Genomic DNA, 42,879 nt, shown 5'->3' with positions numbered 1-42,879 from the left:
AGTTGCTTGATCAAACGTCTGCAAGATGGACAATCATCCTTCCTGCAGGCGCCTTCACAAGATACCTGCGCATACTTTCAAAGATCTTGGGAAGTGGCCTCAGCGCCGTTCCCGTGTGCTGCGAAGTTTCCTTCGTAGCGAAGCCGCCCATTATAGCCGGCTTTTCCGCTTCGTCAACACCTTTTTTCAAGGCCGCCTCACCGGAGTGGACGTTGTTGCCGATGCTGCTTCGTCGTTGGGCCCGAGGGCCTTTCGTCGTTGCGAGCCGCCTATTATGCCGGACTTTTCGAGTCCGTCAACACCTTCGTTCGATCATCTCGTTCGTCGGTGGTGGCGTTGCTGGTTGCGTGCCGTTTCCGAAGAAGCGGTGCGCTGCAGCAAGGGAGCGAATTCTAGAGATCCTGCAGATTTCGTCAAGCATTTTTTTGCAGGGTGATGACAGAACCAAGGCAACATCACGCATGGCATACGCTCGAAGATCACTGTGGCGTTGACCGCGCGTTGCGCGGTCAACGCCACAAGGGCTATCAATGCACGGATGCACAGTGGAGAGACGGCAATGAACATGCAGGTGCCGCAAGCGTGGTGGCGCGACCTTTCAGTACCGGCCCTCGTTGCCGGCTTCATTACTGTGCTGGTCGGCTTCGCCAGTTCGGCCGTCATCGTGTTCCAGGCTGCACAAGCTGTCGGTGCCAATCAGGCGCAGATCGCTTCATGGATGTGGGCACTGGGACTGGGCATGGGTGTCACCTGCATCGGACTGTCACTGCGCTATCGGGTACCGGTGGTGACCGCATGGTCGACACCGGGCGCGGCGATGCTGGTGGTCGGTGCCGGCGGCGCATCTCTTTCCGAGGCCACCGGTGCATTCCTGCTCGCTGCGGTTCTGGGCACGCTGGCTGGCTTCTCCGGCATCTTCGCCCGGTTGATGCAACGGGTACCGATGGCGCTGGCCGCCGGCATGCTGGCCGGGGTGCTGCTGCGCTTCGGTCTGGACGTGTTCGTGGCCATGAACACCCAGCTGGTACTGGCGCTTGCCATGTTCGCCACGTGGCTGGCCGGACGCCGCCTGTTCCCGCGCTATGCGGTCATCGCCACCCTGCTGGTCGGCATCGCGGTTGCGGCCAGCCGTGGCCTGCTGCACGCACAGCAGGTGCAGCTGCAACTGGCGGTACCGCAATGGGTGACCCCATCCCTGTCCTGGACCGCGGTGGCCGGCATCGCCCTGCCCCTGTTCGTGGTCACCATGGCCTCGCAGAACATTCCGGGCGTGGCGGTGATGCGGGCATCCGGCTACGACGCCCCGGTGTCGCCGCTGATCGGCTGGATCGGTGTGGTCAATACACTACTGGCGCCGTTCGGTGCGTACGCGCTGAACCTGGCGGCAATCACCGCCGCGATCTGCATGGGCCGCGATGCCCATGAGGACCCGGCACGACGCTATACCGCCGCCATGGCGGCAGGTGCCTTCTACATCGTCATCGGGCTGTTCGGTGCCACCGTGGCCGCACTGTTCGCCGCCTTCCCCAAGGAGCTGGTGGCCTGCGTGGCCGGTATCGCGCTGTTCGGCACCATCGCCAACAGCCTGGCCAGTGCGCTGGCGGTAGAGCGGGACCGCGAGGCGGCACTGGTCACCTTCCTGGTCACCGCCTCGGGCGTCTCACTGGCCGGCATCGGCTCGGCGTTCTGGGGCCTGGTGGCCGGTGCGCTGTGCCTGCTGGTGCTGCGGCCCCGTCAGGACCGCTGACCCACCCTACCCGGCCAATGCTGCGCCGACGATGCTCAGCGCCACCGCGATGACGATGGCGATCAGTGTGGCGACCACGCTGGTGCCGCCACGCGCGGTCAGCTCGCTGCGCAGCCGTGCATCATCGTCGCCGGTGACGGCACGGGCCTGGGCGATCAGGCGCTGGCAGTGCGCCAGGTACCAGCTGTTGCCAAAGATGCCTGTGGTGATGCTCAGCGCGAAGGTGATGACCAGCGACAGGCCATCCGGCACATCCAGCAAGGTCTCCACCACGCTGATCAGCAGCAGCAGGCCAGCCCACATCGCCGCCAGGCGATACATCCGGCGGTACATCATCCAGATCAGGCCGAGCAGGAAGGCCGGCCAATGCCAGGTGCCACTGCCCGTGGCAATGCCCTGATCCAGCCGCCAGCGCTGGCGATAGATCGGGAAGTTGCCGCCGACCACGCTGGCGTACAAGGCCATCTCGCCCTCCAGCCCGGCAGCCGCAGCCCTGTCCGGTGCAGCGACCGGTGCACGATAGGGATCGGACGGGTCGCCGACATCCGGCGCGATGCCCTCAACCGCAGGGGCTGCGTCGATATCCAGGGCCGGAACCACCTCGACGGGGGTGGAAGCCTGCTCCAGTTCCGCCAACGGCCGCCATGAGGGCATGCCTTCGCACCAGAGCAGGGTGCGCGCCGTAACCGTCCCTTCCTGCTGCAGCTGGCGAAGACCGGCCAGATCCACCGGCCCACTGCTCTGCCTGCCATTGGCGTACCACCATTGTGCTTCCTGCATGTTTTCCGTCCTTGCTACCTGCATCGACAAACTGAAATCGTTGTCCGCGCCTACAGCGCGGTACTGCCCAGGGTCTGCACCAGCTGATGGCGCGCACCCGGCGCAAGCGTAATCTGCTCCGGGCCTGCGTTGGCCACTTCCAGGCATACGTAATCGCGCCAGCCCTCGCCGACATCGGCCATCCTGGCTGCCGCCTCGGCGCCCGGATTCCAGACCACCAGCGTCTGGCTGCCTTCGCTGCGGATCTCGATCCGCCGCTGCAGTACGGGATCATGCAGCACGTAGTGGCCCCCGGCACTGGTATAGATGCGATCGCTGCGACCGGGATCACGCGGATCGCGCAATGACCACGGTCCCTGTTGCAGGCGCAGCTGCGCATAGTCCTCGTACTTGTCCAGGTACTGCAGGCCGTCAAGGCCCTCGACCTCGACCCGCTTGGCATCGCCCACCCGGAAATAGCTGTGCAGGGCCTGGGTGAAGGTCACCGGCGAGGTTCCGGTGTTCTCGGTGACCAGCTGCTGGCGCAGCTGGCGGCCAATGCGCAACTGCATCTGCAGGCGCAGGCCGCGATCGGCGCTGGGCGCAGGCGCCAACTGCAGCTCGACCTCGCCATCATCGCGCTGGCTGGCCTGCAGAAGCTCCCAGCGCGCGGTACGTACCAGGCCATGCGCCGGTACATCGGCGCTCTGGCCCTGGCGACCGAACCACGGCCAGCACACCGGGACGCCACCGCGGATGGGCGTGGGCAGCTCGGCGCGCGTGGGCGAAAGCCACAGCAGATCGGGCTGCCCATCAGGAACGAACGACAGCAGCTGGCCGCCGAACACGCTGACGACCGCCGTGGCGTTGGCGGTTCGCACCTGCCAGACCTCCAGGCCGTGATACAGGCCGGTGCTGATGTCCGGATTCGACTGCATGCGATGACGCTCCTTGAAGACCGCGGCGATGATGTCGCGGTCAACGTGCCGCCGGCAAGGCTTTCTGCCCAGCGGGTGCGATGGCGGCCGCCTCTTCCTGCAGCGTGCGCAGGATGCGCTGGCCTGCGCGGCCGTCCACCTCGCTCCAGCCCAGGCGCTGCTGCTCGGCCTGGATCGCGCGGCGCGTGGCGGTACCGATCATGCCGTCGGCGGCACCGATATCGTGGCCGCGGGCCAGCAGCAGGGTCTGCAGCTGGCGGCGCTCATCGCGGCCCAGGCCCGGGTCATCGGTCGGCCAGGCGGTGGCCAACCCGTTGCCGCCACGCAATTGGTCAGCCAGCGTCGCGATCGCCAGCGCATAGCTTTCGGCGGCGTTGTAGCTGTAGATCGCGTCGTAGTTGCGGAACACCAGCAATGCCGGGCCCTTGTTGCCGGCCGGCAGCAGCAGCGCCGCGCGCGCATCCGCCGGCAGATTGGCCGGAGCCAACACGCTGCCATCCAGCGCAGTCACGCCCTGCGCACGCCAGTCGGCCAGGGCGCGACGCTGGGTGCGGCCGGCCTGGCTGGCGTGGAAGCCCGCAGGAACGCGGACTTCCACGCCCCACGGCTCGCCGCTGCGCCAGCCGGCGCGCTTGAGGTAGTTGGCGGTGGACGCCAGCGCATCGGGAATGCTGCCGACCAGATCGCGGCGGCCATCGCCATCACCGTCCACGGCGATGCGCGCATAGGTGCTGGGCATGAACTGCGTATGCCCGAAGGCACCGGCCCAGGAGCCGGTGAGCCCCTGGGCCTGCAGGTCGCCGCGGTCGATCAGCTTGAGCAGCGCCAGCAGTTCACCGCGGAAGAAGGGTTGGCGACGGCCGGCGCAGGACAGCGTGGCCAATGACTGCAGCAGCGGGCGCTTGCCGAACACGCGGCCGTAGTCGCTCTCCACGCCCCAGACCGCGACGATGGTGGCCGGATCGACGCCGTACTGCGCCGACACGCGATCGAGCAGGTCGCGGTGCTGCTGCAGCAGGGCGCGGCCATCAGCCACGCGCGGGAGATCGACCAGCGCGGCCAGGTAGTCCCAGATCGGCGTGGTGAATTCGGGCTGTGCATCGAGCAGGCCGAGCACGCTGGGGTCCGGGGTGAGGCCGGCGGTGATCGCGTTGAAACGGTCGGGACTGATGCCTTGTGTCGCAGCGGTGGCCTGCAGGCCCGACAGGCAGCGGCTGAACGCCGGATCGATGTCGCCGGCAGGCGCGGCGGGCGCTGTCGGCGCCGAGGCAAGAGCGGCCGCCAGGCCGAGCGTGGTCAGAATGGGCATGGCGTCCTCCGTGTTGCCGTTGCACGGCCATCTTAGGGGTAGCGGTGCTGCTGAACCTGAAGCGGTACCGGCTGGCCGTCCGCCCTAGATGGCACGCAACAGGCGCAGGCCATAGGCCGGGCCTTCAGCATCCCAGCGCTGCATGACCTGCAGGCCAGCCGGCTGCAGCAGCGCTTCGAAGCTCTCGTCGGTGTACTTGTGGCTGTATTCGACGCGGATCGGTTCGTCGGCCTCGAAATGGAAGGTCCGGCCATCCAGATGGACGTCCTGTGCCCGCTGGCTGACCAGATCGGTCTCGATGCGCAGCCGCGCGACGCTGTAGCGGGCACGATGACGGAAGCCCTGCAGATCGAAGTCGCTGCCGACCTCGCGGTTGAGGCGGGCCAGCAGGTTCAGGGTGAATGCGGCGGTGACGCCCTGCGCATCGTTGTAGGCCGCCTCGATCAGCGCCGGGTCCTTGTGCAGGTCGATGCCTACCAGGGCCAGGCCATCACGCCCCATGGTCTGGCGCATCGCGCGCAGCAGCGCGACCGCGTCCTCGCCTTCAAAGTTGCCCAGCGTGGAACCGGGGAAGAACAGCAGCCGTCGCGCGGGTTCGCGTTCGGGCATGGGTACGGCGACGGGACGGGTAAAGTCGGCACAGACCGGCAGCATCTCCACCTCGGGCAGCGCCGGGGCCAGGTGGTCGATGCTGGACAGCAGCGCGGCACGCGAGATTTCAATGGGCGTGTAGGCCACCGGGTCGTGCAGGGCGGCCAGCAGCAACGCGGTCTTGCGGCCACTGCCGCTGCCCAGTTCCACCACGTGCAGGTGCGGCCCGACGCTTCGGGCGATGTCCGGCAGTACCCGTGAAAGCAGGGCCAGCTCGGTGCGCGTGGGGTAGTACTCGGGGGTCTGCGTGATCTGCTCGAACAGGCGCGAGCCGCGCGCATCGTAGAAGTACTTGGACGGCAGCTGGCGCGGCGTGCGCGACAACCCGGCCACCACGTCGGTGAGGATCTGCTGGCGGCCGGGGGTGAGATCGGTCAGCGCCTGCAGTGCGTCGTGCACCGTACTCATGCGAGGTCCCTGGCCAGGCGCAGCCCGGAGAACTGCCAACGCGCCGGGGGCATGAAGAAGTTGCGGTAGCTGGCACGCACGTGGCCACGCGGCGTGGCGCAGCTGCCACCGCGCAACACCCATTGCCCGCACATGAACTTGCCGTTGTATTCACCGAGGTTGCCGGCGAAAGGGCGGAAGCCCGGGTAGGCGCCATACGCGCTGTGGGTCCATTCCCATACATCGCCGAACAGCTGACGCAGTCCACTGCCCCCTGCAGCCTGCGGGTGCAGCCGATCGTCATCGGCAAAATGACCGCGAGGCGGCAGCGTTGCGGCGGCAGCCTCCCACTCGAACTCGCTGGGCAGGCGCGCACCGGCCCAGCGGGCGCAGGCATCGGCCTCGTAGTAGCTCAGGTGGCAGACCGGCGCATGCGGATCCAGTTCGCGCCAACCGCCCAGGGTGTACTCGCGCTGCAGGGCGTCATCCCAGTACAGCGGGTGCTGCCAGCTCTCGGCTTCGCGCAGCGCCCAGCCTTCGCTGAGCCACCAGCGCGGTTCGCGGTAGCCGCCGGCGTCGATGAAGGCGCGGTACTCGGCATTGCTGACGGGGCGCTCGGCCAGTGCGTGCGCGGGGAGCAGCACGCGATGCGCCGGCGATTCGTTGTCGTAGGCGAAGGCGGTGTGCTGCGGCCAGGCTGCGGCGCCGATGGTGACGATGCGCTCGGGCGACTCGATCCAGCTCTGCGCACTGGCAGCGCTGGTTGCAGGCTGCAGGTCCTCGCGGTAGGCCGGCTGCAACGGATTGCACCAGAACGCGTGCTTGATGTCGGTGAGCAGCAGTTCCTGGTGCTGCTGCTCGTGCTGCAGGCCCAACTGCAGGTGCTGCAGTGCCTGCTCATCAAGGTCGCCTGCCGCCAGCCGCGATTGCACCTGTGCATCGACCTGCTGGCGGTAGTCGCGCACCTGCTGCAGCGATGGCCGCGACAGCAGCCCACGCTGCGGCCGGGCATGCGCCGGGCCGAGGCTCTTGTAGTAGCTGTTGAACAGGTAGTCCCAGGCAGGGTCATGCGCCGGTGCAGGTGGGAAGCCGGCCAGCACGAAGCGTTCGAAGAACCAGGTGGTGTGGGCCAGATGCCATTTGCTCGGGCTGGCATCGGCCATGCTCTGCAGCATGGCATCTTCGGCGCTGAGGGGGGCTGCCAGGTGCATGCTGCGGTTCCGCACACATGCGTACTGGCGGGCGAGATCGCGCTGCGGGGCAGCGACGGCGGTGGCTACGCTGTCCATCCGGGCAGCATCTGCGCAACAGGGTGAGTGCGATGTCATCGTACGACGTCAACGCGTTCACATGCGTGACCATCCCGCATTCAAGAAGCCGGTGCGAACGCCGCTAACGGCAATGCTGCGGCCGCGTCGTCACCGCGCTGGAATTCCTGCTTGCCCCTGCATCCGCTCCGCCAGCCTGCGCATTACCTGTTCGTGCTGCCCGCCGTGCTGGTTGCCGTGGTGCTGTGGGCAGCACTGGGCAACGAAGACGTTGCCAGTCCGGCCCAACGCATCCTGCCCTGGCTGCTGGCCTGCCTCGGCGCCGGCCTTGCCCTGCTCTACCACCAGGTGCGTACGCTCTGCCTGCTGCTGGTGGTGGCGGTCATGTTCGCGCTGCTGCACCAGGACGTGGGCGGCTACCTGCACAGCGGCCATGTCACAGCGCTGACACCGCTGCGCTTCCATGCCATTTCGGCCTGGTTGCCCTTGCTGTTCGCGGGCCTGGCATTGTGGCCCGAGCGCGGCCGCCGCCGCCGCGACCTGCTGCTGCGGGGTGTTGCCAGTGGCGCCGCGCTGGTGATCTTCCTGCTGCTGGCCACGCAGCAACCCCGGGGCATGCACGATCTGCTGTCCAACCGCCACTGGAGCTGGATTCCGGCCGACTGGAACGCGCTGGCACAGCTGCCAGCGCTGCTGTTCCTTCTGGCAACCGCCGCGCTGGGCTGGCAGGCCTGGCGGCATCCGCGCCCGTTGCACACGGCGATGCTGCTGGCCCTGCTGTGCCTGTGGTGGATGCTGCCACGGGTGTTCCTGCAGCCGGTGCTGCTGCCGGCACTGGCCAGTGCGGCCCTGCTGCTGATGCTGGGCGCGATGATGCAGGAGTCCTTCCATATGGCCTTCCGCGATGAGCTGACCGGCCTGCCGGGGCGCCGCGCCTTCAATGAGACCCTGCAGCGGGCGCGCGGCACCTACAGCATCGCGATGGTGGACGTGGACCACTTCAAGTCGTTCAACGACACCCACGGCCACGACACCGGCGACGATGTGCTGCGCCTGGTGGCCTCGCGCCTGGACCGGGTGGGCGATGGTGGCCGGGCGTTCCGCTATGGCGGCGAGGAGTTCGCGGTGGTGTTCCTGGATCGTCCCGCAGCGGCCTGCGTGGATGCAGTCGAGGCGCTGCGGCAGACCATCGAGGACACCCGCATGCAGCTGCGCGACCGGAGCACACGCAGCCGCGACGATGAAACGGGGCGCCGGCAGCGAGGACGCGGCGGAAGCGGGCAGACGGTGCAGGTGACGGTGAGCATCGGGCTGGCAGACAGCCGCGTGGATGAGCGGCCAGCGGCAGTGATCAAGGCCGCCGACCAGGCGCTGTACGCAGCCAAGGACGGTGGCCGCAACCAGGTCCGCGCGCATGCCGGCCAGCGCGTGCTGGCGGCACGCGGCGGCTGAGGCTCACACCGCGTCGAGGTAGTACCAGCGGCCGTCGACGCGCAGGAAGCGGCTGTGCTCGCCCATCTTCACCGCGCTGCCGCCGCCCACGCGGTAGCGGGCGGTGAAGCGCACTTCGGCGCTGTCGGCGCCGGTGACAGTGTGCTCGTGCACGGTCAGGCCCAGCCAATGCGTACGCTGGCCGGGTGCATCATCCAGCGACAACTCGGCCGGACGGGTATCCGGATGCCAGCTCTGGCGCAAATAGTCCGCCAGCCCCCGCACATAGGCGCTGTAACGTGATCGCATCAGGCGCTCGGCATCGGGGGCCGCCTCACCGGCATGGAAACGGCCACAGCAGGCGGCGTACTCGGCGGGAAGGCCGCAGGGGCAGGGATCGGTGGGTTTTCGGCTCATGCGGACATTGTCGCCGGGTTGTGCGGATGGATCCACGCGGGGCACCGGTCAACCAGTGCAGGACAGGCGTATGCTGTCGCGCCCCCATATCGATTGATCGCCGTGCTGGAACTGGTTCCCCCTGAGTTGTGGTGGCTGGTGGTCATCGCCTTCATCGCCGGGCTGGTCGATGCCGCCGTCGGTGGTGGTGGGCTGGTGCAGCTGCCTGGCCTGTTCACGGTGCTGCCGCAGCAGACGCCGGCGATGCTGTTTGGTACCAACAAGTTCAGTTCGATGTTCGGTACCGGTGCGGCCGCCTGGCGCTATGCGCGCAACGTGCGCTTCCCGTGGAAGCCGGTGTTGTTCGCGGCCGGCACGGCCTTCATCTTCTCCTTCGCTGGCGCCACCGCGGTAAGCCTGCTGCCCAAGGACGCGGTGCGCCCACTGGTGCTGGTGCTGCTGGTCGCGATGCTGGCCTACACGCTGTGGAAGAAGGACTTCGGCGCGCTGCACCGGCCACAGGAGATCGGCCGCCGTGAACTGGTGATCGCGCTGGCGATCGGTGCGGCGATTGGCTTCTACGATGGCTTCTTCGGGCCGGGCACCGGCAGCTTCCTGATCTTCCTGTTCGTGCGCTTCTTCGGGCTGGATTTCCTGCGCGCCTCGGCGGCGTCGAAGGTGGTGAACCTGGCGACGAATGTGGCGGCGATCTCGTTCTTCGTGCCGACCGGCAACATCCTGTGGCTGTTCGCGCTGCCGATGGCGGCGGCCAACATCATCGGCTCGGTGGTGGGCACGCGCCTGGCGCTGAAGGGCGGCACGCCGTTCATCCGCAAGCTGTTCGTGGGGCTGGTGGTGGTGCTGATCGCGCGGATGGCGTGGGATACGTTCCGCGCTGCGTGAACGCGGTTGCCGGCCAGCGGCCGGCACTACCGGGTCATGAACCCCGCCCATGGGTAGTGCCGGCCGCTGGCCGGCATTCCCATTCGATCGGGTCATGAACCCCGCCCATGTAGTGCCGGCCGCTGGCCCGCATTCCCCTTCAATCGGCCAGGTCAGGCCTCGGCTTCTTCCGGTTCGTTGGCCTGCTGCCGGCTGCGCTCGGGCAGCTTCAGGCGCTTGCCTTCCTCGTCATACTCGATCAGCAGCACGCCGGAATCGTGGCGACCGCTGATTTCGACGAAGCAGGCGCCGCCGATGAACGGTTCCAGCGTCATTACCGACTTCAGCGGGGTGGCAACCACCATCTGGAAGCCGAAGTTGTCGAAGATGTTCATTGCCAGTGCGGTGAACTCGTTGTCGGCCTTGTCGAAGGCTTCGTCGAGCACCACTGCGGCGTAGCTGGGCAGCTGGCTGTCAGCACCGCCGAGCTGGTAGCGCAGTGCCGCGGCCAGGCAGGTGGTGGCCAGTTTCTGGCGCTGGCCACCGGACTTGCCGGCGCCGCTGCGGTAGATCTCGACCTGCTGGCGCGTTTCCGCATCCAGCTCGACGCCGATGAACTCCACGTGCATGCGCACGTCCAGCACCAGCTCCCGCCAACGCTTGTCCTCGCCTTCCTGCGAGCCCAGGCGGTTGACCAGCTGGCGCAGCACGGTGAACTGCGATTCGGCCAGCTCGCGCTGCTCGGTCTGCTGCTGCGACAGCACTTCGCGCAGCTGCAGCTGGAACTCGCCCACTTCCGGCAGGCGGCGGTCGCTCAGCTCGATGGTCAGCAGCGTACCGCGGTTGAACGGCACCTGTTCCAGGCTGGCGTTCACTTCATCCAGGCGCTGGCCGATCGACTTGCGGGCCTCGGCGCTGTGGCGCTGCAGGGCCAGCAGGTTGTTCTTGCTCTGGTTCTGCAGCAGATCGAAGAAGCGCTCTTCGTGCTGCGGCAGGCCATCGCGCTCCAGTCGTTCGAGGCGTGCGAGGAAGTCCTCGGCCGAGGCCACCGACACGGTGAAGTCGCCCGATTCCTCCGGCCATTGCTGGATGAAGCGACGGAAGCAGCCGATCAGCTGGTTCTCGATGCGGTTGAGGTCCTGTTGCGAGGACGACAGCTGCTCGTTCAGCGCGTTGCTGACCTGACGCATGTGCGCTTCCAGCGTTTCCAGACTGAGCGGACCCTGCTCCTGCAGGCGCTCGGCAAGGCCGGCTTCCTGCTCCTGGGCCAGGCTCGGCAGCACCAGCGCACGGCTCTGCTGGCGCGCGCGGTCCAGGCGATCGCGTTCCTTGACCAGCTGCCCGCGCTCGACGCGGACGTCTTCATAGGTGCGGCGGGCCTGCTCGATGTCGGCACGCACGGCGTCGATCTGCCTGGCCAGCTTGGCGAGGTCGGCATTGCCTTCGCGCAGGTCGCGCAGCGTGGCCTCGATGTCGCTCAGGCGCTGCTGCGGGGCGGCGATGTCGATCTCGTTCCAGCTGATGCTGACCAGCTCGTGGCAGGCCAGGCGGCGTTCGTTGTCGCGGTCACGCTGCCCACGCAGGCGCGCGATGTCGGTCTCGCAGCTGGCGATGCGCTTGGCCAGTTCCTGAGCTTCGCGCTCGAAGGCGCCCACCTTGTCGTGGTTGTTGAAACCGAGGATCCAGCGACGGCGGTCGCCCACCGCACTGCGGTCATCCTTCTCGAAACGGTCGCCCGGATGCTTGACCTGGCCTTCGCGGGTGATGCCACGGTCGACGTTGCGCAGCTGCTTGGCGTCCACGCACTCGTAGTCGAATCGCTTGCCGAGCTCGCGGCGCAGCCAGCTTTCGAACACGTGTTCGCGCAGTTCCAGCTTGTGCAGCAGCGACTTCGCCGACGGCTCACGGGCGAACGCATCATCGTTGCGGCGCACGCGGTAGTAGGTGAAGCGCATGCCCAGGTGGGTACGGTTCACCCACTCGGCGACGTCGTTGTAATGCTTGTCGTCGACCAGCAGCGACAGCGCGAAGCCACCCAGCACGCGCTCGATGGCACCCTGCCAGCCCTGCTCTTCCGAGCGGACCTGGATCAGTTCACCGACGAACGGCAGCGCCGCTTCAGCGATGCCGGTTTCCTCGGCCAGGCGCGCGCGCAGCTTCTGCATCGGCGCCGGGATGTTGGAGGGCGTGCGCTGCATCGCTTCGAGTTCCGCACGGACTTCGCCGAAGCGGCGCTCGTCATCGCGCTTGCCACCCAGGCGATCGCTGATCGCATCGTCCAGCGCCGAAGAGGCGCGCTGGCGGTCCTGCAGCTCGTTCTGTGCGCGCTCGACCAGTTCGGCGAAGCCGTGTGCGTCGTCCGGCAGTTCGGCCCCCAGCTGCTGCGCGGCCAGGCTTGCCTGCTCGCGCTTGGCCTGGCGGCGGTCGCGCTCGGCTTCGGCGCGGCCCTGCTCGCGTTCCAGTTCTTCGATGCGCTCACCGCCCTGCTGGCGGCGCTGCAGTTCCAGTTCGGCCAGGCGCTCGGTGTGATTGTCCAGTGCGGCACGGCGCTGGGCTTCTTCGCCGAGCAGGCCACGGTCACGCACGTCCATCTCGCGCAGGCGCGCTTCGATCAGCGCCTGGCGGCGGCTTTCACGGAAGCTGTCGACGCCGAGCTTGAGGGCTTCGTCGTCGCCGCGCCGGCGGTGCATTTCCTTCAGGTCGTTGTAGTAGGCGCGTGCCGGCAGCAGGGTCTCCACCTGGCGACGGGCGGTGACCACCGCCTGGTGCGCGCCATCGAGCTCGGCGAAGTCGCTGACCAGGCGCTCGGCGGCGTCGAAGGTCTTCGGCGTGTCGAGCATGAAGTCGCGCAGGAAGACGTTGAGGTCGCCCAGGTTCTTCGCCGACTGCGTCTTGTGCAGCAGGCGCAGCGCCATCTCGTTGTCGATGCCGAGCAGGTCGCGGAAGCGCTCGGCGTAGCCGGAGAAGGTGTCGAAGTGGTGCAGGTCGGACAGCTTCTGCTTGAGCTTGCGCAGGTCCAGGTCGAACCCACCAAGATCCTTGGCGATGTCGAACGGGCGCTCGGCAATCATGTAGTGCTTGCGCACGTCACCGGCCGAGGTGCCGTTGCCGGAGATCCACAGCAGGCGCACCAGGCTGACCACGCGGCCATCGCCGGCGCGGTATTCCAGCACCAGTGCGGTCCAGGTGGCGCCCTTGCGCAGGTACTGGGTGGCGATTTCGCCGGTGCCGCTGTCCTGCTGGTCAGCCCACGCGCCACGCACGTAGGACACCAGGTTGCGGTCGCGGCCACTGCGCTCGGCTTCACGCGCAGCAGCGTTGAAGTCGACGATGGCCGGCGGCGTCAGCAGCGCGGACATGGCATCGAGCAGTGTCGACTTGCCCGAGCCGGAACGTCCGACGAACAGGAAGCCGCGCTCGGCGATCGGTACTTCGGTCAGGCCGTTGAAGGTGCCCCAGTTGTGCACCTGCAGGCGGCGCATGCGGAACTGCTGCAGGCGCGGGTCCGGCAGGCCTTCGTTGAACAGGGCGGGAGTGTGCTTGGAGATAGCCATGCGATGGTCGGGTCTCTCAGGCCTCGGCGGCCGGGGTTTCGCGCAGCTGGCGGTAGACCGCCGAGAGCTGGGACACGTCTTCGGCGGAGAACAGCAGCTTCAGCGCCGGCGAGACTTCGTGGCGGTCTTCCTGGCCGCTGAGGCGGGTCAGGATGTGGTTGTCCTTCATCTTCTGCACCGCCGAGGCGACGCGGCGGTTGAAGCCGGCGCGGTCGGTGGACAGGTTCTTTTCGTAGATGGCCAGTGCTTCGGCCATTTCGGCATCGGCGACCACCGCGCGGTTGCCGCGCGCATCGGCTTCGGCCAGCTGCTGGCGCAGGTACAGCAGCAGCACCGAGTCGATGAAGGTCAGCGGCGAGGTGCGCAGCAGCACCGGCGCGTCGACGTCTTCGGTATCGGCCTGGCGGGTGAACGCCACGCCGCTGTCACGGTCGAGCACCAGTTCCAGGAACAGGTCCGCCAGCGACGAGCGGATGGCCGCTTCGCTGCGGATCAGTGCCGGCCACAGCTTGGCGTGGCGCAGCTGGTCGATGCTGGGGCCGATCAGCAGCTGGCACAGCGCGCGGCGCGCATCCAGCGGCAGGCGCCCGGTGTCGCCGAGGTAATAGACGTCGTTGCCACGGCGGGGCTGCGCCACGGCCGCCACCGGTTCGGCCTCGTAGGCGTCTTCCGCCACGTCGGCCTGCGCTGCGTCGATGGGATCTTCATGCCAGCTCATGGCGTCTCTCCTGGGTGAACCAAACCAGCGGGATGCGGGCGCGACGGACCTGGCCGTCGCCACCACGCCATTGCGCAAGCTCCTGCTCGCCGGCGACCACGTTGCCGAAGCGCGTGCCCAGCGACAGATAGCCGATGACGCTGCCAAGACCCTGCGGCGCCTCGCGCTGCGACAGGGCCTGGGCGATGCTGAGCCGCGGCTGTGCGTCGAGCAGGTCGTGCAGGTCGCGGCGCAGGGTGCGGAAGTCGATTTCGGACGAAGCGACCAGGTCGCCGACGCTCTCCAGGCTGATCGCGGCCGCGTCGTTGTACTCGACATTGCCGTCGACCTGGGCGCTGCGCGGATCATGCAGCTTCCACTGCGACCACGAGCGCAGGCGGCTGGTGGTCAGCTGCAGGTCGCGGCCGATGCCGCGTTGTGCGGGGAATTCGTCGCGCAGGGCCAGCGCTTCGGACTGCGCCTGCTTCAACAACTGGTTGAGGCGGCGCTGTTCCAGGTAGCCACGGCTCTGCACGAAGCCGCGCAGGCTGCGCGCGAAGTTCTGCAGGACGTCGTGTACCTGGCCACCGCGCTCGAGCATGGTGCTGGTGAAGCTGCGCAGGAAGTTGCGTTCGTTGCGGTCCAGGCGGCGGGCGAAGCCGCGCGCCAGCACCGCTTCCAGCGCGGCATCGAGCTGGGCACTCTGTTCGGCGTCGTTGAGCAGGCGCCAGAAGGCCTGGAAACTGCGCCCGGCGTCACTTTCGCCAATGACATCCACACCTTCGAACAGCTGCGACAGCACATCGCCACGCTCGCCCTCGTCGTCGATGATGCGTTCGCGGAAATCGCGGTTGAGCTGCTCGAAGTCATCGCGCACGCGGCGGAAGTCCTCGGTCAGCTCGTCGGCCAGGCCGATGATCTGGCGGGTGCGTTCCAGCGCGCGCTTGCCGTCCAGCGCAACCACGCGGCCGGTACCGACCCGGGCGATTTCGGCATCGATGCGGTCGCGCTCGTCGTGCAGCGCGGACAGGCGCGCATCGGGATCGGCTTCGGTCTGCGCAGCCAGCGCCGAGAGCTGTTCAATGACCAGCGCCAGGCGGCTTTCGGTGGCGGCCACGCGGGCCTGCTCGAGGCCGTCGGCGAAGCGGATCGCCTGCAGTGCCGCGGTCGCCAGCTCGTACTGCTCCTGGTCGGCGCCTTCGGGCAGACGGCGTTCCAGCCAGCCCTGGGCCAGCCAGTGCGCGATGTAGGCCTGCGCGGTGCGCGGCAGCTCGCGCGAGAGTTCATCGCCGGCCAGCTGGTCCAGCGCGCGCTGCAGTCGCTCGTTCAGTACCGAGGACGGCAACGTGCGCTCGCCGTCCATCAGCAGGCCCTGCAGCAGGCCGATGATTTCCGGAGCGTGGTCGGCGGCAAGCAGCTTCCACTGGGGCTGTTCGCGCAGGTGGCGATAACGGGCAATGCGTTCGCGATGCTTCATGCAGCGAAAGAAGTCTGTAGGGCTGACAGGGACAAACCGCCATGCACAGCTGCCGCGTGGACAGCCGTGGGCATGCCGGCCTGCAGGAGCCGGCGTGGTGCGGGCAAGCGGCTCAGCGCTTGCCGCCCACTTCGATGAAGCGCAGGAACTCGGCGCGGGTGCGCGCGTCGTCGCGGAAGCTGCCCAGCATCTTGGAGGTGACCATGCTGACGCCGCGCTTGTGGATGCCGCGGGTGGTCATGCACTCGTGGGCGCCTTCGACGACCACGCCGACGCCGATCGGCTGCAGCACATCCTGGACACACTGGGCGATCTGCGCGGTCATCTTCTCCTGCACCTGGAAACGGCGGGCGTAGGCTTCGACGACACGGGCCAGCTTGCTGATGCCCACCACCTTGCCGGCCGGCAGGTAGCCGACGTGCACGCGGCCGATGATCGGGGCCATGTGGTGCTCGCAGTGGCTTTCGTACTCGATGTCGCGCAGGACGATCAGCTCGTCGTAGCCGGCCACTTCCTCGAAGGTCCGCTCCATGTAGGCGCGCGGGTCGTCGCGGTAACCGCTGAACCAGTCGCCATAGGCTTCGGCGACACGGCGGGGGGTATCCAGCAGGCCTTCACGGGACGGGTCCTCACCGGCCCAGCGCAGCAGGGTGCGCACGGCATCCTCGGCCTGGTCCTGGGTCACGTCGCCCTGCGGGGCGGCCTTTTCGTTGTTCTTGCTCATTGCGTACAGCGTCCCGAACGGGGGGCGAGCATCGTACCCGACCGGGGGGTGGGTCGTCCTGTTGGTCGGGTTCATCGGGGGTCTGGCGGCGCCTGCCTGTTACGGGTCTGGATGGGGAAGGGCGGCAGGGCAGGACACGCCGTAAACCCATCCATGGGGGCTCGGTCGGCGCATCCATGCGCCTCACGGTCCTGCCCTGCCGCCCTTCCCCATCCCTGACAGTTTCCCGCGGGCGCGGCCGGACCGCCCGAAAGCGGGGGCAAAAGCGGGGGTTCATGGCTTCGGAAGCGGCGCGCCGCTGCTGTGGTGTTTTGTGCTTTGGTGGGTGCGGACCGTTGGTCCGCACTGCTTCTGCGCTTGCTTCTAAGAGCCAACCCACCGCGCTCGCGGGGGATGGGAAGGCAGCGGGGGCCGGGCGGGGCAGGACCGTCCGCGGCATGGATGCCGCGGCCGAGCCCCCAAGGGTGAGGGCGCTTGCGAGGCATGCCTCGCAAGCGCCCGAACGCACAGCCGCCAGCGGCTGGGCCGGACCCCGGAGGGGGGTTCACGGCGTGTCCTGCACCGTCCGGCGCCCGCTGCCCCACCCGACACCAGGCAGGCGCAACGCTTTCCTCACTACACCCACCCATTCAGAAAAACCTATTGATAGGAATGAAATTAGTAGTATCCTATCTATCTCTTATGGACCGACCCCTCGACGAGCGCACGGTGCTGCAGATGCAGCTCAGCTCCGGCCTGCTGTACGCAGGGCGGCAGTGGCAGCGCCTGGCCGACAGCCGGCTCGGCAGCTACGGCATCTCCACCGCCTGCACCATGCCGCTGCTGATGATCGGCCGCTCCGGCGGTGGCATCCGTCAGGTGGCGCTGGCCCAGCAGCTGGGCATGGAAGGGCCTTCGCTGGTACGCCTGCTGGACAAGTTGTGCGCCAGCGACCTGGTCCGCCGCGAGAGCGACGCCAGCGACCGCCGCGCCAACCTGCTGTGGCTGACCGACGCGGGCCACGCGCTGGTCAGCGAGCTGGAAGACCAGTTGATCGGCCTGCGCCAGGACGTGTTCGGCGAGCTTTCCATGGATGAACTGCACGCCGTGCTGAAGGCATGGCGCCTGCTGGCCGAGGCCGCCGACCGCATCACGTAAGACCGCTGCCCCTGAACACCGCCGCTGCCGTGCACACGCCAGCGGCTTTTGCCCGTTGCCGTTGTTTCGTTGTTCCTCCCCTCCCCCCACCTCGCCCCCGCCCCTACCGATGCCCGGTGAATTCAGTCTCCACGGAGTGTTCGTCCCGACCCTGCTCGGGTTGATGTTGTTGGCCTACCTGGTCAACAGCGGCCTGCATGCGCTGCTGCAGCGTGCCGGTGCCTATCGCCATATATGGCACCCGCCACTGTTCAACCTGGCGCTGTACGGGATCGTGCTTGGCCTGCTGTTCCACCTCCTGCGTTGGATGCAATCGTGAACAAGATCGTGAAGAAGACCCTGCCAGTGCTGCTCACCAGCGCAGCCGTGATCGTCGCCCTGCTGGTGCTGCGCCAGCTGTGGGTCTACTACATGGATGAGCCGTGGACCCGCGATGCGCATGTCGGTGCCGACGTGGTGCAGGTGGCGCCGGACGTGTCCGGACTGGTGGAAACGGTGCAGATAGCCGACAACCAGGCGGTGAAGAAGGGCGACCTGCTGTTCGTGGTCGATCGCGCCCGCTACCGCATCGCGCTGGAGCAGGCCCGCGCCAACCTGGCCGAGCGCCAGGCATCGGTGGCGCAGCTGCGCCGCGAGATCGGCCGTGACCGCAGCCTGCAGGACCTGGTCGCCGCCGAGGACGCCGAAGTGCGCCGCGCCAAGCTGCAGGCCGCACAGGCGGCGCTGGCCACCGCACAGGCGGCGGTCGACCTGGCCGAGCTCAACCTGGGCCGCACCGAGGTGCGCGCGCCGGCCGATGGCCGGGTCAACGACCGCACCCTGCGCGTGGGCGACTACGTGGTGGCCGGCAAGCCGGTGCTGGCACTGCTGGATACCGGCTCGTTCCGCGTCGATGGCTATTTCGAGGAAACCCGCCTGCGCGGCGTAGCTCCGGGGCAGAGCGTGGACATCCGCCTGATGGGCGAATCTGCCCCGCTGCGCGGCCATGTCGAGAGCATCGCCGCCGGCATCGAGGACCGCTACCGCAGCAACGGCAGCACCCTGCTGCCGAACGTGACCCCGGCCTTCGACTGGGTGCGGCTGGCGCAGCGTATTCCGGTGCGCATCGCCATCGACGAAGTACCCCAGGGCGTGGAACTGATCGCCGGTCGCACCGCCACGGTGACCGTGGACACCGGCCGCCATCCGCACAACGACAAGGCCGGCACCGCGCCGACACAGGCGGGCCTGTGAACGCCGCCCTGCCCCGTCTCGGTCTGATCGTTGCGCTGGCCAGCTTGGCGGCCTGCAGGACCGTCGGCCCGGATTACGCCCTGCCGGAAGGGTCGGCCTTCAAGCGCCCGGAGGCCAATGCAGCCTTCATCGATACGCAGAACCCGCAGGTGGCCGCCAACCAGGCGCTGCCCGACCGCTGGTGGTCGCTGTACAACGACCCGGTGCTGGACGGCCTGATCACCCAGGCGCTGCGTGACAACGTGGAACTGAAGGCCGCCGATGCACACCTGCGTCGTGCGGCGGCGGTGTACGAACAGGCGCTGGACGCCGGTGGCTTCGAGTACGAGGCCGAGGCCGGCGTCAGCCGCGCGCAGCTGTCGGCCGAATCGTTCCTGCAGGAGCACGAGCTGCCGGTGATCAACCTGGCCGATGGCAAGTTCGCGGTCAGCTACCAGTTCGACCTGTTCGGCAAGCTCAAGCGCGGCGCCGAGGCAGCGCGTGCCGACGAGCAGTCGGTTGCTGCGGCGCGCGACCTGGCCCAGGTCAGCGTGGTCGCGCAGGTCGCCGACAGCTACCTGGAAATCTGCCACGCCAACCACGAACTGCACGTGGCCGAGCACTCGCTGCAGCTGCAGCAGCGCAGCCGCACGGTCACCGAGCGCCTGATCGCGGCCGGCCGCGGCACGCCGCCGGAACTGGCCCGCGCCAATGCGCAGGTGGCACTGCTGGAGGCGGCACTGCCGCCGCTACGCGCGCAGCGTTCGGCGGCCGCCTATTCGCTGGCCGCGCTGCTTGGGAAAACCCCGGGCCAGCTGCCAGCCGGCGTGATCGACTGTGCGCACGCCCCCGGCCTGGCGCAGCCGCTGCCGGTCGGTGATGGCCGGGCGCTGCTGCAGCGCCGCCCGGACGTGCGCCAGGCCGAGCGCAAGCTGGCCTCGGCCACGGCGCGGATTGGGGTCGCCACCGCCGAGCTGTACCCGGACATCCGCCTGGGTGCCTCGGTGGGTGCCGCCGGCCTGCTGGAAGACTTCGGCACGCCGATGACCCAGCAGTGGTCGATCGGCCCGCTGATCTCGTGGACGCTGCCGTCCTCCGGCACGCACGCACGCATCCACGCCGCCGAGGCGGGTGCCGATGCCGCGCTGGCCGAGTTCGACCACACCGTGCTGCAGGCGCTGCGCGAGACCCAGACCGCGCTGGACCGCTATGCGCAGGACCTGCGCCGGCTGCAATCGCTGCGCATCGCGCAGGAGCAGGCCGCACTGGCCGCCGAGCAGAACCGCCGGCTGTACCAGGGTGGCCGCACGCCGTACCTGTCCAGCCTGGATGCCGACCGCAGCCTGGCCACCAGCGACGCCACCCTGGCCGCCGCCGAAGCGCAGGTCTCGCGCGACCAGATCCATCTGTTCCTGGTGCTGGGTGGCGGCTGGCAGGCATCGGTTGCCCCGCCCGCGCCGTCCACCGCACAGGCCTCGGCGAAGTAAGCCATGAACGCGCTGACCGATCGCCAGGCCTGGCTGTTCTCGATCAAGACCTACCTGGCCGCGGTGGCCGCGCTGTACATCGCCATGGCCGGCAACCTGTCGCGCCCGTACTGGGCGATGGGCACGGTGTACATCGTCAGCCAGCCGCTGCTGGGCCCAACCCGCGCCAAGGGCGTGTACCGCATCGTTGGCACCCTGGTGGCCGGCCTGGCCACCCTGCTGGTGCTGCCGGCGCTGGTGGAAACGCCGCTGGTGCTGAGCGCGGCGATGTCGATCTGGCTGGCCGGCTGCCTGTTCATGGCCCTGCTCAACCGCGGCCCGCGCGGTTACGCGTTCCTGCTGGCCGGCTACACCACCGCCTTCATCGGCTTCCCGGCAGTAACCTCGCCGGAGACCATCTTCGACACCGTGGTGGCGCGCAGCGAGGAGATCATCCTCGGCACCGTGGTGGCAGTGCTGTTTGCTTCGCTGCTGTTCCCGGCCTCGGTACGCCCGATGCTGCGCGCCCGCATCGGCAACTGGATGGAGGACGCGGCGCAGTGGTGCCGGCAGATCCTCGAACGCGGCCGCGCGCACGCGCCGCGCAACCGGCTCGCCGCCGACCTGGTGCAGTTCGAGGCGCTGATCGAGTTCCTGCGCCGCGACGACCCGCGCCATGCCGGTTCGGCAGTGTCGATGGAGCGGCTGCGCGAGCGCATGCTGCTGCTGTTGCCGGTGCTGTCCTCGATTGCCGACCGCCTGAGTGCGCTGCGCAGCGACGGCCAGGCCCTGCCGGAAGGCCTGCCGGCGCTGGTCGACGACATCCATGACTGGCTGGACGGGCCCACCAACGCCAGCGAGTACGCGCGCCTGCGCGCGCGCATCAGTGCATTGAAGCCGCAGGTGGACCGCGACCTGCAGCACCTGCAGCTGGCCAGCCTACTGCTGCGCCTGGAGGAACTGGTGGACCTGTGGCAGGACTGCCGCACCCTGCAGCACGCGATCGACCAGGGCACTGCGCCGCTGGACCGTGCGCACTACCGCATCCGCACCGAACGCGTGGCCGCCGACAAGCACGTCGACTATGGCATGGCGCTGTTCTCCGCGCTCAGTGCCGGCGCGGCGCTGATGAGCTACTGCGTGCTGTGGATCGCGCTGGGGTGGGAAGGCGGCGGCAACGGCGCGATGATGGCCGCGGTGACCGCCGCATTTTTCGCCGCGCAGGACGATCCGGCACCGAGCATGGTGTCGTTCCTGGTGTGGGCGATGGTCGCCTCGGTGGTGGCCGGCGTGTACCTGTTCGGCGTGTTCCCGGCCGTGCACGACTTCGGCCTGCTGGCGCTGGTGCTGGCGGTGGCGTTCCTGCCGCTGGGGCTGATGCTGCACCACCCCAAGAGCGCGCTGTTCGCGCTGCCGCTGACGGTCAACCTGGCCGCGCTGCTGAGCCTGCAGAACACCTACAGCGCCAACATCCAGACCTTCCTCAACTCGTCCATCGCGATGTTCATCGGCATTGGCTTTGCGGTGGTGATGACCCGCCTGTTCCGTTCGGTGGGCGCCGAGTGGACCGCGCGCCGGCTGGTGCGGCAGGGCTGGACCACGCTGGCCGAAGCCGCCGAAGGTCGTGGCCAGCAGGACCGCCAGCGCTTCGCCGCGCGCATGCTTGACCTGCTCGGCCTGCTCGCGCCGCGCCTGGCGGCGACGCCGGAAGGCAGCGACATCGCCTCGGTGGACATGCTCAATGAAGCACGCATCGGCCTGAACATCCTGCAGCTGCGCCGCGCCCGGCTGGAACTGCCCGAGCGCAGCCGCGAGGCGGTCGAGCACATTCTGGAAGAGGTCGCCGTGCACTACCGGCGGCAGATCGCCGCGCGCAAGCCGATTGTGGCGGCCGACGCGTTGCGCGAGCGGCTGGATACTTCGCTGGGCCGGGTCGGTAGCGTGGCCGCCTGCAAGGCCCGCGATGAAGCCCTGATGGGCCTGATCGGCCTGCGCTTCGCGCTGTTCCCGGAGGCGAAGGCGCTGGCGCCGGGGTGGGCGGACGCCGACGCTGCATCAGCCTGATAATGATCGGTGGCGCCGGGCAATGCCCGGCAGCCTTTCGCCACGGCAGCAGGATGGTTCAATGAGTTACGACATGATGGTGTTCGAGGCCAGCGCCGCGCCACGTGAGGCGGCGGCCTTCATCGCCTGGTTCGAGAAGCAGACGCAGTGGAACGAACGCCACGAGTACGACGACCCGGCAGTCAGCAGCCCGGCGCTGCAGGCGTGGTTCGCGGAGATGGCGCAGGACTTCCCGCCGATGAACGGCCCATTGAGCAACGACGATGACGACCGTGCTGAGGTGACCGAGTACAGCATCGGCCGCGAGGTGATCTACGGCGCGTTTGCCTATTCGGTGGCCGAGCGCGCGCACGGCCGCGTGCAGGACCTGGCCGAGAAGCACGGCGTGGGCTTCTTCGATGTGAGTGCGGATGAAGCGGCGATCGTGTTCCCGGATGGGCTGGTGCTGATCGCGGAATGACGGGGGCGGCAGGGCTGCGCCCTGCACCTGCCGAATCAACGGCAACGGCAACGTCAAATGCGTGCTATCCGTGGGTAGGCGGGGTGGGTCCGGTTGAGGGGGACGCCGTCAACCCATCCATGGGGGCTTGGTCGCGGCTTGCTCGTGTGCGCTGTCCTGCGCACACGGCAAGACCGGGGTTGGGCGTCCTGCCCAACCCGCCCGAGGCATGCCTCGGGCCCATGCGGCTCACACCCCCTCAACCGGACCCATCCCGCCTTCGACAGTTTCCTGCGATCTGTCGGCACGGCGTTCTGCTCTGGTGGGTGTCGACCTTGGTCGATACGGTAGATCCACGGCATGCGTGGATGAACGTCGGAATGATCGAAGTACGCTGTTGTAAAGTCGAGCCATGCTCGACTGCTTCTGCCTGGCGATCAGGTGAAGGGGTCAGAGCCCGTTCCCGATGGGAACGGGATCCGACCCCCGTTCAGAACAAGGTGCCCTGTACTGTGGGCTGTTCGATGCGCGCGGGTTGTTCGGCCACCGCTTCCGCACCCAGCCGCCAGGCCAGGCCACCCAATCGGCTGGCGTGGCGTTTCAATGCGGCCTGCAGCACCTCTGCGCTGCCCGCCACATGCAGCACTTGGCGGGCGCGGGTCAGGCCGGTGTAGACCAGTTCGCGCGACAGCACGCGGCTGTCCTGGCGCGGCAGCTGCAGCCACACTTCATCGAACTCCGAGCCCTGCGCCTTGTGCACGGTCATCGCGAAGGCGCTTTCGTGCGCGGGCAGTGCGGCCGGGTGGAAGGCGCGCGGCTGCTCGACCGTGTCGCCGGGGAACCAGGCCACCATCGCGCCACTGCCATCGCGCAGGCAGATGCCGATATCGCCGTTGAACAGGCGGTGCCGGTAGCTGTTCTCGGTCACCAGCAGCAGGCGACCCTGGAAGTAGCCCGGGGTGTTGCCAGCCAGCAGCTGTTCGATGCGGCTGTTGAGCCCGCGCGCACCCTGCGGGCCTTCGCGCAGCGCGGTCAGCACGCGCAGTCGCCCGGCCTGCTGCAGGGCAAGCACCGGATCGGCGGCGTCGGCCAACGCACGCCAATGGCCCAGCAGGTGCTCGCGCTGGCCACGCAATGGATCGGCCTCGCCTTCGTGGAAATGCACTCCTGCCAGCGACCCACCGCGCAGCAGCTGCAATGCGGTGCCGCTGTCGCCTTCGCGCACGGCATGCGCCAGCGGTGCCAGGTCCAGCGCATCGCTTTGCCGGAAACCACGTTGCAGCTGCACGCGGCGGCCGGCGAAGGCGCGCGGCGTGGCCCGCGGCTGCAACGTGGCCGGTGCCAACAGACCCTGCAGTGCCTGCGCATCATCGGCGCGGGTGCCGATGCCATCACCGCTGGCGCGCAGGATCGCGCTGAGCACATCACCGGCTTCGACCGAGGGCAACTGATCGGGGTCGCCAAGCAGGATCAGGCGGGTGCCGCTGGCGATCGCGTCGACCAGCTTGGCCATCATCGGCAGATCGATCATCGAGGCTTCGTCGACCACCACCACGTCCACCGGCAGCGGGTTGTCGGCGTGGTGGCGGAAGCGCGGCGAATCCGGGATCACGCCGAGCAGGCGATGCAGGGTGGTGCCGGTACTGGGCAATGCCGCGCATAGCGCCGGGTCCACGCCGTTCTCCTGCAGGCGCTGCACGGCCAGACGCAGGCTCTCGGCCATGCGCTCGGCGGCGCGTCCGGTAGGCGCGGCCAGCGCCACTTCGGGCAGCGGCTGGCCGGCATGCCGCGCCTGCGCCGCCAGCAGCAGCAACAGGCGCGCGATGGTGGTGGTCTTGCCGGTGCCGGGGCCGCCAGTCACCAGCGCCAGCGGATGGCGCAGGGTCACGCCGGCGGCACGGGCCTGGTGATCTTCGCTGCCCAGTGCCTGCGGGAACAGCTGCGCGAACAACGGTGCCAGCGCGGCCATGTCCGGTGCCGGCAGCGGATGCCGGCCGATGCGCTGCAGCCCGGCGGCCAACTGCCGTTCGTACTCGCGGTAGCGGCGCAGGTAGAGCAGGCCGTTCTCCAGCACCAGCGGCGCATCCTCGGCGATGGCGTCGGCCTGCTCGGGTATAGCCACCCAAGGCGATGCGCGCAGTTGTGCCAGCCAGTCCTGCGAGGCGGGCCACTCGGGCACCCCTTCCAGCAGGCGCTGCGGCTGCGCCGGATCGAAGCCGGCGTGGCCCTGCGCCACCGCCAGCGAGGCCAGCGCCGCCGCCAGCGCCACGCTCTCCGGCGTGTCGCCGCGCAGCCGCATCAGGCTGGTCGCCAACGCGTGGTCGAGGGTGCGCAGCAGGCCCTTCTGGTGCAGTTCCTTCAGCAGGCTCATGCGCCGGCCCCACGGGCACGTGCGGCCAGTTCGGCCTGGGCCTGTTCGCCACCGGCGAACAACGCATCCAGTGCATCCACCAGCGCCAGCGGGAAACGGTCCACATGCACGCCGTTGTCGGTGCCATCGAGGCCGCGGCAGAACAGGTAGCGGATGCCGCCCATGTCACGCTCGTAGTCGTAGGCCGCGCCCAGGCGGAAGCGCAGCCAGCGATGCAGGGCCACGGTATAGATCAGCGCCTGCAGGTCGTACTCGCTGTGGCGCATGGCGATGGCCAGCAGGTCCTGGCTGTAGCCGGGCAGACGATTGGATTTGTAGTCGAGCACGTACCAGCGCCCGTCGCGCACGTAGGTCAGGTCGATCATGCCGGTCATCAGCCCTTCCAGGCGGCGGCGCTGGCCGAAGCCCCGACGACCACTGGAAACACCGTGGGCATGCAGCACCTGCAGCAGCGCCGGCACCGTGGTCGGCTCGATGGCGAAATGGAAGTCGATTTCCGCGCGCCGCTCGCCTTCGCCCAGGCTGTAAAGGGCGCCGCCCTCGGGCAGCGGCACGGTGAGCGTGTGGCCGACCAGCGGCACCAGCACGGCCACGCCATCGTCCAGGTCGACGTCGGCATAGCCTTCGTCATGCAGCGCCTTGCGTAGCACCTCGGCCTGTCCGTCGGGCGCTTCCCGGCCCGGCTGCCAGTCACCCCAGGCAGCGAAGTCGACGTTCTCCATCGCCTCGTGCAGCACGTTGCCGAAGCGGCTGCCCATGAAGCGCGGGTCGATCGGCGCGCTGTCTTCGACGACGGCGGTGGGTTCGGGCAGCGCCGGTTCCAGCGGCAGTTCCGGGCCGGCCGGTTCATCGGCGGCCGGTGCCGGCAGCTCGGTGGCGGCGGCTTCAATATCACTGCCAGCGCCCGCATCGGCATGCGCCAGCTGGGTGAAGCTGTAGACCCACCAGTCATGCGGCACGCGCCGGGTCAGTGCACGTACCGCCGGCAGGTCACCTTCCACTTCGGCCGCCAGCTGCGGCAGCGCGGCCGGTGCCTCGCTGTCATCAATATGCACATCGGCATGCGCGCGCAGCGCCTGCAGGTCACCCAGCAGTGGCGCCAGACGCGTCCTGCCGAGCCCGGCCAGATCACCCACGGCGATCCACAGCGCATGCTCGGCGCGGGTCAGTCCTACATAGAGCAGGCGCGCATCCTCGGCACGCTGCTCGCGCTCACGCTGCGCGTTGGCCGCTTCCCAGGCCTCGTCCTTGTCCAGCTTCCAGTGCAGCTGGCGCTGGCCCCCAAAGTGCACGGTGCAGTGCGAGGCGGTGTTCGGCGCGCCGCCGTCGATGCCGACGAAGGGCAGGAACACCAGCGGATACTCCAGGCCCTTGCTCTTGTGCAGGGTGATGATCTGCACGCGGCGCGCATCCGACTCCAGGCGCAGGAGCTGCTGCTCGTCATCCTGGTCGGCACTGGCCATCTGCCCCTGCAGCCAGTCCAGCAGGCCATGCATGCCCAGCGCCTGCGCCGAGGCCTCCTGCAGCAGTTCACCCAGCTGCAGGTAATTGGTCAGGCGGCGCTCGCCATCGATCAGCGCCAGCAGGCGTTCACCCTGTGCGGCACAGACATCGGCAATCACTGCGAACGGTCCGCCGCGCTGCCAGCGCTCGCGCCAATGCAGCAGCTGTGCCTGGAACCCGCGTTGCAGGTCACCTTCGCGTTCCATTGCTGCGATCGCGCTGGCCCGCTGGCCAAGCAGCACGGTGGCCAGCGCTGCACGCAGGCGGCCTTCGTCGGCCGGTTGCAGCAGTGCCAGCAGCAGCGCACGAAGGTCGCGGGCTTCAGCAGTGGCGAACAGGCTCTGCTTGCCGGCCGCCACCGCGGGAATGCCGACCGCGGCCAGCGCACGCTGTACCAGGGTGGCCTCGCGATGCGAGCGCACCAGCACCGCGATATCACCGGGCTGCACCGGTCGCCCACGCAACACGGCATTGCCCGCGCGCGCATCGACCAGGATCTGGTGAATCGCGGCGACGCAGGCCTGGGTCGCCGCATCGCGCGAGGCATCGGCGCTCATCGCCTTGTCACCGCTACTGCGCAGCACGCGCAGGGTGAGTGCCTTGGCGGCCTGGCCGGCGCGCAGGTAGTCCGCATCGCTGCGCACGCCACCGGGCCGCACCGGCTCGAACCGGATGTCGCGTTCGAGGAAGGCGTCTTCGCCACCGTTGTCGTACAGCGCCTGCAACGCGCGCAACACAGACGGTCGCGAGCGGAAGTTCTGGTCCAGCACCGGCGCCTGCTGCGCCACCTGCTTGGCCTTCAGGTAGGTGTGGATGTCGCCACCGCGGAAACCGTAGATCGCCTGCTTGGGGTCGCCGATCAGGAACAGCGCCGGCGTCAGGCCGAGTTCGCGCACCTCCGGCAAATCGCCGAACACGGTGTGGAAGATGCCCCACTGGCGATCGTCGGTGTCCTGGAACTCATCGACCAGCGCGATGCGGTACTGCGCACGCAGTTGCCTGACCAGCGTCAGCCGCTGCGGGCCTTCCAGGGCGAGCGCTACGCCATCAATCAGATCGTCGTAGGTCTGTACCCGGCGCGTACGCTTCAGCGCCTGCAGGCGCTGCGTGGCTTCGGCGCGAAGCGTGTGCAGGAAATCCAGCGCGGTGCCACGCAGCCAGGCATCGCGTTCGGCCAGCAGCGCAACATAGCGCGCCAACGGCGCCTGCAATGGCGACGACGGCGTGCGATCAGGGAATTTCTTGTTGGTCTTGTCGGACAGCACCTCCGGCAGCAGTGCCGGCAGGCGATCGCTGGCCAGCAGCTCGCGCGGGTCGGCGCGCTCGGCCCAGGCCAGCAGCTGCCGGCCCAGCGGGTGCAGCCAGCCCAGCTTGTATGACACGCCGTTGAGCCACTTGTTGTCGACGGCATCGCAGAGGTCGATGAAGAACTGCTCGCCATGCTCGCGCACGCTTGCGGACAGGGCTTCCGCCGCGCTCTGCAATGCCGGGCGTGGATCGGCCAGCGCCGCCGGCCGCGGCAGCGGATGCAGCGGCGGCGTGCCCAGCAGCGCGCGCAGATCGGCGGCCAGCGCGTCGGGGCTCGACCACAGCCAGGTCAGCGGCTCCAGCGTGGCCGGGTCGTTGGCATGCACGCGCCACAGATCGGCCGCGAGCTCCTCCAGCAGTTCACGGTCGCTGGCCAGCAGTTCCGGCGGATCAAAGGTGTGGCCGCTTTCCAGCGCATGCTCGCGCAGCACGCGGGTACAGAAACCATGAATGGTGAAGATGGACGCCAGGTCGATCTCGTCTGCGGCCACCTGCAGGCGGCGTTTCAGTGCGGCGGCGCTCTCGGTGCCGCCCCGCAGATGGCGCTGCAGTACGTCACGCGTCAATCGTACCTCCGGTGCTTCACCGTCGGCCGCTTCCAGGTCGACCAGGCGCGCGGCCAGCGCCAGCCGCTCGCGGATGCGCTTGCGCAGTTCCTGGGTGGCGGCATCGGTGAAGGTCACCGCCAGGATCTGGCCGATGCGCAGGCCCTGCTCCACCACCAGGCGGGTGAACAACGTGGCCAGGGTGAAGGTCTTGCCGGTGCCGGCGCTGGCTTCGATCAGCCGGATGCCCTCCAGCGGCAGCGCCAGATAGGGATCGCGGCTGGGGGATTCGAGGCCGTCTTCGGCGATGGCGGTGTTCATGCGTTGCCCTCCTGGCGTGCTTCGGTGCCGAGAGCGCGGCCTTCGCGCACCGCGCTGAAGACCAGCTGGCTGTTGCGCAGCAGGTCAGCGTAGCCGGCATCGGTAGCGAACGGGTCGGCACCCCGCAGCAGCAGCTGCCAGGCGTCGCTGCTGGATTCACCCCAGCTGCGGTCGCTGCCGTGCCACTGCTTCCAGCCTTCGCTGCGCTGCTTTTCTGCTGGCGCGTTGTACAGCACCCAGCCGGTGTACGGGGCAAAGCGCAGCGGCTCGCGCAGGCCACGCTGGCGCAGCTGCAGCAGCGCACGCAGCGCCGCACGTGCAGCGGGAACGCTCAGTGTCGGCAGTACATGCGGGCCGGGACCGGCGTCGCCGCCGTCATGGAACTGCACAAGCGGCAGCGCGTCGCCCGCCGCGTTCGCCAGCAGCCAGTCCAGGCCGTGGCGGATCACTGCATTGCCATTGAGCGTGCCGGCACGCAGGCGCACCAGCCCTTCGGGATGCCGATCGGCCACGCGGCCATGCAGGCGCACGCCATCGATGTCCACTTCGTAGCGACGGCTTTCCAGTGGTTCGCCCTGCATCCAGCCCAGCAGCGCACTGGCATATGGGCGTGTTTTCAACTGCTCCACCTCGAACTGACGCTCGCCCAATGGACCCGACGGCAGCAGGCCACGCGCGCGCAGGCGTGGGTACAACGGCTCGGTATCGCCGCTGAGCGTGGCGCGCACTACCGCCGCCTGCACGCTGCGCTTTTCCGGCCCGCGCGAGGACAGCACCAGCGGTTCCAGGTCATCCACCTCCTCGACCTCGTCGGCCAGGCGCAGGCCCAGCGACTGAGCGAGGAATTGTCCGGCCGGGTCGCACAGGAAGCGGCGCAGAGTATCGAGCGCGACCTCCCCCTCCACCGCGTCGTCGAGCGGCGGCGGCAACGGTGCATCGAACCACGGCTGCAGGCCGCCGCGCTGGCCGGTGAGGCGACCGGCGGCCGGATGCCACTGGCGGCGATAGCTGAAGCGACGCGGATCGCCATCGCCAAACGCCGCCGGTGAGAACGGCTGCAGGGCGTGGCGCACGGTGAAGTCGCGGACCGCCGCAGGCGGATCGAGGTGATACGCGGCGGCGGCATCGATCAGTTCACTGACCAGCACCGACGGCTCGCGCACGCTGCCATCGCGCGGATCGGCGCCGAGATAGCTGAGATAGAACACCTCCTGCGCGGCGGCGAACAGCTGCAGGAACAGGAAGCGGTCATCCTCGCGGGTGGAGCGGTCGCCCGGACGGCGGCGCGGCGTATCCAGCTCGGCGGTGAGCTGGTTGAGACCGGCAGCGGGGTCACGGCGCGGGAAATCGCCATCATTGAGGCCGAGCACGCAGATCACCCGGAACGGCAGCAGGCGCATCGGCACCATGCGGCCGAAACTGATGCCACCGGTCAGCAGCGGTGCGCGCGTATCGGCCTCGCCCAGCGCGCCGGCGAAGTGCGCGCGCACCACCTCCGGCGGCACGCCTTCCTCGAAGCCGGCCTTGGCGGCATCTTCGGCGAACTGGTTGAGCAGCTTGCGCAGGCGCTCCAGCGCGCGCTGGCTGTTGGGGGAACTGGGCGCGGTGGGCAGCAGTGCATCCAGCAGCGACAGCAGGCGTTGCCGCCACTGCGCCGGGGTCAGCAGCTCGCCCAGTCGGCGCTGGTAGATGGCCAGCACGCGCAGCAGGCGCAGCAGCCGGTCCAGCGCGTCCAGCGCACCGCCTTCCAGTTCGATCCACGGCGCCACGCCGGCCAGGTCGGCCTCGCTGCCGGCGGCGTGGCCGAGTACCAGGCGATCCAGCGCGAACTGCCAGGTGTAGGCGTCGTCGGCCGGTGCCTGGTGCTGGTTGCGGTGTTTCGCATCGAGGCCCCAGCGTGCACCGGCCTGTTGCAGCCAGCCATGCAGGCGGTCGAAGTCCACCGCTTCCAGCCCGGCCGCCTCGGCCAGCGGCGCGCTGGCCAGCAGGTCCAGCACTTCGTTCAAGCCAAAGCGCGAGACCGGCAGGCCCAGCAGGTGCACGAACACATCGGCCAACGGCTCGCCGGCCAGCGGACTGCTGTCGGCCAGCGCATACGGAATGTGTTCCTCCTCGCCGCCGCGACCGCCGAACACCGCTTCCAGGTACGGCACATAGGGATCGATGTCCGGCGCCAGCACCGCGATCTCGCGCGCCTGCAGCGGCGGGTCGAAGCGCGGGTCCTGCAGCAGGCTGCGCAGCTGGTCGTGCAGCACCTGCAGCTCGCGCAGGCGGGTATGGCAGGCATGCACCTGCAGGCTGGGGTCGTCGCTGCGCAGGCCGTCGCGCAGCTCGCCCGAGGGCAGCGCGCGGCGGTGGAACAGGTCACGCTGCAGGCGATGCAGCAGGCTGTCGGACAGGCCGCCTTCGTCCAGGGTCGGGCGGGTGTCCTCCTCCGGATCGGAATAGGCAGCGATTTCGCCGGCCGGATGCACCACCTCGTAACTGCCCAGCACCGCCATGAAGTCGCGCCCGGCCGCACCCCAGGCTTCCAGCAGGCGGTTCTCGCCGGCCGCTTCGCCGAAGGGGTCCGGTGCGCCGCTGCGCAGGCGTTCGGCCAGCGTCTGCAGGTCGCCCCAGTACGACTGCACCGGGGTAGGCATATAGAAATGCAGCTCGCCCACCCGCGCCTGGGTGGCCATCACCCGCAGCACGTCGGGCGAGATGTTGAGCGTTGCGAACGCAGACATGCGCGGTGGCAAGCCCTTCGGCAGCGGTTGGCCGGCCCCTTCGAAACGGTCCAGGTATTCCTGGATGCGGCGCGCGCGGTAGTCGTGGCCCTGGGTGATGGTGCGCCACAGGATCGCCTGCGGGTCGGCAGGATCGGCACCGGCTGCCCAGCGCAGCAGCCAGTCACGGCGCCACGCCTGGTACTTCTCGAATACCGAGGCCAGCTCGCCGGCCAGCGCCCAGGGTTTCAATGCGTCACCGCCGGCAAGATAGGACTGCAGCGCACGCATCGGTGGCTGCGCCAGCAATGTCGGGTCGCGCAGGGCCTGGTACAGCTTCCAATGCAGGCCGGCCGCGTCCAGATCGTCCTGCTCGCCGCTGACGTTGGCCTTCAGCGCGCGGGCCACGAACTCGCCCGGGGTGAGGAATTCGAGGTTGGCGGCGACACCGAATTCGGCGGCCAGTGTCGCTTGCAGCCAGCGGCGCATCGCCACCTGCGGGATCAACACCACTTCCGGCGCCAGCAACGGCTGGCCTGGCACCGGCGCACGCACGTTGCGCGCCAGCAGCGCGGCCAGCACGTCCAGCGAGTTGGAATGGTAGAGGCGGAAATCGCTGCCTGGGTCACTCATCATGCACAGTGTGCAGGACGGCAGGCAGTATTCAATGGTCGGCCCATCGACGGTACGGATTGTTCCGGGCTGCCGGCCGATTGTCCCGGCCTGCGCCACGCCCTGCCGTGCAACAATACTGGACCGTCCAGTCTGCTTATGTTCAGCCGGCTGGCCCGATCCTTCGATGTCTAAAAAACGTTAATGGTGCCCATGTCGGCTTCCACCTCCAGTCTGGTGCAGTTGTCCAACGTCCGCATCGACCGGAGCGGACGCACGATCCTGCGTGACGTGTCGCTGCAGGTGCCGCAGGGCAGCATCACCGCCGTGCTCGGACCCTCCGGCAGCGGCAAATCGACCCTGCTGGCGGCGCTGACCGGCGAACTGCGACCGGTGGCCGGCGACGTCACCCTGTTCGGCAAGTCGATCCCGCATGACAGCAGCGCGCTGCTGGAGATGCGCAAGAGCGTGGGCGTGCTGCTGCAGGGCAATGGTCTGCTGACCGACCTCACCGTGGCCGAGAACGTCGCCCTGCCGCTGCGTACGCATACCCGCCTGCCGGCCGCCGTGCTGCGCCGGCTGGTGGAGATGAAGCTGCATGCGGTGGGCCTGCTGGCCGCCGCCGACGCCTGGCCGCGCGAACTGTCCGGCGGCATGGCGCGCCGCGTGGCGCTGGCCCGTGCGCTGGCGCTGGACCCGCCGCTGATGATCTACGACGAGCCGCTGACCGGGCTGGACCCGATCGCCTCCGGGGTGATCATGAGCCTGATCCAGCGCCTCAACCACAGCCTGGGCCTGACCAGCATCATCGTCAGCCACCACGTGCACGAGACCCTGCCGATCTGCGACCAGGTGATCGCCATCGCCAATGGCGGCGTCGTGTTCCAGGGGACGCCCGAGGCACTGCAGTCCAGCCAGGATCCGCTGCTGCGGCAGTTCCTGCATGGCCAGCCGGATGGCCCGATTCCGTTCGATGCCGCGCCACGCGCGAGGGTTGCCTGATGCCGTTCGTCCAAGCCACCCGCTCGCTGGGCCGCGCCGGGCTGTTCTCGCTGACCGTGCTGCGCGGTTCCCTGCCGACCCGTGATTTCCTGGCCGAGCTGACCCGCGAGATCTACAAGATCGGCGCGCGCTCGCTGCCGATCATCGCCGTCGGTGGCGCCTTCGTCGGCCTGGTGCTGACCCTGCAGGGCTACCGCACGCTGACCACCTTCGGCGCGGCCGACGCGTTGTCGACCCTGCTTGGCCTGTCGCTGTACCGCGAACTGGCGCCTGTGCTGACCGCGCTGCTGTTCATCGGCCGCGCCGGCAGTTCGATCGCCGCCGAGCTGGGCCTGATGCGCGCCACCGACCAGATCAAGGCGCTGGAGCTGATGGCGATCGACCCGGTGGCCAAGGCCGTGGCGCCACGCTTCTGGGCGGCGGTGCTGACCGTGCCGCTGCTGACCGGCATCTTCTGCTCGCTGGCGATCAGTGCCAGCTACTTCGAGGCCGTGCACGTGCTGGGCCTGGACAATGGCGTGTTCTGGTCGGCGCTGCGCAACAGCGTCGATTTCTGGGATGACTTCGGCGTGGCGATGCTGAAGTCGGCGATCTTCGGCGGCACCGCCGCGCTGGTCGCCGCCTATGTTGGTTTCCATGCCGAGCCGACCATCGAAGGCACGTCGGTGGCGACCACCCGTGCAGTGGTCAACGCTTCGCTGCTGGTGCTGATGTTCAACTTCGTTCTGTCGGCAATGTTGTTCACCTAACCCCTCCACCGGCGGTGCGCAGGCGCGCGCGGCCACCACGACTCGATCAGGTAATCCACATGGCCATCCGCGGTCCCAGACTCGAATTCTCCGTCGGCGCTTTCCTGCTGCTGGCCCTGGCCTCGCTGATGGTGCTGGCGGTGGCCTCGACCAACCAGCGCTGGAGCTGGGGCAGCCAGGGCTACGAGCTGAAGGCGCGCTTCTCCCAGGTCGGCCAGCTGCGCAAGCAGGCGCCGGTGAAGATCGGCGGCGTCACCGTCGGCCAGGTCGCCTCCATCGACCTGGACCCGGTGAAGTTCGAATCGATCGTGACCCTGCGCATGGACAGCAAGGTCAAGGACCTGCCGGCGGACACCTCGGCCGGCATCTTCACCAGTGGTTTGCTCGGCGAGAGCTATATCGGACTGCAGCCGGGCGGTGATCCGGACGTGCTGAAGGCCGGCGACGAAATTGTCTTCACCCAGCCGGCGGTTGACCTGATCCAGCTGGTCGGCAAGTACATGTTCAGTGGCGGTGCCGGTGGCGGCGCTGCTCAGAAGCCCAACGATGGCGCGCAGGCGCCTGCAACGGAACCGCAACCATGAAGATGAAACTGATCCCGGCCCTGCTCGCCTCGGCGCTGCTGGCGGCCACTCCGTTCCTCGCCCAGGCCCAGGCCGCCGCCCCCGCCGCTGCCGCGGCGCAGGGCCAGGCCGGCAAGGTGGTGATCGATGCCAGCACGCGCATCCTCACCACCCTGCAGCAGCGCAGGAGCGAATTCGGCAGCAACCCGGCCAGCCTGCGCAACTACATCGACAGCGAACTGAACCGCACCTTCGACCGCGACTATGCCGCGCGCCTGGTGCTGGGCCCGCACGCCCGTGGTGCCTCGGATGCCGACATCAAGCTGTTCGCCGATGCCATGGCCGACAGCCTCATGCAGCGCTACGGTTCGACCCTGCTCAACATCCAGGGCAAGCCGAGCTTCCGCCTGAAGGGTGAAAGCCCCCTGCCGGGCAACCGCGGCGTGCGCGTGAGCACCGAGCTGGTGCGTGCCGGCAGCGAGCCGACCCCGGTCGAGTACTGGATGCGCAACGTGAACGGCCAGTGGAAGATCTTCGACGTCAACATCGAAGGCATCTCCTACGTGCAGACGTTCCGCAACCAGTTCGACACCCCGCTGCGCCAGAAGGGCATCAAGCAGGTGGCCAGCGAGCTGCACAGCGGCAGCATGCAGGCCGGGCCCGCGGGCAATGGCAAGTAACGCACTGGCACTGCTGGAAGGCGACACCCTGCGCCTGCGCGGGGTGCTCGACCGCGCTGCGGTGATCGCGCTATGGCCGCAGCTGCAGGCCCTGCCGGCAAAGCTGGCACGGCTGGATCTGGCTGAGGTCGAACGCGTGGACAGCGCCGGCCTGGCCCTGCTGGCCGAGCTGGCGGCACGTGCGCGCAAGGCCGGCCATCCGCTGGTGATCGCCGGCGCGCCGGCTGGCTACAACGAACTGAGCGCGGCCTACCGGCTGTCGCCCAACCTGGATTTCAACGCTACTTCTGCTGCGAGCTGACATGAACGTCGTGCGCACTCTCCCCCTGATCGTCCTGGCCACCGCCCTCACCGCCTGTGCCGGCAAGCCCGCGCGCAGCGATGCACCGGCAGCCAGCACCGTGGTCCCGGCCAGTTCTTCCACCTCGCCCGCCGTCGCGGCCACCGATGCCGGCACGGCTGACGCTGCTCCGGTCGCGCCGGTGGCCAATCCGCCGGCTGCTGCCGCATCGTCGCCGGCTGCGCCCACCGACAGCGGCGACGGCAGCGCGGCGAAGACCTCAGCCGCCACCGCGCCCGGTGGCGATGACGACTTCGATGCCCTCTATGGCGGTGCCGGCAACACCACCAACGCAGCGGCCTACGATCCGTGGGAACCATTCAACCGCAAGGTGCACAAGTTCAACAACGCGGTCGACCGCGGCGTCGCGCGTCCGCTGGCCACCGCCTATACCCACGTGGTGCCGCGCTTCGCCCGCACTGGCGTCAGCAACTTCTTCAGCAACCTGCGCGCGCCGGTGACCATCACCAACCAGCTGCTGCAGGGCCGCGGTGCCGATGCATGGGACAGCCTCGGCCGCTTCCTGATGAACAGCACGCTGGGCATCGGTGGCCTGTTCGATCCGGCCAGCAAGGCGATGGTACCGCGCCGCAATGAGGACTTCGGCCAGACCCTGGGTGCCTGGGGCTGGCGTCGTTCACGCTACGTGGAACTGCCGTTCTTCGGCCCGCGTACCGTGCGCGACGTGTTCGGCCTGGCCGGCGACATTCCGCTGTCGCCGATCCGCCGTATCGAAGAGGACAAGGTCCGCATCGGCCTGCAGGGCCTGCAGCTGGTCGATACCCGCGCGCAGCTGCTGGCGATCGACGACCTGCGTGACACTGCCGTGGACGAGTACTCGCTGGTGCGCGATGCATGGATGCAGCGTCGCAACTACCAGATCGAGAACGATCTGCGCAGCAAGCGCGAGCGTGGCCACGACGACGCCAATTCGCCGATCCCGGTCGATGCGATGCCGATGCCGCAGTGGACGCACTGAGTCCTGTCAGCGACGCATGAAAAACCCCGCCTCGGCGGGGTTTTTCTTTGGCGCCGTGGGTGGGGTCGGAGCCCTTTCCCGTGGAAAGGGATCCGACCCCGGCCGATCAGGCAGCCAGCGCGGCTTCGATGGCTTCGCGCAGGCGCGCGTCGTCAGCCGCCACGTCCGGGGCGAAGCGGGCGATGACCTTGCCGTCGCGGCCGACCAGGAACTTCTCGAAGTTCCACAGCACCGCCGGCGCGGCGTGGATCGGAATCTCCTTGCTGGCCAGGCGCTCGCGCAGCGGGCCTTCGCCGATCGACTGCGGCTGCGCAGCGGTCAGCTGCTGGTACAGCGGGTGGGTGTCGTCACCGGCCACGCTGATCTTGGAGAACATCGGGAAACTGACATCGTAGGTGAGCTGGCAGAACTGCTGGATCTCCGCTTCGCTGCCCGGCTCCTGGCCGAGGAAGTTGTTGGCCGGGAAGCCCAGCACTTCCAGGCCCTGTGCGTGCTTTTCCGCATACAGCGCCTGCAGGCCTTCGTACTGCGGGGTCAGGCCGCACTTGGAGGCGACGTTGACCAGCAGCAGTACCTTGCCCTGGTAGTCGGCAAGCGAGGACGGCTGGCCGTCGATGGTGGTGAGGGAAATGTCCTGGATCGAAGTGCTCACGCGGGGGCTCCGGCAACAGCGGGGAATGGCCCACCAGCATAGCGCCGCGCGATGTCGGTCGCGCCGGCCGCTGGCCGGCAATCGTGCGATCGTTCGCAAGGCTTCATGAGGCTGCCGGCCAGCGGCCGGCACTACGATCAGTCCACGCAGATCATGCCCAGCGCCTTGCCCTCATCAATGCGCTGGCGGCAGCCGAAGTTCTGGCGGGCATCGCGCTGGCAGGTGCCGGTGGCGGGGCCGCCAACCGCCACTTCGCCGCCGGCAAGGCACTGGCCTGTGCAGTCGCTCTTGCGGCTGCAGGCCTTGCCGGCATCGGCGTAGGGAATCACGCACTGTTCGCGCTGCAGCCGGCCCAGCCGCTGCAGGGTGCCGCCAGCGGCCTGGCAGTCCACATCGCGCGCTTCGCGGTAGGCCTCGGCCGCTTCGGGGCTGGTGGCTGCGGCAGGTGCCGCCGCCGGATTGGCAGCCGGCGGTGCGCTGCTGCAGGCGACAAGCAGCGTGGTCAGGATGAGACTGGTGCAGAGGCGCAGGCGCATGGCGTTACCTGATCCAGTAGGACAGGCCGCCAGCATACGCATCGACCATGCAGGCGGCGTGTCGACGTAGCTCAGGCTTCGTCGCCGTCGTCGCCTTCGTCCTCGGCCGTGGCATCAGCATCGGCCAGGCCGCCCAGCAGGGATTGCGCCTGCTCTGACGCCAGCGACTCCACGCCGCGCAGGCGCCGTTCGATGGTGCGCGTCTTGCGGCTGGCTTCGCCGATGCTGCGGCCGACCGTGGTGATCTGCTTCTCGGCCTTCTCGAGAATGCCGGCGAACTTGCCGAACTCGCTCTTCACCGCACCCAGCAGGCTCCACACCTCGCTGGAACGCTGCTCGATGGCCAGCGTGCGGAAGCCCATCTGCAGGCTGTTGAGCAGCGCGGTGACCGTGGTCGGTCCAGCCACCACCACGCGGTGCTCGCGCTGCAACAGGTCGACCAGGCCCGGGCGCCGGATCACTTCGGCATACAGGCCTTCGGTGGGCAGGAACATCACCGCGAAGTCGGTGGTGTGCGGCGGCGCGATGTACTTGTCGCAGATCGACTTGGCCTGCACGCGCACCGCGCGTTCAAGCTGGATGCCCTGCAGGCGCACGCCCTCGGCGTCACCCTGTTCCTGCGCGTCGAGCAGGCGCTCGTAGTCCTCGCGCGGGAACTTGGAGTCGATCGGCAGCCACACCGGCGTGTCGTCGCTGCTGCGACCCGGCAGGCGCACCGCGATATCGACCATCTCGCCACTGTCCGGGCGTACCTTCACTGCCCGCGCGTACTGTTCCTGGGTGAGCGTCTGTTCGAGGATGTTCTCCAGCTGTACTTCGCCCCAGCTGCCACGGTTCTTGACGTTGGTCAGCACACGCTTGAGATCGCCAACGCCGGTGGCCAGCTGCTGCATCTCGCCAAGACCGCGCTGCACCTGTTCCAGGCGCTCGGAAACCAGCTTGAAGGAGTTGCCCAGGCGTGTTTCCAGCGTCGACTGCAGCTTTTCGTCCACGGTGTGGCGCATCTGCTCCAGCTTCTGCGCATTGTCGTTCTGCAGCGCGCGCAGCTGCTCTTCCAGCGTGGCGCGCATCTCGGCGATGCGCTGTTCGTTGCGCTGGGTCAGTTCCTGCAGGCGCAGGCCAAGGCTTTCGGTCAGGCGCTGCTGCGACTGCGCACCTTCCTCACGACCCTTGCGCGCATCGTCCACCAGGGTCTGGCGCAGCGCGCCCAGCTGGGTGTCGGTACGCCCGGTGAGTTCCTGCAGCTGCTGGCCGAAGGCGTGGATGCGCGCTTCCTGCTGCTGGCCGAAGGTTTCCAGCTGGCCGCGCAGTTCCTGCAGGCGCTGCCCCATGAGTGCGGCGCCACGCTGCTGGCTCTCCGCCGCCTCGGCACGCGCCTTGCGGGCGTCCTCGCCCAGCGCCTCGCGCAGCAGGTCCAGGCGCTGGTCGGTGCGGGTGGACAGATCGGTCAGCGCGCGGGCAAAGCCATCGAGCTGTTCGCGCAGCTCGCTGCGCCCGGCGCGCGCCTCCTCACGCACCGCCTGTTCGAGGCGGTCGTGCGGCGGGCGGCGCAGCAGGGCGACCAGCTGCAGGATGAGCACGGCCAATAGAAGGCCGCCAATGAGCAGATATTCGGTTTGCATGGGGCAAGTGTAGGCTGGCGGAGTCTCAGCTGCTGCGCCAGAACCATGCTCGCTCTGTACGGAAAGCCCACCTCCATCAACGTGCGCAAGGTGCTGTGGCTGTGCGCGGGGCTGGATCTGCCCCTGCGCCACGAGCCTGCGCCACCCGCGGACCTGCTGGCCGCACTGAATCCGAACCGGCAGGTACCGGTGCTGCGAGATGGCGACTTCGTGCTGTGGGAGTCCAACAGCATCTGCCGCTACCTGGCCGCCCGCGCCGGCCGTGACGACCTGTTGCCCGCAGCAACGCAGGCCCGGGCCCGGGTGGAGCAGTGGATGGACTGGCAGGCCAGCGACCTCAACAGCGCCTGGCGCCATGTGTTCATGGCGCGCGTACGCCAGCATCCGGACTACCCGGACAATGCCCGCGCCGAGGCCAGCCTGGCGCAGTGGAACCGGTTGATGGGGGTGCTTGATGCACAGCTGGCCGCTTCCGACGGCTATGTGGCGGGCGACACCTTTACCCTCGCCGATATCGTGCTGGGGCTGTCGACCCAGCGCTGGCGCAGCACGCCCGGCCACAAGCCCGCGCTGCCACACCTCGCGGCGTGGTTCGAACGCCTGCGCCAGCAGCCCGGTTTCGCCGAACACGTCGACAATGGCGTGGCCTGAGGCAGGGGTCAGATCCCTTTCCCGGGGGAAAGGGATCTGACCCCAAGAGCGACCCCAAGGGCGCGGGAACGACCCGGCCTTACCAGCCTTCCAGCACGATCTTGCCCTTGGCGCGGTGACTCTCCAGCAGCGCATGCGCGCGCCGCAGGTTGGCCGCGTCGATGCGCCCGAAATGCTCGCCCAGGGTGGTCTGCAGCACGCCGGCATCGATCAGCTCGGCCACCCGGTTCAGCAGGTCGTGCTGGCGCTGCATGTCCGCGGTCTTGTACAGCGGGCGGGTGAACATCGACTCCCAGTGCAGTGACAGTGCCTTTCGCTTGAGCGCCATCACATCCACCTGGCCGGGGTCGTCGATCAGGCCGAACTGGCCCTGCGGCGCCAGCAGCTCCACGATCTGCGCGTAGTGCTGGTCGGAGTGGGTCAGGCTGGCCACGTGCTGCACCTCGCTGATGCCCAGCCGTGCCAGTCCCTCGGCCAGCGGCAGGCTGTGGTCGATCACGTGGTGCGCGCCCATCGCATACACCCAGTCCTGGGTGTCCGGGCGCGATGCGGTGCCGATCACCGTCAGTTTCGTCAGCTTCCGCGCCAGCTGCACCTGGATCGAACCGACACCGCCAGCAGCACCGATCACCAGCAGGGTCTGGCCTTCACCGCCGCCCTCGGGAATGCGCAGGCGGTCGAACAGCAGCTCCCAGGCCGTGATCGCGGTCAGCGGCAGCGCGGCGGCGGCCGCATCGCCGAGACTGGCCGGCTTGCGACCGACGCTGCGCTCGTCCACCAGCTGGTACTCGGCATTGCTGCCCGGGCGGTCGATCACGCCGGCGTAGTAGACCGCGTCGCCAGGCTGGAACAGGGTGACTTCGCTGCCCACCGCGTCGACGATGCCGACCGCATCCCAGCCCAGCACGCGCGGGCCGTCGGTGGCCACGCCGCGGCGGACTTTGGTGTCGACCGGGTTCACCGCCACCGCGCGCACCGCCACCCGCAGGTCGCGTGGGCCGGGCTGCGGCAGTTCCAGTTCGATATCGATCAGGGCCCGGATGTCGTCGATCGGCAGGCCGGCGTGGGTGTAGGCAATGGCGCGCATGGCAGCGGTCCAGTGGGGAAGGAGTGCACAGGTTGCGCCGCGCACGGTCGCTCAGAAAGGCGCAGAATCGGGCAGCACTTTCACTCCGGCAATGAAGATGATCCGCTTCGACGACCTGCAGTTGTTCGTCCGCACGGCCGCACTGGGCAGCTTCTCGCAGGCGGCCCGCGAGGCCGATCTGTTACCCGGCCAGGTCGCTGCAGCCGTGGCGCGGCTGGAACGCGAACTGGACCTGCGCCTGTTCGTGCGTACCACCCGCAGCCTGCGTCTAACCGGCGAGGGCGCGCTGTACCTGCCGTATGCGCAGGAGGTGCTGGCTACCCTGCGCGAAGGGCGGGCCCGCGTGCAGGGCGAGGACACCGAACTGCACGGCACGCTGCAGCTGTCGGCACCGTCGGACTTTGGTCGCAACCTGCTGCTGCCGTGGCTGACCGCGTTCCGAGCCGCGCATCCACGGCTGCGCCTGCACCTGCGGCTGTCCGATGAAGTGGCCGACGTGTTCCGCGATCCGGTCGATGTGGCGATCCGCATCGGCCACTTCGACGACGCCAGCTACGTGGCCCTGCCCCTGCTCGAAGGCAACCGTCGTGTGCTCGCGGCTTCGCCCGATTACCTGCAGCGACGGGGCACGCCGGTGCGCCTGGACGAACTGCGCGAGCACGATTGCCTGGTCTACCAGCTCAGTGGCCGTGCCTACGATCGCTGGTCGTTCGAGGTCGACGGGCGCCGCACCGTGATCCCGGTGCGCGGCCCGCTGGTCTGCGACGACGCCGACGTGGTGCGGCGCTGGGCGGTGGCCGGCGAAGGCATCACCTACAAGTCCTGGCTGGACCTGCGCGAGGACGTGCTGGCCGGGCGCCTGCAGCTGCTGCTCGACGGTGTTGGCAGCAGCATTCCGTTGCAGCTGGTATGCCCGCACCGCAAGCAGTTCTCGCCCGCGGTACGGCAACTGCACGCGCAGCTGCGCCAGCACCTGCAACCGCTGCTGTCTGGCATGCCAGATGGACTTTCCCGCCCCCTGTCGCCCACCCCGGTGCTGGCCGACAATGGCGGCCCCCCGTAAGAGAGAACACCGCCATGCCGTGGATGGGCATCCAGGACCTGTGGACGTTTCTGGTCGCCGTGCTGGTGTTTCTCGCCCTGCCTGGCCCCGGCACCTTCACCCTGCTGACCGCCACCGGCCGGGGCGGCGTGCGCGGCGGCTACACCGCACTGGCCGGCCTGCTGGTCGGTGACCAGATCCTGATGTGGCTGGCGCTGGCCGGTGTGGCCGCACTGCTGAAGGCCAATCCCTTGGTCTTCCACGCTGTGCAGTACCTGGGTGCGGCCTACCTGGTGTGGGTGGGCATCAGCCTGCTGCGCACGCCGAAGCACGAGGGCGGTGATGCTGGTCCGATCCGCATGCAGCCGGGCCGCTACTTCCAGCAGGCGATCCTGGTCAGCCTGCTCAACCCGAAGGCGATCCTGTTCTACATGGCCTTCCTGCCGCTGTTCATCGATCCGAAGGCGCACCAGGGCATCGCGACCTTCGCGGCCCTGGCCGGCATCATCCTGGTGGTCAGCATCGCCTACTGCTCGATGCTGATCGGCGTGGGCAACCTGGCCCGCCGCCGGTTGATCCAGCATCCGCGCATCAGCGATGCGCTGCGCCGGGTGGCCGGCCTGTTCCTGGTCGGGTTCGGCATCCGGTTGGGGTTGAACGGATGATCCGGCGCGCGCTGGTGCTGGTGTTCATCGGGCTTCTGGCCGACACCGCAGCGGCCAGCGTGCAGGACCATCGCTGCCTGACGGGCGGTCGCAACGACGGCATCCACCTGCTGTGGCGCTGGCTGGACGATGGCAGCGCCGACGTGCAGTACGCCGGGCAGCGCGGCCGCCTGCAGCTGCAACGGGTGTCGCAGGAAACGACGGTGCTGGACGAAGACCGCCCGTACCAGTTCGACAGCGTCTGGGAAGAGCGCATCGATGGGCGCCTCAACGGCCGCTACCTGCTGAGCACCCAGGGCGCGCTGGTGCTGGACCTGAGCTACGAACGCGCCCGTGATGGCCGTCGCACCACCTTCCACGATGACGGCGAGGCGTGGCAGGAGGATGGCTGCCATTGGCCGGGAG

35 protein-coding genes and 1 pseudogene (1 of these 36 cut by a window edge) are annotated in these 42,879 nt (G+C 68.6%); 19 read left to right on the top strand and 17 right to left on the bottom strand.

The window, feature by feature from the left end; genetic code table 11:
* Nucleotides 1-559 precede the first annotated feature (559 nt).
* On the top strand, nucleotides 560-1,747 hold the full coding sequence (locus AC5P60_RS09820; protein WP_033834561.1) for a benzoate/H(+) symporter BenE family transporter: 1,188 nt from the start codon (nucleotides 560-562) through the stop codon (nucleotides 1,745-1,747).
* A 6-nt stretch (nucleotides 1,748-1,753) separates the two neighbouring features.
* Here AC5P60_RS09820 and AC5P60_RS09815 read toward each other — a convergent pair whose 3' ends face one another.
* The 5 genes from AC5P60_RS09815 to egtB all read right to left on the bottom strand — a co-directional run bounded on the left by AC5P60_RS09815 (nucleotide 1,754) and on the right by egtB (nucleotide 7,080).
* On the bottom strand, nucleotides 1,754-2,527 hold the full coding sequence (locus AC5P60_RS09815; RefSeq protein ID WP_033834562.1) for a DUF2628 domain-containing protein: 774 nt from the start codon (nucleotides 2,525-2,527) through the stop codon (nucleotides 1,754-1,756).
* 50 nt (nucleotides 2,528-2,577) lie between these two features.
* Nucleotides 2,578-3,444: a D-hexose-6-phosphate mutarotase gene (locus AC5P60_RS09810; protein ID WP_033834563.1), complete on the bottom strand. Its 867-nt coding sequence runs from the start codon at nucleotides 3,442-3,444 to the stop codon at nucleotides 2,578-2,580.
* 40 nt (nucleotides 3,445-3,484) lie between these two features.
* Nucleotides 3,485-4,753, bottom strand: a complete 1,269-nt coding sequence (locus tag AC5P60_RS09805; RefSeq protein ID WP_483693546.1) for a lytic murein transglycosylase — start codon at nucleotides 4,751-4,753, stop codon at nucleotides 3,485-3,487.
* A gap of 84 nt (nucleotides 4,754-4,837) precedes the next feature.
* Nucleotides 4,838-5,812: an L-histidine N(alpha)-methyltransferase gene (gene egtD / locus AC5P60_RS09800; protein ID WP_049403456.1), complete on the bottom strand. Its 975-nt coding sequence runs from the start codon at nucleotides 5,810-5,812 to the stop codon at nucleotides 4,838-4,840.
* Entirely contained in the window at nucleotides 5,809-7,080 is a 1,272-nt protein-coding gene (gene egtB / locus AC5P60_RS09795) for an ergothioneine biosynthesis protein EgtB (RefSeq protein ID WP_033834566.1), read from the bottom strand. Before egtB ends, egtD begins: the two co-directional genes overlap by 4 nt.
* Nucleotides 7,081-7,230: 150 nt before the next feature.
* Here egtB and AC5P60_RS09790 point away from each other — a divergent pair, with 150 nt between their 5' ends.
* Complete coding sequence (locus AC5P60_RS09790; protein ID WP_033834567.1) at nucleotides 7,231-8,511, top strand: GGDEF domain-containing protein; 1,281 nt, start codon at nucleotides 7,231-7,233, stop codon at nucleotides 8,509-8,511.
* A gap of 3 nt (nucleotides 8,512-8,514) precedes the next feature.
* Here the strand turns inward: AC5P60_RS09790 and AC5P60_RS09785 are convergent, their stop codons facing one another.
* A complete protein-coding gene (locus AC5P60_RS09785) occupies nucleotides 8,515-8,907 on the bottom strand; it encodes a YchJ family protein (protein ID WP_012481663.1) in 393 nt (130 codons plus the stop codon).
* Between the two features lie 102 nt (nucleotides 8,908-9,009).
* On the opposite strand from AC5P60_RS09785, the gene AC5P60_RS09780 reads away from it, so the two are divergent.
* Nucleotides 9,010-9,789, top strand: coding sequence for a sulfite exporter TauE/SafE family protein (locus tag AC5P60_RS09780; RefSeq protein ID WP_005411690.1), 780 nt, complete (start codon nucleotides 9,010-9,012; stop codon nucleotides 9,787-9,789).
* Between the two features lie 152 nt (nucleotides 9,790-9,941).
* Here the strand turns inward: AC5P60_RS09780 and AC5P60_RS09775 are convergent, their stop codons facing one another.
* The 4 genes from AC5P60_RS09775 to folE form a co-directional block, all read right to left on the bottom strand.
* Nucleotides 9,942-13,322: an ATP-binding protein gene (locus tag AC5P60_RS09775; RefSeq protein ID WP_033834568.1), complete on the bottom strand. Its 3,381-nt coding sequence runs from the start codon at nucleotides 13,320-13,322 to the stop codon at nucleotides 9,942-9,944.
* 16 nt (nucleotides 13,323-13,338) lie between these two features.
* Complete coding sequence (locus AC5P60_RS09770) at nucleotides 13,339-14,040, bottom strand: DUF4194 domain-containing protein (RefSeq protein ID WP_005411692.1); 702 nt, start codon at nucleotides 14,038-14,040, stop codon at nucleotides 13,339-13,341.
* Nucleotides 14,027-15,496 carry a DUF3375 domain-containing protein gene (locus AC5P60_RS09765; RefSeq protein WP_005411693.1) on the bottom strand — a complete coding sequence of 490 codons (1,470 nt, stop codon included), beginning with the start codon at nucleotides 15,494-15,496 and terminating at the stop codon, nucleotides 14,027-14,029. The genes AC5P60_RS09770 and AC5P60_RS09765 overlap by 14 nt, the downstream gene beginning before the upstream one ends.
* Before the next feature lie 112 nt (nucleotides 15,497-15,608).
* Entirely contained in the window at nucleotides 15,609-16,220 is a 612-nt protein-coding gene (folE, locus tag AC5P60_RS09760; RefSeq protein ID WP_483693547.1) for a GTP cyclohydrolase I FolE, read from the bottom strand.
* A 681-nt stretch (nucleotides 16,221-16,901) separates the two neighbouring features.
* Here folE and AC5P60_RS09755 point away from each other — a divergent pair.
* The 6 genes from AC5P60_RS09755 (at nucleotide 16,902) to AC5P60_RS09730 (ending at nucleotide 22,559) form a co-directional block, all read left to right on the top strand.
* Entirely contained in the window at nucleotides 16,902-17,357 is a 456-nt protein-coding gene (locus AC5P60_RS09755; protein WP_012481667.1) for a MarR family winged helix-turn-helix transcriptional regulator, read from the top strand.
* Nucleotides 17,358-17,466: 109 nt separating this feature from the next.
* Nucleotides 17,467-17,676, top strand: coding sequence for a DUF1656 domain-containing protein (locus tag AC5P60_RS09750; protein ID WP_005411696.1), 210 nt, complete (start codon nucleotides 17,467-17,469; stop codon nucleotides 17,674-17,676).
* On the top strand, nucleotides 17,673-18,590 hold the full coding sequence (locus AC5P60_RS09745; protein ID WP_483693548.1) for an efflux RND transporter periplasmic adaptor subunit: 918 nt from the start codon (nucleotides 17,673-17,675) through the stop codon (nucleotides 18,588-18,590). The genes AC5P60_RS09750 and AC5P60_RS09745 overlap by 4 nt, the downstream gene beginning before the upstream one ends.
* Nucleotides 18,587-20,056 carry an efflux transporter outer membrane subunit gene (locus AC5P60_RS09740; protein WP_049460860.1) on the top strand — a complete coding sequence of 490 codons (1,470 nt, stop codon included), beginning with the start codon at nucleotides 18,587-18,589 and terminating at the stop codon, nucleotides 20,054-20,056. The genes AC5P60_RS09745 and AC5P60_RS09740 overlap by 4 nt, the downstream gene beginning before the upstream one ends.
* Before the next feature lie 3 nt (nucleotides 20,057-20,059).
* A complete protein-coding gene (locus AC5P60_RS09735) occupies nucleotides 20,060-22,099 on the top strand; it encodes an FUSC family protein (protein ID WP_033834572.1) in 2,040 nt (679 codons plus the stop codon).
* 61 nt (nucleotides 22,100-22,160) lie between these two features.
* A complete protein-coding gene (locus tag AC5P60_RS09730) occupies nucleotides 22,161-22,559 on the top strand; it encodes a hypothetical protein (protein WP_033834573.1) in 399 nt (132 codons plus the stop codon).
* A gap of 469 nt (nucleotides 22,560-23,028) precedes the next feature.
* Here AC5P60_RS09730 and recD read toward each other — a convergent pair whose 3' ends face one another.
* Genes recD through recC form a run of 3 tightly spaced genes read right to left on the bottom strand, consistent with a single transcriptional unit; the run spans nucleotide 23,029 to nucleotide 31,930 of the window.
* A complete protein-coding gene (gene recD / locus AC5P60_RS09725; protein ID WP_033833544.1) occupies nucleotides 23,029-24,909 on the bottom strand; it encodes an exodeoxyribonuclease V subunit alpha in 1,881 nt (626 codons plus the stop codon).
* Nucleotides 24,906-28,586 carry an exodeoxyribonuclease V subunit beta gene (recB, locus tag AC5P60_RS09720; RefSeq protein WP_495201733.1) on the bottom strand — a complete coding sequence of 1,227 codons (3,681 nt, stop codon included), beginning with the start codon at nucleotides 28,584-28,586 and terminating at the stop codon, nucleotides 24,906-24,908. Before recB ends, recD begins: the two co-directional genes overlap by 4 nt.
* On the bottom strand, nucleotides 28,583-31,930 hold the full coding sequence (gene recC / locus AC5P60_RS09715; RefSeq protein WP_164208918.1) for an exodeoxyribonuclease V subunit gamma: 3,348 nt from the start codon (nucleotides 31,928-31,930) through the stop codon (nucleotides 28,583-28,585). Before recC ends, recB begins: the two co-directional genes overlap by 4 nt.
* Nucleotides 31,931-32,119: 189 nt before the next feature.
* On the opposite strand from recC, the gene AC5P60_RS09710 reads away from it, so the two are divergent.
* The 6 genes from AC5P60_RS09710 to AC5P60_RS09685 are packed head-to-tail and all read left to right on the top strand — an operon-like array spanning nucleotide 32,120 to nucleotide 36,219.
* The gene (locus AC5P60_RS09710; protein ID WP_033833547.1) at nucleotides 32,120-32,908 is read left to right on the top strand and encodes an ABC transporter ATP-binding protein; all 789 of its coding nucleotides are present in this window, start codon (nucleotides 32,120-32,122) and stop codon (nucleotides 32,906-32,908) included.
* On the top strand, nucleotides 32,908-33,657 hold the full coding sequence (locus AC5P60_RS09705; protein WP_005414955.1) for an MlaE family lipid ABC transporter permease subunit: 750 nt from the start codon (nucleotides 32,908-32,910) through the stop codon (nucleotides 33,655-33,657). The genes AC5P60_RS09710 and AC5P60_RS09705 overlap by 1 nt, the downstream gene beginning before the upstream one ends.
* A 59-nt stretch (nucleotides 33,658-33,716) precedes the next feature.
* The gene (gene mlaD, locus AC5P60_RS09700) at nucleotides 33,717-34,241 is read left to right on the top strand and encodes an outer membrane lipid asymmetry maintenance protein MlaD (protein ID WP_005411706.1); all 525 of its coding nucleotides are present in this window, start codon (nucleotides 33,717-33,719) and stop codon (nucleotides 34,239-34,241) included.
* Nucleotides 34,238-34,900, top strand: coding sequence for an MlaC/ttg2D family ABC transporter substrate-binding protein (locus AC5P60_RS09695; RefSeq protein ID WP_005411707.1), 663 nt, complete (start codon nucleotides 34,238-34,240; stop codon nucleotides 34,898-34,900). Before mlaD ends, AC5P60_RS09695 begins: the two co-directional genes overlap by 4 nt.
* Nucleotides 34,890-35,201, top strand: coding sequence for an STAS domain-containing protein (locus tag AC5P60_RS09690; RefSeq protein ID WP_033833548.1), 312 nt, complete (start codon nucleotides 34,890-34,892; stop codon nucleotides 35,199-35,201). The genes AC5P60_RS09695 and AC5P60_RS09690 overlap by 11 nt, the downstream gene beginning before the upstream one ends.
* Nucleotide 35,202: 1 nt before the next feature.
* Complete coding sequence (locus AC5P60_RS09685; protein ID WP_005414957.1) at nucleotides 35,203-36,219, top strand: MlaA family lipoprotein; 1,017 nt, start codon at nucleotides 35,203-35,205, stop codon at nucleotides 36,217-36,219.
* A 106-nt stretch (nucleotides 36,220-36,325) separates the two neighbouring features.
* On the opposite strand, the gene AC5P60_RS09680 is transcribed toward AC5P60_RS09685, so the two are convergent.
* The 3 genes from AC5P60_RS09680 to AC5P60_RS09670 form a co-directional block, all read right to left on the bottom strand.
* Nucleotides 36,326-36,871, bottom strand: coding sequence for a glutathione peroxidase (locus AC5P60_RS09680; protein WP_005411710.1), 546 nt, complete (start codon nucleotides 36,869-36,871; stop codon nucleotides 36,326-36,328).
* A gap of 137 nt (nucleotides 36,872-37,008) precedes the next feature.
* Nucleotides 37,009-37,407 carry a hypothetical protein gene (locus tag AC5P60_RS09675; RefSeq protein WP_483693551.1) on the bottom strand — a complete coding sequence of 133 codons (399 nt, stop codon included), beginning with the start codon at nucleotides 37,405-37,407 and terminating at the stop codon, nucleotides 37,009-37,011.
* Between the two features lie 71 nt (nucleotides 37,408-37,478).
* Nucleotides 37,479-39,029: a DNA recombination protein RmuC gene (locus AC5P60_RS09670; RefSeq protein WP_033833551.1), complete on the bottom strand. Its 1,551-nt coding sequence runs from the start codon at nucleotides 39,027-39,029 to the stop codon at nucleotides 37,479-37,481.
* 45 nt (nucleotides 39,030-39,074) lie between these two features.
* Between AC5P60_RS09670 and AC5P60_RS09665 the strand changes: the two genes are divergently transcribed.
* Complete coding sequence (locus AC5P60_RS09665; RefSeq protein WP_033833552.1) at nucleotides 39,075-39,680, top strand: glutathione S-transferase family protein; 606 nt, start codon at nucleotides 39,075-39,077, stop codon at nucleotides 39,678-39,680.
* A 79-nt stretch (nucleotides 39,681-39,759) separates the two neighbouring features.
* Here AC5P60_RS09665 and AC5P60_RS09660 read toward each other — a convergent pair whose 3' ends face one another.
* Nucleotides 39,760-40,767, bottom strand: coding sequence for a zinc-binding alcohol dehydrogenase family protein (locus AC5P60_RS09660; protein ID WP_495201732.1), 1,008 nt, complete (start codon nucleotides 40,765-40,767; stop codon nucleotides 39,760-39,762).
* A gap of 91 nt (nucleotides 40,768-40,858) precedes the next feature.
* On the opposite strand from AC5P60_RS09660, the gene AC5P60_RS09655 reads away from it, so the two are divergent.
* The 3 genes and pseudogenes from AC5P60_RS09655 to AC5P60_RS09645 all read left to right on the top strand — a co-directional run.
* Complete coding sequence (locus AC5P60_RS09655) at nucleotides 40,859-41,830, top strand: LysR family transcriptional regulator (RefSeq protein WP_483693552.1); 972 nt, start codon at nucleotides 40,859-40,861, stop codon at nucleotides 41,828-41,830.
* Between the two features lie 14 nt (nucleotides 41,831-41,844).
* Nucleotides 41,845-42,474, top strand: a complete 630-nt coding sequence (leuE, locus tag AC5P60_RS09650) for a leucine efflux protein LeuE (protein WP_005411716.1) — start codon at nucleotides 41,845-41,847, stop codon at nucleotides 42,472-42,474.
* Nucleotides 42,471-42,879, top strand: a pseudogene (locus AC5P60_RS09645) (hypothetical protein); its annotated part runs 8 nt beyond the window's last position; the annotation flags it as partial. The gene leuE and the pseudogene AC5P60_RS09645, both read left to right, overlap by 4 nt.

The sequence above is a fragment of the Stenotrophomonas sp. YJH_SMC_120 genome, assembly GCF_059368675.1.
This window is presented reverse-complemented; position numbering and strand designations above follow the sequence as displayed.

What these genes read in the sequence shown, in the direction of transcription:
- AC5P60_RS09705 (WP_005414955.1), top strand. Translation starts at nt 32,908, where the DNA reads ATGCCGTTCGTCCAAGCCACCCGCTCGCTGGGCCGCGCCGGGCTGTTC.
- AC5P60_RS09665 (WP_033833552.1), top strand. Translation starts at nt 39,075, where the DNA reads ATGCTCGCTCTGTACGGAAAGCCCACCTCCATCAACGTGCGCAAGGTG.
- AC5P60_RS09730 (WP_033834573.1), top strand. Translation starts at nt 22,161, where the DNA reads ATGAGTTACGACATGATGGTGTTCGAGGCCAGCGCCGCGCCACGTGAG.
- AC5P60_RS09820 (WP_033834561.1), top strand. Translation starts at nt 560, where the DNA reads ATGAACATGCAGGTGCCGCAAGCGTGGTGGCGCGACCTTTCAGTACCG.
- AC5P60_RS09675 (WP_483693551.1), bottom strand. Translation starts at nt 37,407, where the DNA reads ATGCGCCTGCGCCTCTGCACCAGTCTCATCCTGACCACGCTGCTTGTC.
- leuE (WP_005411716.1), top strand. Translation starts at nt 41,845, where the DNA reads ATGCCGTGGATGGGCATCCAGGACCTGTGGACGTTTCTGGTCGCCGTG.
- AC5P60_RS09755 (WP_012481667.1), top strand. Translation starts at nt 16,902, where the DNA reads ATGGACCGACCCCTCGACGAGCGCACGGTGCTGCAGATGCAGCTCAGC.
- AC5P60_RS09685 (WP_005414957.1), top strand. Translation starts at nt 35,203, where the DNA reads ATGAACGTCGTGCGCACTCTCCCCCTGATCGTCCTGGCCACCGCCCTC.
- AC5P60_RS09695 (WP_005411707.1), top strand. Translation starts at nt 34,238, where the DNA reads ATGAAGATGAAACTGATCCCGGCCCTGCTCGCCTCGGCGCTGCTGGCG.
- mlaD (WP_005411706.1), top strand. Translation starts at nt 33,717, where the DNA reads ATGGCCATCCGCGGTCCCAGACTCGAATTCTCCGTCGGCGCTTTCCTG.
- AC5P60_RS09815 (WP_033834562.1), bottom strand. Translation starts at nt 2,527, where the DNA reads ATGCAGGAAGCACAATGGTGGTACGCCAATGGCAGGCAGAGCAGTGGG.
- AC5P60_RS09805 (WP_483693546.1), bottom strand. Translation starts at nt 4,753, where the DNA reads ATGCCCATTCTGACCACGCTCGGCCTGGCGGCCGCTCTTGCCTCGGCG.
- egtB (WP_033834566.1), bottom strand. Translation starts at nt 7,080, where the DNA reads ATGGACAGCGTAGCCACCGCCGTCGCTGCCCCGCAGCGCGATCTCGCC.
- AC5P60_RS09670 (WP_033833551.1), bottom strand. Translation starts at nt 39,029, where the DNA reads ATGCAAACCGAATATCTGCTCATTGGCGGCCTTCTATTGGCCGTGCTC.
- AC5P60_RS09770 (WP_005411692.1), bottom strand. Translation starts at nt 14,040, where the DNA reads ATGAGCTGGCATGAAGATCCCATCGACGCAGCGCAGGCCGACGTGGCG.
- recC (WP_164208918.1), bottom strand. Translation starts at nt 31,930, where the DNA reads ATGATGAGTGACCCAGGCAGCGATTTCCGCCTCTACCATTCCAACTCG.
- egtD (WP_049403456.1), bottom strand. Translation starts at nt 5,812, where the DNA reads ATGAGTACGGTGCACGACGCACTGCAGGCGCTGACCGATCTCACCCCC.
- recD (WP_033833544.1), bottom strand. Translation starts at nt 24,909, where the DNA reads ATGAGCCTGCTGAAGGAACTGCACCAGAAGGGCCTGCTGCGCACCCTC.
- AC5P60_RS09710 (WP_033833547.1), top strand. Translation starts at nt 32,120, where the DNA reads ATGTCGGCTTCCACCTCCAGTCTGGTGCAGTTGTCCAACGTCCGCATC.
- AC5P60_RS09785 (WP_012481663.1), bottom strand. Translation starts at nt 8,907, where the DNA reads ATGAGCCGAAAACCCACCGATCCCTGCCCCTGCGGCCTTCCCGCCGAG.
- AC5P60_RS09655 (WP_483693552.1), top strand. Translation starts at nt 40,859, where the DNA reads ATGAAGATGATCCGCTTCGACGACCTGCAGTTGTTCGTCCGCACGGCC.
- AC5P60_RS09750 (WP_005411696.1), top strand. Translation starts at nt 17,467, where the DNA reads ATGCCCGGTGAATTCAGTCTCCACGGAGTGTTCGTCCCGACCCTGCTC.
- AC5P60_RS09810 (WP_033834563.1), bottom strand. Translation starts at nt 3,444, where the DNA reads ATGCAGTCGAATCCGGACATCAGCACCGGCCTGTATCACGGCCTGGAG.
- AC5P60_RS09775 (WP_033834568.1), bottom strand. Translation starts at nt 13,322, where the DNA reads ATGGCTATCTCCAAGCACACTCCCGCCCTGTTCAACGAAGGCCTGCCG.
- recB (WP_495201733.1), bottom strand. Translation starts at nt 28,586, where the DNA reads ATGAACACCGCCATCGCCGAAGACGGCCTCGAATCCCCCAGCCGCGAT.
- AC5P60_RS09765 (WP_005411693.1), bottom strand. Translation starts at nt 15,496, where the DNA reads ATGAAGCATCGCGAACGCATTGCCCGTTATCGCCACCTGCGCGAACAG.
- AC5P60_RS09660 (WP_495201732.1), bottom strand. Translation starts at nt 40,767, where the DNA reads ATGCGCGCCATTGCCTACACCCACGCCGGCCTGCCGATCGACGACATC.
- folE (WP_483693547.1), bottom strand. Translation starts at nt 16,220, where the DNA reads ATGAGCAAGAACAACGAAAAGGCCGCCCCGCAGGGCGACGTGACCCAG.
- AC5P60_RS09735 (WP_033834572.1), top strand. Translation starts at nt 20,060, where the DNA reads ATGAACGCGCTGACCGATCGCCAGGCCTGGCTGTTCTCGATCAAGACC.
- AC5P60_RS09690 (WP_033833548.1), top strand. Translation starts at nt 34,890, where the DNA reads ATGGCAAGTAACGCACTGGCACTGCTGGAAGGCGACACCCTGCGCCTG.